The sequence below is a fragment of the Gemmatimonadaceae bacterium genome, assembly GCA_035606695.1.
GTDB lineage: Bacteria > Gemmatimonadota > Gemmatimonadetes > Gemmatimonadales > Gemmatimonadaceae > JAQBQB01.
This window is the reverse complement of sequence record DATNEW010000031.1, coordinates 1-57671: the sequence shown is the minus strand read 5'-3', so window position 1 is coordinate 57671 and position 57671 is coordinate 1. Positions and strand designations below refer to the sequence as shown.

Annotated in this window: 56 protein-coding genes (1 of these 56 running past the window's edge); 23 read left to right on the top strand and 33 right to left on the bottom strand. The window is 65.6% G+C overall.

What is annotated here, in order from left to right; genetic code table 11:
* Positions 1-1822: the 3' portion of an ABC transporter permease gene (locus VN706_16395; protein ID HXT17219.1), read on the top strand. Its footprint begins 620 nt before the window's first position; 1822 of the gene's 2442 nt are visible here — the last part of the coding sequence; the start codon falls outside the window, past its left edge; the stop codon is at positions 1820-1822.
* A gap of 176 nt (positions 1823-1998) precedes the next feature.
* Here VN706_16395 and VN706_16390 read toward each other — a convergent pair whose 3' ends face one another.
* From VN706_16390 to VN706_16340, 11 genes are all read right to left on the bottom strand, one after another.
* Positions 1999-2364, bottom strand: a complete 366-nt coding sequence (locus VN706_16390; protein HXT17218.1) for a VOC family protein — start codon at positions 2362-2364, stop codon at positions 1999-2001.
* A gap of 2 nt (positions 2365-2366) precedes the next feature.
* Positions 2367-2912 carry a DUF4199 domain-containing protein gene (locus VN706_16385; protein ID HXT17217.1) on the bottom strand — a complete coding sequence of 182 codons (546 nt, stop codon included), beginning with the start codon at positions 2910-2912 and terminating at the stop codon, positions 2367-2369.
* A gap of 99 nt (positions 2913-3011) precedes the next feature.
* Positions 3012-3452, bottom strand: a complete 441-nt coding sequence (locus tag VN706_16380) for a response regulator transcription factor (GenBank protein HXT17216.1) — start codon at positions 3450-3452, stop codon at positions 3012-3014.
* Between the two features lie 85 nt (positions 3453-3537).
* Complete coding sequence (locus VN706_16375) at positions 3538-3786, bottom strand: GlsB/YeaQ/YmgE family stress response membrane protein (GenBank protein ID HXT17215.1); 249 nt, start codon at positions 3784-3786, stop codon at positions 3538-3540.
* The gene (locus VN706_16370) at positions 3783-4043 is read right to left on the bottom strand and encodes an alpha/beta hydrolase (protein HXT17214.1); all 261 of its coding nucleotides are present in this window, start codon (positions 4041-4043) and stop codon (positions 3783-3785) included. Before VN706_16370 ends, VN706_16375 begins: the two co-directional genes overlap by 4 nt.
* Before the next feature lie 62 nt (positions 4044-4105).
* Positions 4106-4357, bottom strand: coding sequence for a hypothetical protein (locus VN706_16365; protein HXT17213.1), 252 nt, complete (start codon positions 4355-4357; stop codon positions 4106-4108).
* 106 nt (positions 4358-4463) lie between these two features.
* Positions 4464-4877, bottom strand: coding sequence for a hypothetical protein (locus tag VN706_16360; GenBank protein HXT17212.1), 414 nt, complete (start codon positions 4875-4877; stop codon positions 4464-4466).
* A gap of 36 nt (positions 4878-4913) precedes the next feature.
* A complete protein-coding gene (locus tag VN706_16355) occupies positions 4914-5897 on the bottom strand; it encodes a hypothetical protein (protein HXT17211.1) in 984 nt (327 codons plus the stop codon).
* A 120-nt stretch (positions 5898-6017) separates the two neighbouring features.
* The gene (locus VN706_16350; GenBank protein HXT17210.1) at positions 6018-7931 is read right to left on the bottom strand and encodes a CHASE3 domain-containing protein; all 1914 of its coding nucleotides are present in this window, start codon (positions 7929-7931) and stop codon (positions 6018-6020) included.
* Positions 7932-7968: 37 nt separating this feature from the next.
* The gene (locus VN706_16345) at positions 7969-9531 is read right to left on the bottom strand and encodes a cyanophycinase (GenBank protein ID HXT17209.1); all 1563 of its coding nucleotides are present in this window, start codon (positions 9529-9531) and stop codon (positions 7969-7971) included.
* A 77-nt stretch (positions 9532-9608) separates the two neighbouring features.
* Entirely contained in the window at positions 9609-11033 is a 1425-nt protein-coding gene (locus VN706_16340) for an ATP-binding protein (GenBank protein HXT17208.1), read from the bottom strand.
* Positions 11034-11315: 282 nt separating this feature from the next.
* On the opposite strand from VN706_16340, the gene VN706_16335 reads away from it, so the two are divergent.
* The 3 genes from VN706_16335 (at position 11316) to VN706_16325 (ending at position 13753) form a co-directional block, all read left to right on the top strand.
* Complete coding sequence (locus VN706_16335; GenBank protein ID HXT17207.1) at positions 11316-11993, top strand: hypothetical protein; 678 nt, start codon at positions 11316-11318, stop codon at positions 11991-11993.
* A gap of 69 nt (positions 11994-12062) precedes the next feature.
* On the top strand, positions 12063-13130 hold the full coding sequence (locus tag VN706_16330; GenBank protein ID HXT17206.1) for a DUF1611 domain-containing protein: 1068 nt from the start codon (positions 12063-12065) through the stop codon (positions 13128-13130).
* Complete coding sequence (locus tag VN706_16325) at positions 13127-13753, top strand: SCO family protein (protein HXT17205.1); 627 nt, start codon at positions 13127-13129, stop codon at positions 13751-13753. Before VN706_16330 ends, VN706_16325 begins: the two co-directional genes overlap by 4 nt.
* On the opposite strand, the gene VN706_16320 is transcribed toward VN706_16325, so the two are convergent.
* From VN706_16320 to VN706_16295, 6 genes are all read right to left on the bottom strand, one after another.
* Complete coding sequence (locus VN706_16320; GenBank protein ID HXT17204.1) at positions 13740-14762, bottom strand: DUF2891 domain-containing protein; 1023 nt, start codon at positions 14760-14762, stop codon at positions 13740-13742. The two genes, VN706_16325 and VN706_16320, sit on opposite strands and share 14 nt — an antisense overlap.
* A complete protein-coding gene (locus tag VN706_16315; GenBank protein HXT17203.1) occupies positions 14744-15700 on the bottom strand; it encodes a DUF979 domain-containing protein in 957 nt (318 codons plus the stop codon). Before VN706_16315 ends, VN706_16320 begins: the two co-directional genes overlap by 19 nt.
* The gene (locus tag VN706_16310) at positions 15697-16368 is read right to left on the bottom strand and encodes a DUF969 domain-containing protein (GenBank protein ID HXT17202.1); all 672 of its coding nucleotides are present in this window, start codon (positions 16366-16368) and stop codon (positions 15697-15699) included. Before VN706_16310 ends, VN706_16315 begins: the two co-directional genes overlap by 4 nt.
* Positions 16369-16430: 62 nt before the next feature.
* Positions 16431-17312, bottom strand: coding sequence for a TraB/GumN family protein (locus VN706_16305; GenBank protein HXT17201.1), 882 nt, complete (start codon positions 17310-17312; stop codon positions 16431-16433).
* Positions 17309-18997, bottom strand: a complete 1689-nt coding sequence (locus tag VN706_16300) for a glutamine--tRNA ligase/YqeY domain fusion protein (protein ID HXT17200.1) — start codon at positions 18995-18997, stop codon at positions 17309-17311. Before VN706_16300 ends, VN706_16305 begins: the two co-directional genes overlap by 4 nt.
* Positions 18998-19153: 156 nt before the next feature.
* Positions 19154-22825, bottom strand: coding sequence for a carboxypeptidase-like regulatory domain-containing protein (locus VN706_16295; GenBank protein HXT17199.1), 3672 nt, complete (start codon positions 22823-22825; stop codon positions 19154-19156).
* 240 nt (positions 22826-23065) lie between these two features.
* Here VN706_16295 and VN706_16290 point away from each other — a divergent pair, with 240 nt between their 5' ends.
* Both VN706_16290 and VN706_16285 read left to right on the top strand, forming a co-directional pair.
* On the top strand, positions 23066-23572 hold the full coding sequence (locus VN706_16290; GenBank protein ID HXT17198.1) for a DinB family protein: 507 nt from the start codon (positions 23066-23068) through the stop codon (positions 23570-23572).
* Positions 23573-23605: 33 nt separating this feature from the next.
* A complete protein-coding gene (locus VN706_16285) occupies positions 23606-25549 on the top strand; it encodes a DUF2339 domain-containing protein (protein HXT17197.1) in 1944 nt (647 codons plus the stop codon).
* On the opposite strand, the gene VN706_16280 is transcribed toward VN706_16285, so the two are convergent.
* Complete coding sequence (locus VN706_16280) at positions 25542-27821, bottom strand: Tex family protein (protein HXT17196.1); 2280 nt, start codon at positions 27819-27821, stop codon at positions 25542-25544. The genes VN706_16285 and VN706_16280 overlap by 8 nt on opposite strands.
* 61 nt (positions 27822-27882) lie before the next feature.
* Between VN706_16280 and VN706_16275 the strand changes: the two genes are divergently transcribed.
* Positions 27883-28593 carry an Ig-like domain-containing protein gene (locus tag VN706_16275; GenBank protein HXT17195.1) on the top strand — a complete coding sequence of 237 codons (711 nt, stop codon included), beginning with the start codon at positions 27883-27885 and terminating at the stop codon, positions 28591-28593.
* A gap of 108 nt (positions 28594-28701) precedes the next feature.
* Here the strand turns inward: VN706_16275 and VN706_16270 are convergent, their stop codons facing one another.
* The 4 genes from VN706_16270 to VN706_16255 form a co-directional block, all read right to left on the bottom strand.
* On the bottom strand, positions 28702-29523 hold the full coding sequence (locus VN706_16270) for a glycosyltransferase family 2 protein (protein ID HXT17194.1): 822 nt from the start codon (positions 29521-29523) through the stop codon (positions 28702-28704).
* Positions 29524-29598: 75 nt separating this feature from the next.
* Positions 29599-30525 carry a tetratricopeptide repeat protein gene (locus VN706_16265; GenBank protein ID HXT17193.1) on the bottom strand — a complete coding sequence of 309 codons (927 nt, stop codon included), beginning with the start codon at positions 30523-30525 and terminating at the stop codon, positions 29599-29601.
* Positions 30522-31940, bottom strand: coding sequence for a sigma-54 dependent transcriptional regulator (locus VN706_16260; GenBank protein ID HXT17192.1), 1419 nt, complete (start codon positions 31938-31940; stop codon positions 30522-30524). The genes VN706_16265 and VN706_16260 overlap by 4 nt, the downstream gene beginning before the upstream one ends.
* Before the next feature lie 8 nt (positions 31941-31948).
* On the bottom strand, positions 31949-32632 hold the full coding sequence (locus tag VN706_16255; GenBank protein ID HXT17191.1) for a hypothetical protein: 684 nt from the start codon (positions 32630-32632) through the stop codon (positions 31949-31951).
* Positions 32633-32852: 220 nt separating this feature from the next.
* Here VN706_16255 and VN706_16250 point away from each other — a divergent pair, with 220 nt between their 5' ends.
* Positions 32853-34172, top strand: a complete 1320-nt coding sequence (locus VN706_16250; protein HXT17190.1) for a dipeptidase — start codon at positions 32853-32855, stop codon at positions 34170-34172.
* A gap of 23 nt (positions 34173-34195) precedes the next feature.
* On the opposite strand, the gene wrbA is transcribed toward VN706_16250, so the two are convergent.
* Positions 34196-34798, bottom strand: a complete 603-nt coding sequence (gene wrbA, locus VN706_16245) for an NAD(P)H:quinone oxidoreductase (protein HXT17189.1) — start codon at positions 34796-34798, stop codon at positions 34196-34198.
* 60 nt (positions 34799-34858) lie between these two features.
* Here wrbA and VN706_16240 point away from each other — a divergent pair, with 60 nt between their 5' ends.
* On the top strand, positions 34859-36328 hold the full coding sequence (locus VN706_16240) for an MATE family efflux transporter (GenBank protein HXT17188.1): 1470 nt from the start codon (positions 34859-34861) through the stop codon (positions 36326-36328).
* A 19-nt stretch (positions 36329-36347) separates the two neighbouring features.
* On the opposite strand, the gene VN706_16235 is transcribed toward VN706_16240, so the two are convergent.
* The 3 genes from VN706_16235 to VN706_16225 all read right to left on the bottom strand — a co-directional run bounded on the left by VN706_16235 (position 36348) and on the right by VN706_16225 (position 39033).
* On the bottom strand, positions 36348-37136 hold the full coding sequence (locus VN706_16235; protein HXT17187.1) for a hypothetical protein: 789 nt from the start codon (positions 37134-37136) through the stop codon (positions 36348-36350).
* Between the two features lie 74 nt (positions 37137-37210).
* The gene (locus VN706_16230) at positions 37211-38017 is read right to left on the bottom strand and encodes a hypothetical protein (GenBank protein ID HXT17186.1); all 807 of its coding nucleotides are present in this window, start codon (positions 38015-38017) and stop codon (positions 37211-37213) included.
* Positions 38018-38028: 11 nt separating this feature from the next.
* Positions 38029-39033 carry an LLM class flavin-dependent oxidoreductase gene (locus VN706_16225; protein ID HXT17185.1) on the bottom strand — a complete coding sequence of 335 codons (1005 nt, stop codon included), beginning with the start codon at positions 39031-39033 and terminating at the stop codon, positions 38029-38031.
* On the opposite strand from VN706_16225, the gene VN706_16220 reads away from it, so the two are divergent.
* The 3 genes from VN706_16220 to VN706_16210 all read left to right on the top strand — a co-directional run bounded on the left by VN706_16220 (position 39032) and on the right by VN706_16210 (position 41771).
* Positions 39032-39610, top strand: a complete 579-nt coding sequence (locus VN706_16220) for a DUF3618 domain-containing protein (GenBank protein HXT17184.1) — start codon at positions 39032-39034, stop codon at positions 39608-39610. The two genes, VN706_16225 and VN706_16220, sit on opposite strands and share 2 nt — an antisense overlap.
* A gap of 116 nt (positions 39611-39726) precedes the next feature.
* Positions 39727-40695 carry a M15 family metallopeptidase gene (locus tag VN706_16215; protein HXT17183.1) on the top strand — a complete coding sequence of 323 codons (969 nt, stop codon included), beginning with the start codon at positions 39727-39729 and terminating at the stop codon, positions 40693-40695.
* Between the two features lie 119 nt (positions 40696-40814).
* Positions 40815-41771: a lytic transglycosylase domain-containing protein gene (locus VN706_16210; GenBank protein ID HXT17182.1), complete on the top strand. Its 957-nt coding sequence runs from the start codon at positions 40815-40817 to the stop codon at positions 41769-41771.
* A 22-nt stretch (positions 41772-41793) separates the two neighbouring features.
* On the opposite strand, the gene VN706_16205 is transcribed toward VN706_16210, so the two are convergent.
* On the bottom strand, positions 41794-42213 hold the full coding sequence (locus VN706_16205; GenBank protein ID HXT17181.1) for a hypothetical protein: 420 nt from the start codon (positions 42211-42213) through the stop codon (positions 41794-41796).
* 190 nt (positions 42214-42403) lie between these two features.
* Between VN706_16205 and VN706_16200 the strand changes: the two genes are divergently transcribed.
* The 7 genes from VN706_16200 to VN706_16170 all read left to right on the top strand — a co-directional run bounded on the left by VN706_16200 (position 42404) and on the right by VN706_16170 (position 49067).
* The gene (locus VN706_16200) at positions 42404-42835 is read left to right on the top strand and encodes a YciI family protein (GenBank protein HXT17180.1); all 432 of its coding nucleotides are present in this window, start codon (positions 42404-42406) and stop codon (positions 42833-42835) included.
* A 63-nt stretch (positions 42836-42898) separates the two neighbouring features.
* Positions 42899-45349, top strand: coding sequence for an ABC transporter permease (locus VN706_16195; protein HXT17179.1), 2451 nt, complete (start codon positions 42899-42901; stop codon positions 45347-45349).
* Positions 45350-45524: 175 nt separating this feature from the next.
* Positions 45525-45962, top strand: coding sequence for a DoxX family protein (locus VN706_16190; protein HXT17178.1), 438 nt, complete (start codon positions 45525-45527; stop codon positions 45960-45962).
* Positions 45963-45989: 27 nt separating this feature from the next.
* Positions 45990-46544 (top strand): SRPBCC family protein, encoded by a 555-nt coding sequence (locus VN706_16185; protein HXT17177.1) that lies wholly within the window; start codon positions 45990-45992, stop codon positions 46542-46544.
* A gap of 79 nt (positions 46545-46623) precedes the next feature.
* Positions 46624-47889, top strand: a complete 1266-nt coding sequence (locus tag VN706_16180; GenBank protein HXT17176.1) for an RNA polymerase sigma factor — start codon at positions 46624-46626, stop codon at positions 47887-47889.
* A gap of 144 nt (positions 47890-48033) precedes the next feature.
* Positions 48034-48462 (top strand): Rieske (2Fe-2S) protein, encoded by a 429-nt coding sequence (locus VN706_16175; GenBank protein HXT17175.1) that lies wholly within the window; start codon positions 48034-48036, stop codon positions 48460-48462.
* Between the two features lie 29 nt (positions 48463-48491).
* The gene (locus VN706_16170) at positions 48492-49067 is read left to right on the top strand and encodes a hypothetical protein (protein HXT17174.1); all 576 of its coding nucleotides are present in this window, start codon (positions 48492-48494) and stop codon (positions 49065-49067) included.
* An 18-nt stretch (positions 49068-49085) separates the two neighbouring features.
* On the opposite strand, the gene VN706_16165 is transcribed toward VN706_16170, so the two are convergent.
* Genes VN706_16165 through VN706_16155 form a run of 3 tightly spaced genes read right to left on the bottom strand, consistent with a single transcriptional unit; the run spans position 49086 to position 52693 of the window.
* Positions 49086-51215: a xanthine dehydrogenase family protein molybdopterin-binding subunit gene (locus VN706_16165; GenBank protein HXT17173.1), complete on the bottom strand. Its 2130-nt coding sequence runs from the start codon at positions 51213-51215 to the stop codon at positions 49086-49088.
* A complete protein-coding gene (locus VN706_16160) occupies positions 51212-52198 on the bottom strand; it encodes a xanthine dehydrogenase family protein subunit M (protein ID HXT17172.1) in 987 nt (328 codons plus the stop codon). Before VN706_16160 ends, VN706_16165 begins: the two co-directional genes overlap by 4 nt.
* A 3-nt stretch (positions 52199-52201) precedes the next feature.
* On the bottom strand, positions 52202-52693 hold the full coding sequence (locus VN706_16155; protein ID HXT17171.1) for a (2Fe-2S)-binding protein: 492 nt from the start codon (positions 52691-52693) through the stop codon (positions 52202-52204).
* Between the two features lie 118 nt (positions 52694-52811).
* On the opposite strand from VN706_16155, the gene VN706_16150 reads away from it, so the two are divergent.
* A complete protein-coding gene (locus tag VN706_16150; protein ID HXT17170.1) occupies positions 52812-53039 on the top strand; it encodes a hypothetical protein in 228 nt (75 codons plus the stop codon).
* 139 nt (positions 53040-53178) lie between these two features.
* Positions 53179-53565 (top strand): group II truncated hemoglobin, encoded by a 387-nt coding sequence (locus VN706_16145; GenBank protein HXT17169.1) that lies wholly within the window; start codon positions 53179-53181, stop codon positions 53563-53565.
* Positions 53566-53589: 24 nt separating this feature from the next.
* On the opposite strand, the gene VN706_16140 is transcribed toward VN706_16145, so the two are convergent.
* Positions 53590-53832, bottom strand: coding sequence for a hypothetical protein (locus VN706_16140; protein HXT17168.1), 243 nt, complete (start codon positions 53830-53832; stop codon positions 53590-53592).
* 114 nt (positions 53833-53946) lie between these two features.
* Between VN706_16140 and VN706_16135 the strand changes: the two genes are divergently transcribed.
* Together VN706_16135 and VN706_16130 are read left to right on the top strand one after the other, a co-directional pair.
* Positions 53947-54399, top strand: a complete 453-nt coding sequence (locus tag VN706_16135; GenBank protein HXT17167.1) for a hypothetical protein — start codon at positions 53947-53949, stop codon at positions 54397-54399.
* A gap of 8 nt (positions 54400-54407) precedes the next feature.
* On the top strand, positions 54408-55103 hold the full coding sequence (locus VN706_16130; protein ID HXT17166.1) for a hypothetical protein: 696 nt from the start codon (positions 54408-54410) through the stop codon (positions 55101-55103).
* On the opposite strand, the gene VN706_16125 is transcribed toward VN706_16130, so the two are convergent.
* Together VN706_16125 and VN706_16120 are read right to left on the bottom strand one after the other, a co-directional pair.
* A complete protein-coding gene (locus VN706_16125; GenBank protein ID HXT17165.1) occupies positions 55076-57238 on the bottom strand; it encodes an ammonia-forming cytochrome c nitrite reductase subunit c552 in 2163 nt (720 codons plus the stop codon). The genes VN706_16130 and VN706_16125 overlap by 28 nt on opposite strands.
* Positions 57239-57257: 19 nt before the next feature.
* A partial coding sequence (locus VN706_16120; protein ID HXT17164.1) for a sulfatase/phosphatase domain-containing protein occupies positions 57258-57671 on the bottom strand: 414 nt, incomplete at its 5' end.

Sequence of the window (57671 nt, the reverse complement as noted above, 5' to 3'; positions counted from 1 at the left end):
GAGCATGCGCGGCATGCACTCATTCTTCGCGCTCGCACGGGTGAAGCCGGGTGTCTCGATCGCGCGCGCGCGCGACGAGGTAAAAACGATCGCCAAGCGATTGGGAGAGCAATTCCCGCAACTGGACTCGGAGTTCGGCGCCGACGTGATGCCCATTCAGGAGCAGCTCGTCGGCAACCTGCGGCCCACGCTGTTCTCGCTGCTTGGCGCGGTTGCGTTCGTATTGCTGATCGCCTGCGCGAACGTCGCCAACTTGCTGCTGGTGCGCGCGTCCTCGCGCTCGAGTGAGATGGCGGTGCGGACCGCGCTCGGCGCCGGCACGTCGCGTATCGTGCGGCAGCTCGTGACCGAAAGTCTCCTGCTCTCACTCGCCGGCGCGGCGATTGGTGTCGCGCTCGCGACGTGGGCGGTGACCATACTCGTGAGCTTTGGTCCGCGCCTCCTGCCTCGCCTGCAGGATGTATCGGTGAATGGACGCGCGCTCGGCGTGACGGCGCTCGTCGCCGTCGTCACGGGCATCGTGTTCGGGCTCGTACCGGCGCTCTATACCGCGCGGCCCGACATCGCGTCGATGCTGCGCGAGAGCGTTCGCGGCTCGAGCAAGGGCGGCGTGCATCGCATGCGAAGCGCCCTCGTCGTCGCCGAATTGGCGCTGGCCGTCGTGCTGCTCGTTGGCGCGGGCTTGCTCATCAAGAGTTTTGTAACACTGCTGCACGTCGACCTGGGTTTCCGCACCGAGAACGTGGTGACGTTCGATCTGCCGCTGCCGCCGGCGAAGTACGCCACGGATGCCTCGCGCATCGCGATCGCGAACGACGTGATGGCGCGCATCCGCGCGCTTCCGGGAACGCAGGCGATCGGCGTCACGGCGGGGCGCCCGCTCGCCCGCTCGCTGACGATGACGAACTTCGACGTCGTCGGCGAGCCGGTGAAGGACCCTATGCACCGTACCATCACGGAAGTGCACGCGACGTCGCCGGCGTTCTTCGACGCGATGGGCATGACGCTGAAGCAGGGACGCTTCTTCACCGAGGCGGAAAATCGTCGCGATGCGCCCGGCGCGCTCGTGGTGAACGCGGAGTTCGCGCGCGCCTACTTCGGAAGGGTGAGCCCGGTCGGAAAGCACATCATCCTCGGCATCGGCTACAACGAGCCGCTGACACCGGGCGACACCAATGGCGTGACCGGCGAGATCGTCGGCATCGTCGGCGACGTGAAGCAGCGCGGGTTGTCGACCGACGCGTTTCCGGAAGTCTACGTTCCATTCAACGCGCTTCCGGGCGGGCTCGTGTCGGTCGTCGTGCGTACGCAGGCGCAAGCGAACACGCTGGAGGCGGCCGTGCGCAGACAGGTCGCGCAGATCGATCCGCGCCTGCCGGTCGTGGGCATGAACACGATGTCGCACGTCGTGGCCGATTCCGTCGCGCAGCCGCGCTTCTACATGCTGCTGCTCTCCGCGTTCGCGATCATCGCGCTCGCGCTGGCGGCGATCGGGATTTACGGTGTGATCTCGTACACCGTCGCGCAGCGCGCGCGCGAGATCGGCATTCGCATCGCGCTCGGCGCGAGTCGGGAGCGCGTGCTCCGGCTCGTGCTCGGCGAAGGGCTTACGCTCACCGTGCTCGGCGTGGGGCTTGGGCTCGCCGCGGCGTTCGCGTTGACGCGTCTCATTCGCAGCATGTTGTTCGGCGTGCAGGCCGTTGACGTGCTGACGTTCGTGGCGGTGGCGTTGTCGCTGGTGGTGGTGGCGTTGCTGGCGAGCTGGCTGCCGGCGCGACGGGCGGCGGCGGTGGATCCGCTGGTGGCGATGCGGGTGGAGTGAGACCACCAGTCATCCTCGCGACCTGAGCGAAGCGAGGGGAGTCGAGGATCTGCTCGTGGGAACGGCGTTCACAAGAGCAGATCCTCGACTCGCTGCGCTCGCGAGGATGACAGTCGGATTGCGCGCTCGCAAGGATGACAGTTGGATTGTGCGCTCGCGAGGATGACAGTGCGCCCCTACGCGTCCGGCTCCCACAACTCGATCGGATTCCCCTCCGGATCGTGCGTCCGGGCGAAACTGCCAAGATTCGGATACGACTCCGGCTCCGACACCTCGATGTTCGCGGCGCGCAGCTGCGCGACCATCGCCGCGAGGTCGCGCACGCGGAAGTTGAGCATCCACTGCTGTTCATCGCGGCCGAAATACTTCGAGGTTTGCGCGAACGGCGAGAAGGCCGTTACTCCCGCTTCCGTCTGCCACGGCTCTCCGCCGGTGCTGTCGGGCACCTTCGGAATGCCGAGATGCTGCTCGTACCACGCCGCCAAGGCCTTCGGATCGCGCGCGCGGAAGAACACGCCGCCGACACCAAGTACGCGTTCCATGGTCAAGCCACCGCCAGTTCGGCACCGTGCTCGCGGCGCTTGCGGCGCAGCACGCCCGCCGACACGAGCGCGAAGATGAAGCCCACCGGAAACGGCTCGGCGAACGTGGCGGCGGTCACGAAGAGCGGATTCTCGACGCGCTGGACCATCGTGTCCATGTTGGCGCGGATCTTTGCGACTTCGGCGTCACTCTTTCCGTCCTTGCGCGCCTGCTCGACCATCGACTGCCCATACTTCGCATAGAAGTTCGGCATGAACTTGTAATAGATCACTTCCCAGGTCGCGACGTAGCACAGACTGGCGATCACGGCGATGAGCAGACCGGTGCCGAACGCGCGTCCGAAGCCGATCGTTCCGCCAAGTACGTTGTCGCGATACGAACGTACGCCGAAGTAGATCAGCAGGAAGGCCGCGACCATGCCGGCATAACCGACGAGCCAACCCAGACTTCCGTGTCCGAGGTCGTCGATGAAGGGCATCGTTGCCATCATGAACACCGCCATGACCGCGCCGGAGATCAGGCCGAACGTCCAAACGATTTTTTTCATTGGATGAGGGGTTAGGGACGACGGCATCCTGCAATCACGAGCGAATTTCCGCGTCACCCATTCGGGTGATTTTGGCGAAAACGCCGAAAAATCACCCGTTCAGGCGATGAGACCGTGCTCTTTCGCGATCTGAACGGCCTGGGTACGCCGGCGGGCGTTGAGCTTGTCGAACAGACGGCTGGAATGCGTCTTCACGGTATTCTCGCTCACGAACAGCTTTTCGGCGATCTCGCGGTTGCTCAAACCCGCCGCGATGTGCGTGAGAATCTCGTGTTCGCGCGGCGTGATGCCCAACTGCTCGAGTCGCGCCTGGTTCATGACGAACGGCGTCGTCTCGCGCACGACGACGATTTCCTTTTCCGTTTTGCGCCCGGTCATCTTGAGCCCCAACCAGATGCCGAGCGCCGCGAAGACGGCGGCAACAATGCCGCCGTAGATCTCGAGCGAGTGCTCGACGACCAGAAAGCGATACTCGGTGAGGTCGAGCGCTACGATGAGCACGCCGCCGAGGAAGCCATAGAGCAGGATGGTTCGCCACATGACGCCCCGAATATGCCTCCAAATGCAACGATCCCCCAGAGTGGCATGCCACGCTGGGGGATTTCGTCCAATCGAAACCGGCCGATCAGATGGTTCCGCGATTGGCCCGGAATTGCCGAACGATCCAGATCAGCAGCACCGCGCCGAACGTCGCGACCAGAATGGAGCCAATGAGTCCGCGCGCGCCGATGCCGACGAGACCCAGCACGAATCCGCCAACGATACCGCCGGCGACGCCGAGCAGGAGGTCCATCAGGATGCCGTAGCCGGACCCGTTCATCACCTTGCCGGCGAGAAATCCGGCGATGATTCCCACGATGATCATCCAGATCATTTCGTCCCCCCTCCACGAGTGTCAGACAAGAATTTCTCGACCGCGGGCCACACGACGTCCGGCCGCTCGGCGTAGGTGAAGTGGGCCGCCCGCGGAACCTCGAGGAGCGACGCGCGACCGTGCGGCATCGACGTCACCCACTCTTGGACGAGGTCCATCGGGATCGACTCCTGTTCACCGTGCACCACCAGCAGCGGAACGTCGAGCGTCGCGAGCCGAGGCCTGAGGTCCCGATCACCATACGAGGCCATGATCACGCGGTTTCCAATCCGGTTTCCGTACTGGATTCCGGACACGTCGGAGCCGCAGAGGTCCGACTTTACAAGTGGAAGCGAGCGTTCGGGCTCGGCCAGGCGCGGCAGCATGCCGATGGACCAGTATTCTCGGCAGGCCTGGCGCACCGAATGCGAGCGACGTTGTGCGGGTGCGCCAACGCGTAGCTCGCGGCGAGCAGCGGGCCGTACGAGTGCGCAAGGAGCGTCATGCGCTGCAGGTGAAAATGCTCGCGCAGCTCGTCCGGGTCCTGAATCTGTCGCGCGGCGGCGAGAACGATTGGGCGTGGCGTGCGCATGGCCGATCATACCTGGGGACCGCCGGTCTCCGTTGGAGAACCGGCGGTCGAATGTTTTCGCGATCGTCATCGATCCGTGATCGATCGTATTTCTAGAATACTAATACTACTTCTTTAATCCCCTCGCGATGCCGCCGTGACCCGAGCACGCGCCGCGACCGCCCTTGCTCGACGTGCCGTCGGTGCATTTCACCAGCTTCGCCTCGGCCTTGTCGGCCTTCGATTCAGCCTTCGCGATCTTCGCGTCGCCTTTGCCGGGTTTCGCGGCGCCCTTGGCCATCTTCGCGTCGGCCTTGTCGATCTTGTTGTCGATGTGCTTCGCGTCGTTCGCGGCTTTGTTCTCGGCCTTGAGCTTCTGGCCGTCTACGCCGCCATGGCCCGAGCACGCTCCGCGGCCCGTCGCGGTGGACGGCGTGCCGTCCTTGCACGGCTTGCTGGTGACTTGCTGCGCCTGCGCGGCCGCGCTGACCGCGAGCACGAGAGCCGCGCCCGATACCCACGAGAGCAAACGAGAATGCATGACTCCTCCACAGTGAGCGGATGGTGGAAGATAACGCTACCGGCCCTTCAACTTCTCGAAGGCCTCGTTCACGTCCGCGGGCACCAGCAGCGAGTCCGCGATGCCGGCGATCTCCTCGGCCTCGCGCCACGCCGTCTCGAGCTCGTTGAGCTCGCCCTGCATCGCGCGACGTTCCGCCTCTTCGTGCAGCGCCATCTCGAGCGCGAGCGAGTATTCGCGCGGCAGCGCGAACAGGCCGCTCTTCATCGCCTGGCGGCCGTCGCGCGAGGCGTTCCAGCGCTTGCCACTCGGCACCGACGGCCGCGTGAGCGTGCGCCCAATGCGCGTGAGCGAGTCGAGATAGCCCTCGGACCCGCCGCGCTGCTCGATCTCCGCGACCGCCTGCGTGATCGTCTCCTTCTTCCCGCCGAAGCGATTCACCTTGGGAATCACGATCGCGGCAACCTTCTCCGCTTCGCGGCCGACGAAATCGGCGCTGCCGTTCTTGAAGCGAAGATGCAGCGCCATCTCGCCGGCGGGGGTGCGATCGATCGTCGTCTCGCCCAAGTGGCGGCGGCGAACGTGAACAACGCCGTGTGCATCGGTCGGGATTTTCGCGACGACTTGCTCGGCGCCGCCCTGGACCAGAAATCGTGTCAGGTTGGTCGCGACGCCGCCGAATCCGGCGATACTCACACCGGCGACCGCGCCGCCGATCATGAGTCCCCCAACCGCCGCGACGGCACCGCCGGCGATGAGAAGTTGATTACGGCGGCGGCGGCCGAATTGGTCGCCATAGCGCCACGCCGCGAACTCCGGACGCAGCGGCTCGCCGATGCGAACGAGCGTCGTACCACCGCGCAGCCTGGCGAGCCCGATGTTGTCGGTGGCAACGCGCGTTCGCGTGTCGCGATACAGCCGCTCGGCTTCCTCGATGGTGTCCCAGCGCTCCTCGAGCGGCGAAAGGTTCCATCGCTCACAGCTTGGGCACACGACCCACAGGCGCCCCTTCGCCGCGTCAAAAGCCAGGCGCTTTCCCACCGGGAAAGTTTCGAACGTCTCGTTCGCGCCGAGGGAGCGGTTGCAGAAAAGGCAGGTGGAGAACATCTCTGCGTAGTCTACGCGCGGTGACGGGAAAATGTGTCAGTCCGCCTTCGCGGATCAGTGCGCGGCGGCCATCGGCAGCACCACCGAGAACGTCGAGCCTTTGCCGAGCTCGCTCTCGACGACGAGATCGCCGCCCATCGAGCGCGCGAGGTCGCGGCTGATCGCCAGACCGAGCCCCGTGCCGCTCGCGGTGCGCGTGAGGCCGTCGTCCACCTGCACGAACGGCTCGAAGATCGACTGCAGCCGATCGGCGGGTATGCCGACGCCGGTATCGCGCACCTGGATCAACGCCTTGTCACCGTACTCGCGCGCGGCGACGCGAATGACACCCGCCTCGGGCGTGAACTTGATCGCGTTGCCGACGAGGTTCACGAGAATTTGCTGCAACCGCTGCCGATCGGCGGTGACACAGAACGTTTCCGGCGGTGAGATCAGCGCGAGCTCGATTTTCTTTGCCGTCGCCTGCGGTTCGACGAGCGGCGCCAGATCGCCGATGACGTCCATGACGCGCACCGGCTCGACTCTGAAGCGTACGCGTCCCGCCTCGAGCCGCGCAAAATCGAGAATGTCGTCGATCAGGCGCGCCAGGTGGGTTTGACTACGTTCGACGCGACTGAGCGCTTCGGCCTGCTGCTCGTTCACTTCGCCGTAGACGCCGGAGCGCACGAGCGATGCAAAGCCGAGCGCCGCGTTGAGCGGCGTGCGCAGCTCGTGGCTCATCGACGCGAGGAACGCCGCCTTCGCGCGATTCGCCGACTCCGCGGCGGCGCGCGCGCCGCGCTCGGCCTCGAAGAGCCGCGCGCGCTCGAACGTTTCCGTCGCGATGCGTGACATCGCGCTCATGAACGCGCGGTCGCCCGCCGACAGGGCGTGCCCGGTGGCGAAGCGCATGAGCAACACACCAACGACTTTTTGCTCGGCGATGAACGGATACGCCGCGATCGACTTGACGCCTTCGGTCTCGTGGGTCGCGCGAATCCGCGGAAACCGCTGTCGCATCTCTTCCTCGCTCTCGACGAGCACCGGCTCGGCGAGGCGCGCCGCGGCGGTCATGGGCATGTCGGCGTCGAGCGGGACCGTCGCGCCGACCTGGCTCACCTTGATGTCGCGCAGCGCGACGAAGCGCAGCTGAGCGCCGTCGACGACGGCGAGCGCGCCCGAATGCGCGCCGAGCGCGGTGACGGTTTGATCGACGATGAGCTGAATGACTTCGGACATGGAGAGCGCGCCGGTGAACGCCTCGGTCGCGGCCTGCAATCGTTCGGCGCGGCGCTCCGATTCTTCCGCGAGGCGCAGCGCGGTTTGTGAATCCGTCAGCGCGCGACGGCGATCGGCGAGCGCGCGATCCAGATTTCGGTTGACGAAGAACGCGAGCAGGCCGGCGGCCAGCGTTCCGAGAAGAATTACCGCGCCCTGAATCTCTGTGGAGCGCGTATCGTCGGCCTTCCGAATGGTGAACAGCCGCTCTTCTTCGGCGGCGACGCTATCGATGAGCCGGTGAATGTCGGTCATCAGACTGCGCCCCGGACCATGCGAGATGATGCCGGCCGTGAGATTGGTCTGTCCCGCGCGTTCGGATGCAACCGTGGAATCGAGCACGTCGAGACGGCGCGTGATGCGGGCGTGCAGCGTGTCGAGCCGCGCCTGCTGCCTTGGATTGTCGCGGGTCAGCATCTCGAGCCGCTGCAGCGCGCGTTCGGCCCGCTGCGGGGCGCCGCGATAGGGTGTGAGAAATGACGTGTCGTGCGTCAGCAGATACCCGCGCTGTCCCGTCTCCGCGGACAGCAGCGATGTCTCGAGATCGGACGACGCGTCCATGACGTCGCGCGTGTGCAGGACGAGATCGCGCAGAATGATTTCGCGCCGGAGCGCCGTGTAGGCGAGGCCGCCCGTGAAGACGACGATCGCGGCCGGCCCGAAGACGGCGAGTCTTCGGGTCAGCCGATTGCGGCGACGACGATCGGGCATGTGCGGACTTCGGCGTCCTGGCGTACGACCGAAACAGCTATCTCGTCGCGCGGCCTACCAGGCGATCGGTAATCCCGTCGGCAATCGCCTTCGCGTCGGCGTGTTCGTCGTTCGTCAACACGATGATCGTCGCATGCTTGGACGGAATGCGAACGTAGGCGTTGCGCTTGCCGTCCGGCGTTCCGTACGCCGTGAAGCGCGCCACGCCCTTGTAGGTGTCGCTGGTCCAGCCCTGGCCTTCATTGAAATGGACGGTGGTATCGCGCGCGTAGGTCCGCGGATTCTCGAGGCCGAGCGAGAGGCGATAGAGCTCGTCCACGTCGGACATGATCCGGCCGTCGGCCGTGGCGTTGGTCTTGTGCATGCCGATCGGCGTCGAGACGCCGCGCGCGACGCACGACTGCAGCGCGGTCATCGGCGGCCCGCCGCGTCCGCCGCGTCCCCGGCCGGCCTGCGTGGCCCCCGGCGTGGCCGCCGGCGCGGCGCTGTCCGTCGTCGCGGCGGCCGTGGTGCGCTGCGTCGCCAGCTGATCGCAGATCCCGTTGATGATGCTGCCGAGTCCCTCGAGCGAGAACTCGGGCACGGTGGTCGTGGGCATGTACTTCGCTTGCGGGGGAATGCCGTACGACTTGTCGGCGAACACCTCGCCGTTCTGCGCGACGAGCACCGTCGCGCCCGAGGCGGTGTCCGAGTATTTCTTAAAGAGCGAATCGATATAAGCAATCTTGAATGGCGCGTCACTCGACGCGCGGTGCATCACTCGCCGCGTCGCCAGATTGAAGCGGTCGCCCGGATACAGCGTGATGAACGGCTTCCCGGCGTCGTTCTTGTCCTTGGCGTTGTAGACGAACGCCTTGTTGCGCCCGATGATCCGCGCGGTGTCGCCCTTGACGAGCCACGCCGTCCCCTCGTCCTCGGAGATCGCGAGCAGGTTCGGGTACTTCGGCACGATCGAGTCGGCGAGATCGGCCAATCGCTCGCGCGCCACGACGTGCTGGTCGATTCCCACGCCGCGCAGATACGCAAAGCCCTTCTCGTGGCTGGGGTCGTCCATGATCATGTTGTTGTTCGACGGCGCGCCGCGTACGAGGAAGTCGCCGAGAATCGATGCGCCGGCCGACGAACCGGCGATCACGCCGCCGCGCGCCAGCACGTCGTTGAACGCTTTCTCCGTCTTGGTACCGGCGTACGAATCCACGAGATGGAACTGCCGGCCGCCGTCGAACCACACGCCGCCCGCCTTGTCGAGCACCTTCACGAAGCTGTCGGCATCCGCGAGCGTGCGGTTCGTGGTGTGCAGCACGTAGAGATTCCTGGCTCCGGCGGCGCGCCAACCGCGCGTGCCCGAATAGTTCTGCGCGTATGCCGTGTCGCCGCCCGCGGTGGGCACGAGCACGATGAGCGCATTCGGACCGCCCGCGGCCTGAATGAATGCGTTGTAGACCTCCGGCCCCATCGAGCCGCCGCCGACGACGATCACCGTCCCGTGAGGCGGTCCAACTTTGGTGGCGGGAGCAGCGGCGCGATGCGAGGTCTGCGCGAAAAGACAGGCGGGTGCGGCGACCGCAATCAGGGCGACCGCACGTTTGATGAGCGACATGGAATCCTCGAGCGTGGATGTGACCGGCTCAAAGATATGTCTGCGCCACGCGCGATGGCGAGATGAGCGCGGCGACTTTAGCGAGCCGTCGCGGCGCGCGGCAGGGTCAGCGAGAACCTCGAGCCCGCACCCAGCCCGCTCGAGAGCGTGATGTCGCCACCCATACCGCGCGCCAGATCTCGGCTAATGGATAGGCCGAGCCCGACCCCGTCGCGCGAGCGCGTGTAGTTGGTGTCGACCTGCACGAACGGCTCGAACACGGCCTCGTGCTTTTCCGGCGGAATGCCGATGCCGGTATCGCGAATCTCGGCGACCACGTTCTGCGCCGTGACGGTGTACTCGAGGCCGATTCGCCCTCCCTCATCGGTGAAGCGCACCGCGTTCGCGAGCAGGTTGAGCAGAATCTGCTGCACCTTTTCGACGTCCGCCCGCGCGACCGGTTCGGGGCGGCAGGTCTTGAACTCGAACTGCAGCCGCTTGGCGCTGAGTTGCGGCAGAATCAGCGACTCGACGGTCCGCGCGACCTCGCACAGCGGAACGTCGCACACGTTATAGCGCACATTCCCCGACTCGAGGCGCGCGTAGTTCAGCACCTGATTGATGAGCCCGAGCAGATGCCGCTGGCTGCGCTGAATGCGCTCGAGCGCGTCGCGCTGCGCCTCGCTCACGGCGCCGTGAATGCCCATGTCGAGCAGCTCCGTGTAGCCGCCGATGGCGTTCAGCGGCGTACGCAGCTCATGGCTCATCACCGCGAGGAACTGGCTCTTCGCCCGATTCGCCTGCTCGGCGACGATGCGCGCCTGCTCGGCTTCGGCGCGCGCCGCGCGTTCGCGGGCCAGCAGTTCTTCGCGTTCCTGTTCGAGTTGCACGCGACGGACCAGCTCCGCCTCGAGCGCGCGGGCGCGCTGCTGCAGCTGCGATATTTCCGCGAGGCGTTCACGCTCGTCGCGCGCGCCGTACATCTCGGTCGGGTGCACGTGCGTATGCGCGTCGCAGACACGCTTGAACGCGGCCGCGTCCTCGGCATCGCCGAAGCCGCCCATGCCGTAGCCGCAGAGAAGCTCGAACCGCTCGCGCTGCGCGAATGCATTCCAGAGATCCTCGAGCGCCAGAGCCGCGTCGCGTTTGTCCTCGTCCCACAGCACACTGACCATTTCGCCGTAAGCGCACGGCTCCCGGCGGGTTTGCGCCGCGACGTCGCGAACGAGCCGGCCCACGGTATTCTCGAAACGCGCCCGGTCCGGCATGCCGTTTACCAGGAGCGAATTCAGCATTTCCTGCGCGTCGAGAAAACGCGACATGCCGCGCCGGCCCAGGTCGCCGACGTCGTAGCCGCGCGCGCTCAGCGCGACGGCAAGTGATTGTCGATGCTCGTCAGTGGCGATAACGACCGCGGGGCGGCCGGCGCGAAAGCCGTCGGCGAGAAAGTTCGCCACGGTCTCGACCAGGAATTCATCGCTCTCGTAGAACTGGACCGCGTGGGAGTGCGCGGCAGATGCCATTGCGACCTACCTCGCTCGAAACGCGCACGCGCGGAGCGCAAAGCGATGCCCCGAGTGCATTATTGAATATCCGCGTTTCTTTGCCCGGGAGCAATTGTCTCCCATAGAAAGGAGGCCACTCCCGTCTTCATGACGGCCTCGGCCATTGGCCCGAATCTCGCGAACGTGTGCGAGCGATTGCACCCTGGAGGATGAGTGGCGGTGGATGTGACGCAGTTTGGTTTGCGCGAAATGCTGAAGTGCAGTCTGGATGTTCGCGAGTGTGGCCGAAGTGAGCCGAGCATGGAATCCGCCGGCCGGAAAATCTGCCGGTACTTTTATAATGAGCTGGTGAGCTCCGACGGCGGTCGCGCATGCGCGCTCGTTCGGATGTACAAAGTGCATCCGTTCGGCGGTTTGCCGCCCGAGCTGCAGCGGTTCGCGCGCCGCGCGTTGCGATCGGCGGACGGCCCATCGATCGCCGAAACCGATACGATGCGGTGCCTCGCACTACTCGCCACCGTCGGCGACGAAGAGGCATGGAATCATCGCCACCTTTCGCACGCACATCAGGCCATTCCGCTCCCAAGCGCGCAGATCGTCTCGCGCGCGCCGATGATTGCACAGCTCATTCGGCAATTTGGACTCGACCTGGACGACGTCATCCGGCCGTCGCCGGACCTGTTGCGCAACACGGAAGGCAAGACGTACGGCGTCTTTCACGTCGAGGAAGCCGCGGACAGTCCCTACATCCCGGCGCAGGCCCAATTCGTCGAACGCTACGGCATTCGCTCGGTGTTGGGATTCGGCGGATCGTTGCCGGGCGCGGATCTCTTCGCGGTGATCCTCTTCGCTCGCGCGCACATCCCGCCGGATGCGGCCGATCGATTTCGGACGATCGCGCTCGACGCGAAGGGCGTGTTGCTTCCCCACGCGTCGAACGGCACGGTGTTCGACACGCCAAAGGCGCCCGTCCGATGACGCGCGAATGACTGAGGGTCGCTGAGCCGACGTTTTGCACGCGAGGGCGGTGCGGCTTTGATTTATGGCATGCCCCGCTATCTCATCTTCTCCGAAGGCCAGTTCGGCACGCCCGCGTCCAAGACCGGCAACTCCGTGATTCGATATTCCGCCGGCCATGTCGCGGCGGTGCTCGACAGCACGCGCGCCGGCCAGCGCGTTCAGGACGTCCTCGGCTATGGCGGCGACATCCCCGTTGTCGCGAGCATCGATGAAGGCGTCGCGCGCGGCGCCGATGCACTGATGGTCGGAATCGCGGTGAACGGCGGCGGACTGCCGGCCGAAGCGCGCTCGGCAATCGCGCGCTCGATCGAACGTGGTCTCGCGATCTGGAACGGGCTGCACACGTTCGTCGCCGACGATCCGGAGCTCGGGCCCCTGGCCCGCCAATTCAAGGTCGAGGTTCGCGACGTTCGCCGGCCGCCTGCCGACTTGCCGGTCGGCGGCGGCCGTGTGCGGGAGATCGAGCAGACGGTCGTTCTCGCCGTCGGCACTGACGCGAACATCGGCAAGATGACGGTCATGCTCCAGCTTCGCGATGCGATGCGATCGCGCGGCACGCGTGCCACGTTCGCGCCGACGGGACAAACGGGGATTTTCATCGACGGCTGGGGGATATGTGTCGATGCCGTCGTCGCCGATTTCATCGCGGGCGCCGCGGAATCGCTCACTCTCGAAGCCGCGAGGACATCGGACATCGTGCTCGTGGAAGGCCAAGGATCCATTCTGCATCCCGGATACTCCGGCGTGTCGCTCGGGCTGCTGCACGGCAGCTTGCCGCACGCGTTGATCGCGTGCGATCAGCCGACACGAAAAACGTTTCGCCACAACGCGTGGCTTCCAATTCCACCGCTCGGCGAGGTGATCGCGTTGCACGAGGCGATGGCGCATCCGCTGCGTCCCGCGAAGACGATCGGTATCTCGCTGAACACGGTGGACATGAGCGAGCGCGACGCGCGCGCGGAGATCGATCGCGTGACCGAGGAGACAGGATTGCCGACGACTGATCCGGTTCGATTCGACGCAGCGCCGTTGGTGGATGCCGTCCTGGCGTTCGACGCCGAGCGGCGCGCGGTTGGCGCTGGAGCGGTGCGATGAGAATTCTTAGAACATCGGTGCTGGTGCTTTCCGTCGCGGCATTGAGCGCAGCCACGGCCTGCGAGACGCGCGAGTCCGAGATCGGCGCCCTGCGCGGGGTCCGGTACGTTCCGGCGCGCGGCAAGGTCGATTTCACACTCTACGACACGCAGGGCCGTCCGTTCGACTTCGTACAGCAAACGCGCGGCACGGCGACGCTCCTGTACTTCGGCTACACGAACTGTCCCGACGTGTGCCCCATGCACATGAACAACATCGCGGCGGCGATGAAGAAGCTGTCGCCTGAGGATCAGGGACGGGTACGCGTGGTATTCGTGACGACGGATCCGAATCGCGATACGCCGGAACGCCTGCGTAGTTGGCTCGACAACTTCGACAAGCGGTTCATCGGTCTGCGCGGGCCACTCGATTCGGTGAACGCCATCGCGCACAACCTCGGGCTGCCCGCGGCGTCGATGGAGATCATGAAACCCGGCGAAGCTGGCCCGATGAACTATGGAATGGGCCACGCCGCGCAGGTGCTCGCCTACTCGTCGGACGATAGCTTGCGCACGGAGTATCCGGGCGGATTCACGGTCGACGATTGGACGAACGATCTGCCGCGGCTGATCAAGATTCGTTGATGCGTAGCGCCAGCAGCGCGAACGTCGCGAGCCAGTGTTCGCCGGCGTAGTCGCCCGCGACGTGCGGCAGGCTCGCGTTCAAGTGTCGCTCCGCCGTCTCGAGCGCGATCGCGCGACGCGCGTCGTCCAGGCGAGGCGCAATGCTTCGCCAGCACCACGCGCGGCTCAGATTCAATCCGTCGAGATGCGCGATCTTGCCGTCGGTGCGATCGGAAACGGTCACGGGCTCGAAGAGCGTCGCCGGCTGCCGCTGCGCAACGCGCGGCAAGAATCGGTCGAACCAGCGTGACCACGTTGCGGCGTCGACGAGCCGGCGCATGCACTCGGCCTCGATGAGCGCGGAGGAGAGGAAATCGTCGCCGCCAGGTTCCCACGCTTGGGCATCGACATCGTTGCCGTACCACGCCGTCGCCTTGTCGCGCAGCAGACCGACGAATGATTCGTCGGCGGTGACGGTTGCGTACTCGTGCGCCAATGCCAGCGCGAACGCGGTGTTGAAGTGCGTGCCGACGCGAATCGGATAGAGCGCCTTCGGCAGAAACGCGCGAAAGCGATCGGCGAACGCGTCGGCCAGCGGCTGCATCGTCTCCGACCAGCGCGACGCCTCCGGCGAGGAATGGCGTAGCAGCTCGGCGCTGAGCATGAGGAGCCACGCCCAACCATAGGGCCGCTCGAACGTTCCGCGATTCGGCCGCTGCAAATACGCCACTTCCGCCGCGACGGCCTCCGTCGTGAATTGCGCGTCGAAGAGCTCGCGAATGCGCGCGCACTCCGGGAGATCGGGAACCTCGCGATACACCGTGGCAAGCAGCCAATAGCCGTGCACGTTCGAGTGCCAATCGAAGCTGCCATAAAAGATCGGATGCAGCACGCTCGGCGCACGGAGATCTTCGGGGCCGTTGAGCACGTGATCGAGCTTGTTCGGATACTCGCGCTGCACGTGGGCGAGCGCGAGCGACGCGAAGCGCGAGGCGATGGTCTTGTCGAGGGTCATCGGTGATAGACGCATACGTACATGATCGCGATGTTGGCCGCCAGCAGCACGATCGCGGTTGGAATTTGCACTTTGATGACGGCGTTTTGATCGGGCAGCTCGAGCAGCGCCGCGGGCACGATGTTGAAGTTGGCGGCCATCGGCGTCGAGAGTGTGCCGCAGTATCCGGAGAGCATCCCGACGGCGCACATGATGATGACGTCGCCGCCGAACTTGTGCGCGATGAGCGGCAGCCCGATGCCCGCCGTCATGACGGGAAATGCCGCGAACGCGTTGCCCATGATGGTCGTGAAGACCGCCATGCCGATCGCGTATGCCGCCACGGCGGCGAACGCGGTGTTGAGTGGAATCCAGCGATCGATGATCTGCGCGACGATCGGTCCGACACCGGCCAGCGCGAACATTGCACCGAGTGCGGCGAGCACTTGCGGAAGCACGGCCGCCCAACCGACGGCGTCCATCAAACGCCGCCCTTCGTTCATCGGCGTGGAGAGCGGCGGCCGAAGCATGATGATCCCGACGATCAGCGCCACCACCGTCGCCACGCCGAGCGAGATCAGCGTGACCTGCTTCGGGTCGACGAGGGGCGTGCCGTGGATGACGACGTGCTTGAACCCGAACGTGCCGGCGAGGGTCACGGCCGGAATCGTCAACGCGGGCACGAACAGCCAATTGCCGAAGCGCTTCGCGCTCGCCGTGCGCTCCTCTTTTGTCGCCGACTCGGGCGGCGCGCCGCTCAACTTGCCGATCGCCATCACGAGCGTCATCGCGATGACCACGAGCCCATTCACGAAATTGGGAACGTACGACCCGAAGAAGAACGTGAACGCCCACAGTCCCCAGAACGCCGCGTTGTTGTAGCGTTTGGCGTTCCTACGATCGCGCAGGTTCGCGACGGCGACGCCGGCGAGCATCATCCCCATCAGCACGTTGATGAACTCGAGCGTGATCATTTACCGCCCGCCTGCGCACGCAGCCGGCGATCCAGGAGCATGAGCCGCACGCCGTGAATGATCAGCGCGGCGATGGCCGTGGGAATCGACCACACGGCGAGATCCTGCGGCTCGACGTGAATACCGTTCTGATCGAGAAACCCGCGAATCAGGAGGATCGATCCGATCGCGATGAAGATGTCTTCCCCGAAGAACACGCCGATATTGTCGACGGCCGCGGCGTGCGCGCGAATGTGATTCCGCGTCTCGTCGCTCAACTCGCCAAACTGATTCTCGGCGGCCGCTTCGGCCATCGGCGCGATGAGCGGCCGCACCATTTGCGGATGGCCGCCGAGCGAAGTGAGCCCGAGCGCGGCCGTGATCTGCCGGATGACGAGGTAGGCGAGCAACAACCGGCCGGTCGTCGCCGCGTGAATGCGCGAGATGACGATGCGCGCGCGTTCCTTGAGTCCGGCGTGCTCGAGTAAGCCGATCACCGGCAGCGCGAGCCAGACCACGGGCACCGAGCGGCTGTCGACGAACGCTTTGCCGAACGCGGTGATCACGTCGACGAGTCCGTGATGCGCCGCGAGGCCCGTCGCGACGGCCGCCGTGACGACGACGAGCAGCGGATTCACGCGAAACGCGAATCCGACGACGACGATGAGAATGCCGATGAGAGGGAGCATGGCGCGGGGAAGCTGGCGGTTCGGTCGAGCGCCGTCCAGTGCGTTCCGCGCCTGATCTGCGGCTAGATCTGCTCGACCGTGTAGCCTTTGTCGCGAAGCATTTGTACGATGCCAGTCTTGCCGACGAGATGCGCCGCGCCCACGACCACGAGCGCGTCGGTCTTTCCCTTGATCAACGATTCGATCTCGGGAATCCAGCTGCGATTGCGTCGCACGACCATGACGTCCAGCATCTCGGGCGACATCTCCGCCGACGCATTGAGCATGCTGTCGAGCCGCGCGGCATCGCCGGCGAGCCACGCATCCTTGAGCGACGTCATTTCGGCCACGGCGGCGTCGGGTCCCTTCGACGCGACGAGCATGCGCTCCTGTTGCGCGGCGGACAGGTTGTCGAACAAGTGCAGCTGCAGATCGACGCCCTCGAGGCCGATGACCGGCTTGCCGGCCTGCTTCGCGCGCTTGTCGAGCTGCATGTCGACGCCATAGTCGGCCTGGAAGCCGGCCTTCTGCATCGTCAGCGACGTCATGAGCAATGACACGAACCAGGGCTTGAACATCGCGACCTGATCGAGCGACATGCCGTAGAGATGGAGCAGCGAATCGGTTTTCGTCGCGGCCGCGGGCGACAACATCGTGCGGAGCGACGAACCGGGCGCGACGCGTGCGAGCGCGACCATCTCGGGCGCGCGCGCGACGACGGAGTCGAGGCTCGTCTCGAAGGCGATAGTCTGCGCGTGCGCGAACGCGGTGTCGACGATCGGCGGCAGCTTTCCCGCCTCGGGCGTCAGCAGGTGAACGGAGCCGAGCAGGTAGACCGTCGCGCCGTTCGGGCCATGCACGCGATACATGATGTGCTTGCCGGCAGGCGTCTGGGCGTGCAGCGGCAGCGCGACGACGATGGCGAGCGCGAAACGACCGAGTCGGGCAAGCAGGCGGTGCATCATTTGTCCTTGATCTTGGCCCACGTGTCGCGGAGGGTGACCGTTCGATTGAAGACGAGCGCGTCGGGCTTGGAGTCGACGGTGTCGGAGACGAAGTAGCCCGTGCGCTCGAACTGATAGCGCGTTCCCGCGGCATCGTTCCCGACGCTCGGCTCGATTTTCGCGCCGCGCACGACGGTCAGCGATTCCGGATTCAACGCGGCCATGAAGTCTTCGACGTCGTCGGGATCGGGAATCGCGAACAAGCGATCGTACAAACGCAGCTCGCAGTCGAGCGCGCGCGCCGCGGACACCCAGTGAATGGTGCCCTGCACCTTTCGGCCGTCGGGGGAGTCGCCGCCGCGCGTCGCCGGGTCGTACGTGCAGCGCAATTCGATGACCTCGCCGTTCGCGTCCTTCACGACGTCCGTGCACGTGATGAAGTAGCCGTAGCGCAGCCGAACTTCGCGGCCCGGCGCCAGCCGATAGAACTTCTTCGGCGGATTCTCCATGAAGTCGTCGCGCTCGATGTACAGTTCGCGAGAGAACGGCACCGGGCGCGAGCCGGTGAGCGGCACGTCATGAGGATAGTATGAAGCCTCGAGCTCCTCGACCTGCCCCTCCGGATAGTTCGTGAGCACGACCTTCAGCGGATTGACGACGCACATCACGCGCGGCACGCGCATGTTGAGATCGTTGCGCACGGCGTGCTCGAACGTGGCGAGCTCGGTGCGCTGCGGCTTCCGCGAGACGCCCGCCGCTTCGGCGAACGTACGCAGCCCTTCGGGCGTGACGCCGCGCCGGCGCAGGCCCGAGATCGTGGGCATGCGCGGATCGTCCCAACCGGAGACCAGCCCCTCGTTCACGATGCGCAGCAGTTTGCGCTTGCTCATGACGGTGTACTCGAGCGACAGCCGCGAGAACTCCGTCTGCTCGGGCGGATGCTCGAACTCCGTCTCGTGCACGAGCCAGCGGTAGACGTCGTTGTTGTCCTTGAACTCGAGCGAGCAGAGCGAGTGCGTGATGCCTTCGATGGCATCGCTGAGCGGATGCGCGAAGTCGTAGAGCGGATAGATGCACCACGCGTCGCCGCGGCGGTAATGAGGCGCATGGCGAATGCGAATCAGGATGGGGTCGCGCATCAACATGTTGTTGTGCGACATATCGATCTTGCCGCGGAGCACGTGCGCGCCATCGGGAAACTCGCCGGCGCGCATGCGCTCGAGCAGGTCGAGATTCTCGGCCACGCTGCGATCGCGATACGGGCTATTGGTGCCCGGCGACGTCACCGTGCCGCGATTCTCGCGGATCTCGACGTCGCTCTGCGAGTCGACGTACGCGCTGCCCTTTTCGATCAGCATCACCGCGAAGTCGTACAGCTGCTCGAAGTAATCGCTCGCGTACAGCTCCTCGTCCCACTCGAAGCCGAGCCAGCGAATGTCGTTCTTGATGGCCTCGACGTACTTGATGTCCTCCGTCTCGGGATTGGTGTCGTCGAACCGCAGGTTGCAGCGCCCGTCGAACTCCTGCTTGATGCCGAAGTTCAGGCAGATGGCTTTGACGTGACCGATGTGCGGAAAACCATTCGGCTCGGGCGGAAAGCGCGTGGCAATCCGCCGCCCGAACCGGTTGGTTGCTACATCTTCGGCGACCATCTCGCGGATGAAGTCGCGGTGCTTGGTTTCGGGGGCGGGAGCGGGGGAGGACATACCATCAAAGGTAACGCGCGCGTCATCCCGAGCGACCCTGAGCGCAGCGAAGGGGAGTCGAGGGACCCCCGTCCCGGCGGAGGAGCTATGTGCAGCGCTCCGCTGAGAAGGGGATCCTTCGACGCCGGCGCTGCGCGCCTTCGCTCAGGATGACACTTAGTCTGCCGGCGGCCGTTGCTGCTGCTGCGATGGCGGCGGCGCGGACAGCGGCAATCGGATGCGCTCCGGCACCTTCGCCCACTGCTCGGGCGTCAATGTATTCTGCGCATCCTTCACCGACTGCTGCAGCGCCTTGAGAATGAAGATGTTCGCCGGCTGAATCTTCGGCGCGAGCGCGCCCAGGTCGGGATGGTCGCCCGCATCGACCAGCAGCTGCGCGATCACGGTGATGATCGAGTCGGCCTGCTGCGAGAACTTCGTCGAGATCGCGTTGAGCTTCACCCGTTGATCGCGCGTGAGGTTGAGCTTGAGCGAGTCCGCCTGCTCGACCAGTGACTTGACCGGTGTCGGCAGCCCCTTCGAGATGCGCTCCTTCACTTCGGCGAGCGTCGCCTTGCCGCCATTGGCGCCGCCGGTCACGGCTTTGAGCTGCACCTTCACCGGGTCGCTGCCCACCTTCACCTGGCCGCGCAGGCCAAGCTGGAACGGCACGAGGAACGCGCTGCCCGCGCCCGTCGGCGAGCCGAAGTGACCGTTCACCTTGTAAAGGTACTGGCGCGACTGCTGGTCGAAGCCGGCAATCGACAGCAGCGTGCGATCCGGGAACACCGGCTGTCCCCAACCGTGCAGGTTGTCGCCGTGCAGCACGCGGTCGACGCCGGCCAGCGTGTTCGTGGCGACGAGCGACACCGTCAGCCGATCGTCGAACACACGCGCGCGCGGCTGCCAGTTCACCTGGAAGTCGAGCTGCGGCGTCCACGGCGTCGTGCACGAGTTGCGCGACGCGATTCGCCCTTCCTGCGATCGAATGCAATCCGCCGCGCGATCGTCCGTCGTCGCGATCAGCTTGTCAATGTCGGAGGAGAGCGACGATCCCGCGCCCGGCACGAACGCGCGATCGTTGCGCTGTCCGTCGCCATTCACGTCGCCGTTGACCGACGGCGTGTAGCGCGCGCCGCTCAACAAGCGGCCGATCACCGTGAAGTCGATCCCATGCGAGAACGGAATGAGCGAGGTCGCGATCACCTGATGCCGCCGTTCGAGATCGCTCGTGCCCCACTCGATCGTGTTCGGGTTGCCGGCGGTATTCGGCACATAGGAGCCGAGCGCGAAGCCGTCCGACTGATCGAGGACACGATTCCATGTATACGCAAACGTGATCAGGCCCGAGTGCACGCCGGGAATCGTCACGCTCGTCGTTACCTGGCCGGTTCGCGACTTGAGGCCCGAGCCAAGCGAGATGACGGGACCGAACGCGCTGTGCGGACGCACGAGCGGACTGGCCGTGCCGGTGCCGGGCACGATCGCGTTCGCCTGGGCAAACACCGGACGACCGCCTTCGCCCGCCAACACGAAACTCGGCGCGGGCAGGTTGATGTCTTCGCCGAACGGCGAGTTGATGCCGTACGCGAACAGACCGTCCATGCCGATGCTCGAGAACGTGCCGATGCGCTTCGTGAATCCGAGCGACGCACGCCAGACGTCCGGCGCGCCGAAACTCTTGTCGAGCAGAATCACGTTCGGCTGAACCGATCCGAACGTCGACGAACCGGAGCCGGCGCACGTGTCGGGAATCGTTCCCGCATCGGCCAGATAGGCCGACCAGTTCGGCACCGGCACCGCCGAGCCGACACAGAGCAGCTGCGTCTGCGAGCCGACGACGCCCGTCCCGTTGCGCGCCGCCGCCACGAGCGGCGAGGGAATCGTCCCGCGGAATTCGCCGATGCCGCCGCGAATCGAACCAGCCGGCAAGCCGGCGTCATTCCAGATCAGATAGGTAAAGCCGAAGCGCGGTGTGATCGCGAAGTCGGTCGGCCAATCGCTCGTCGAGCGGCCGAACGCCTGCGACACCGCCGGATTGTCCGCCGGCGCATTCGGCAACCGCGTCGCCTCGGCGCGCACGCCATACACAAACTGTAAAGTCGCCGAGTGGCGGTACGCGTCGCCGAGGTAGAGAGCGCCGTTGTTGCTGCCCGCCGATTGATCGGCGCCGGACAACGTGCGCGCGAACAGCGCGGGATGCCCCGCGTCGAAATCGGCGAGCGAATTGTAGATGAACGTGCCGAAGCGATTGTTGATCGCGCCGATGGTCGACCGCGACACGTTCAGCAATCCACCGAGTTTCAGGCGGTGGTCGCCGACCAGCCACGAGAGCTCGTCGGACGCTTCGACGAGGCGGTTGGTCGTCGAGCGCGGCAACGCCGGGCTGCCGCCGAACTGCAGCGTCGTGACGCCCGCCGTCGTGTTCGAGGTCTCCGCGCCCGACGCCACCGTCACCACACCCGCCGGCCCGGCGAGAAACGCCGCCGCCGATTGATGATCCTGTGATGCGTAAATTCGCCCTTCATTGATGAAATTGCCGAGGCTCGAGGTCAGCGTCGCCATGGCGCCGCCACCGTCGGACGACGTGCTGCCGCCGGTCTGCGGCAACGCCAGCGGCGAGATGCGCGTCGCATCCTGACCGAGATGGCGATAGTCGCCGCGGAGCATCAGCGAGTGCGACTCGTTGATGTCCCAGTCGACGCGCGCGAGGCTGCTCAGCGTCGTGGAGAGACGCGTCGTCGGAGCACTGCCAAGATTGCCGAGGCCATTGCGCGCGACGATCTGACGGAACCGCGACACCGAGTCGACATTCGCGCCGAGGTTGGCGAGCGCGCCCGAGCTGGCGTCGAGCAGCGACGCGACCGCATCGGATTTGCGATCGTACTGGAGCGAACCGAAGTAGAAGACGTCGTGATCGCCGACCGGACCGCCGACGCCGAAGCTGCCGGTGGTTTGCGTGTATTTCTGGCCGAACGTCGGCGACGTCGATGTCGGGAATTGCAGCGACGGCTGCTGCAGGTTCACCGTCGTCGTGCCCTGGAACAACGACGTGCCGCTCTTCGTGGTGGTGGTGATCTGGCCGCCGGTGAACTGGCCGCGGCTCACGTCGTAGACGTTCGTGATGACGCGCACCGCGCGCACCGCATCCTGCGGGAGCGAGCCAAAGAGGAACGAGCTGCCGTCCACCGTCACGTTGTTCTGCGCCGGCGGCTGGCCGGCGACAGAGAATGACGCCGGGGTGGAATCGGTCGCCGAGGTGGGGACGACGCCTGGCGCGAGCGCGGCGATGGCGGCAAGGTCGCCGGCGAGCACCGGCATTCGCTGAATCAATTCCGGCGGAAGACCGAATCCGGTGGCGCCTGCGCCCGACGCCGGCGGAGCGCCTGGTCGATTCGCGTTTGCACGCACCTGCACCGCGGCGAGCTGCTGCACGGTCTTCGCCAACTTCACCTCGGCGACCAGCCGGTCTTCGTCAGCCTGCCGGGTGAGCGTTACGGTGGCCGGCGCGAGTCCGATGTACGTGATGCGCACCGTGTACGACGCGCCTCCGTCGCGGAACAGCATGGAGAACCGGCCGTCGGAATGCGTGGTGGTGTGCTTGATGACCCCCGTCTCGATCGACGTGATGTCGATGCGCGCCCCGTTGATCGGCTGGCTGTCCGGCCCGACCACGTGACCGGTGATGATCTGTGTGGTGGTGCCGATCTGTGCGGCGGCCGGCGAGACGGCGGCGGCGGCGAGGAGCAGGAGGGCCGCGGCGGACAGATGCGACAACCGGCGCGAGAACGGGCGCGACAACAGGCGCGACACTCCGGTGAGCTCGCGAAGCAGGATACGTTTCATCATATGATGTAGGTACACCATGTAGCGCACAGTGGGCTCGGGTCGGTAGACGGGGCGGTTGAACGAGTCGTACGGCGGGAGTTGGGATCGCTCGTCTGCGGAGCCTACGCGCAATCACAGCGAGAAGTGTCAACAATCCCCACAAGACGACTCAGACGGGAATAGCTTCACATCGCTGCACGAAGATCTGGATTTCGTTTGGTACGGTCGTTCTATTGAATCTCACCTAAACCCAGACCCACCATGGCCTTCGCCGATACCATCGTCCCCGAGTTCGACCAGGAGATGCGCACCACCCGGTCCCTGTTGGAACGCGTTCCGCTCGACAAGAGCGATTGGAAGCCTCACACGAAGTCGACGGCGATGGGGGCGCTGGCGTTCCATCTCGCCAATCTGGCCGGATTCGGCGAGATGATCGTGAAACAGGAAGGCCGCGACTTCGGCGCCGCCGCACAGACCAGCACGCGCGCCAATGCCGCCACCGAACGTACGCGCGAAGAGCTGCTGGCGTTGTTCGATGAGAACGTCGCGAAGTCGCGCGCCGCATTACAGTCACTTCAGGACAAGGATCTGGGCACGACCTGGACGCTCAGCAACGGCGGTAACGTCATCTTCGCGATGCCGCGCGCGGCGGTGATACGGACGCTGCTGATGAATCACATCATTCATCATCGCGGACAGTTGAGCGTGTATCTCCGGCTCAACGACGTGCCGCTGCCGTCGATCTACGGCCCCACGGCCGATACCTGATCCGTCCAACCGCGCGTTGACACGCATTCCATCGTGACGTTTCCGCCCGGTCCGCCACCCTCCGACGGCGATCACCCCTCGCTGGAGGAGCGCGTCGCACGACTCGAGGAAACGCTCGCGATGGTCGCGGCGGAACTGGCGGCGCTGCGCGGGACGGGCGCGCCCTCACGAAGTACGGCTGCCCGGCCGCTTATTCCGCCACCTCCGCCGTTCACCGCCGCGCCCGCGACGCGCCGCTTTCGATCCGATGATGTCGAGAGTCTGCTCGGCCGGTACGGCATGCTCGTCATCGCGGTGCTCGCGGCCGTGGCGGCGGTCGGAACGTTCCTCAGCTGGGCGATAGCGCACAGGTATCTGCAGCTCGGTCCAACCGCGCGCTTGGTGCTCGGTCTCGTCGTTGCCGCGGCGATTGGCGGCTGGGGTTTTCGATTGCGCCGCCGCGAGCGGTCGTTCGGCTCGACGCTGCTCGGACTGTCGCTCGCGATCGTGCACGTGTGCGCGTATGGCGCCGGGCCGGGGCTGCACATCGTTCCGTCGGCTGCGGCGTTCGTTGGCGCGGCCGTGGTGTCGTGGATGCTCGCGTATTTCGCGCATACCGAAAACGATGAGCCGCTCTGGTGCGCGGCATTCGCCGGCGCCGCGATCGCGCCGTTCGTAACGTCCGACGGCGTGGCGAACGAATACGCGCTCTTGGGCTACGGCATTCTCGTGCTCATTCCCGGCTGCTTCGCGATCGGGAAGCGCGACTGGGCGATCGGCTGGCGCGCCGTGTATGCCGTGAGCGCGCTGTACGCGATCGCCGCGGCGACCGTCGCCGAACGTTCGGGAATGCCGGAGTTCGTGACGGCATTCTCGTTCCCGTTCGTGGTCGCGACCTTCGGTGTCGCGATCGTTGCACCGGCGACGCGCGTGCGAGGCGTGCTGCGCTGGATGGCGCTGCTCGCGCTCATCGCGAGTCTTGGCAACGGACCGGCCACCGCATCGGAGACGCTCGCCGGGGTCATCATCGGTGGACTCGCGATGTGGCTGTTGCTGCTCGACTATCACGCCGACGCTCCGCAGTCGACAGTGATTCGCCGCACGCGAAACGATCCGGTCGTTCTCGATTGGTTCGACGCCGCGGTGTTGCCGTTCGCGTTCGCGATTCGCGCCGCGGACGCGGTCATGTTCGAGCATGGGTTGTGGCCCGCGTTCGCCGCGGCGACCGTGCTCGCGCTGATCTTCACGTGGCGCCGGCGCGTCGGCTCGTTGCGCGATGCGTCGGCGTTCGCGACGAGCGCAACGGCAATCATGGCCGTCCTCGTCGCGCCCATCGAAAAACCACTCGGCCGAATCGCCGCATGCGTCGCGCTGTCGTTGTTGCTTCTCGCATTGCACAAGCCGCGGCCGAGTCGCACGTGGGTGGTCGTCGGCGGCGTATTCCTCATCGGAACGGCGCTTCGCACCGTCGTGCTGCTCATGTTTCGGCGGCCGTACCAGTTCACGCCGTTCACCACCGAGCCGTCGACCTGCGCGCTCGCCGTGTTGATCGGATTCATCGCGATCTCACGCTTCTGGCCATTGCTGCGAACGGCGACGCGCGAGTCGCTCGCCGGCCGCGCTGAGTGGACCTACGCCGCCGAGCTGCGGCTGCTGCTGCGAGCGGTCACGACCGCGCCGTGGTTGTGGGCATTCGTCTGGGCGCTGATCGAGCTCGCGATGGCGTACAGTCCAAGCACCGCCGCGCTGCTGCTGGTCGTCTACTTCGCCGCGACCGCGGTGGCGAGCGTCGCGATCGGCCGAGCGCGGCATCGCGCGCGATTGCGCCAGACCGGACTCGGTCTGGCGCTCGCCGCGGCGGCGACGGCGTGCTACGGCGCGAGCACGTACTTCGATTTCGGCGCGCGCATCGCCGCGTACCTCGTCACCAGCGTGTTCCTGCTCGGCATCGCGTACTGGTATCGACGCCCCGGGGGAACGACGGCCGCCGCTACTTGAAGCGCATCCCGTTCGGCGCGACAGTGCCCGAGCGAGGAATTGGTGCGACAGGCGGCCTGTGCGGTTTCTCGGGCTTTTGCGCTCTCGCGGCCGGCCGTTGCTCCGACGCGGCAGCGCCTCGCTTCATCGTGAGCGCAATGCGACTCCGCTCGAGATCCACCGACATCACGCGCACCTTCACCTTCTGTCCGACGCTCACCACGGCGTTCGGATCGCTCACGTAACGATCCGCGAGCTGCGACACGTGCACGAGACCGTCCTGATGCACGCCGACGTCGACGAACGCGCCGAACGCCACGATGTTCGTGACGACGCCCTCGAGCTCCATTCCCTCGACGAGATGCTTCGGCTCCGTCACGTCGGCGCGGAACGCCGGCGGCTCGAACGCCTCGCGCGGATCGCGTCCCGGCTTGCGCAGCTCCGTGAGAATATCCTGAAGCGTGGGAAGTCCGACTTCGCTCGAGACGTAACGCTCGAGCTTCACGCGTCCAAGCTGCGGCTCGTTGCCGATCAACTCCGCCAGCGGCGTACCGACGTCCGCGGCGATCGCCTCGACGAGCGGGTACCGCTCGGGATGCACCGCCGACGCGTCGAGCGGATGCGCGCCGCCACGCACGCGGAGAAATCCGGCGGCCTGCTCGAACGCCTTCGCGCCCAACCGAGGCACTTTCGCGAGATCGCGACGCGAGGTGAATCCGCCGCGCTCGTCGCGCGCCTTCACGATGTTCGCGGCGAGTGACGGACCGACGCCCGCCACGTACGACAACAGCGCGACCGACGCGGTGTTCACTTCGACCCCGACGCGATTTACACAACTCTCAACGACTTCGTCCAACCGCGCCTTGAGCCGCGGCTGCGACACGTCGTGCTGATACTGCCCGACGCCGATCGACTTGGGATCGATCTTCACCAATTCCGCGAGCGGATCCTGCAGCCGCCGCGCGATCGACACCGCGCCGCGCAGCGACACGTCGAGATCGGGCAGCTCGTCGCGCGCCAGCTCGGACGCCGAGTAGACGGAGGCGCCCGATTCGTTGACGACGACCACCTGCGGGCGCGACAACCGCCGCTCGGCGAGAATGTCGCGCACGAGTGTCTCCGTCTCCCGCGACGCCGTGCCGTTGCCGATCGAAATCAGATCGGGGTCGAACCGCGCGACGTAGGCCAACAGCGATTGGGTGAATCGATCGGGCTGATGGAGAAAGAATGTATCCGTCGCCGCGACCGCGCCGGTCTTCGACGCCACCGCGACCTTGACGCCCGTGCGGAATCCCGGATCGAGGCCGATCACGACGCGCTCGCCCGCCGGCGGTGCGAGCAGCAACTGCTCGAGATTCCGTCCGAAGATCGCGATCGCCTCTTCGTCGGCGCGCGTTTTGAGCTCGAGCCGCAAATCGACTTCGACCGCGGGCGCGATCAGCCGCTTGTACGCATCCTGCGCGACGAGCCGCATTTGATCCGCCGCGGCATGCCGCGCGCAACGCTGCTGCTCGATGTCCGCGACAATGCGCTCGGCAGGCGCATCAACGGACCAGAGGAGAAAGCCCTCCGCCTCGCCGCGCCGAATGGCGAGCACGCGATGCGACGGCAGGTCCTCGAGCGGTTGAGAGAACTCGTAATAATCCTGGAATTTGGAAACTTCGTTCGCTTTGGCCGTGGTCACGCGCGCGCGAACGACGCCTTCGGCACGCGTCACGTCGCGCACACGGCCGCGGAGGCTCGCATCGTCCGCGATGCGCTCGGCGAGAATGTCGCGTGCACCGGCGAGCGCGTGTTCGACGTCAGGGACTTCGCTTGCCGCGTCGACGAATTCGCGAGCGCGCTCGGTCAACGCGTCGACTGTGAGCTCGCCCGTCCACACGAGCTCCGCGAGCGGTTCGAGTCCGCGTTCGCGCGCGATCGTCGCACGCGTGCGCCGCTTGGGCTTGTATGGAAGATATAAATCCTCGAGCGCTTGCTTCGTGGCGGCCGCTTCGATGCGCGCCTTCAGCGCGTCGTCGAGCTTGCCCTGGTCCGCGATGCTGTCGAGAATGGCGGTCCGGCGTTCGCCGAGCTCGCGAAGGTACTGCGCGCGATCTCGGACGTCGCGCAATTGGATTTCGTCGAGTCCGCCTGTGGCTTCCTTCCGATAGCGGGCGATGAAGGGGAGCGTGTTGCCTTCGTCGAACAACGCGAGCGCGCCGGCGACCTGGGGCTGGGCGAGCGACAGCTCGCGGGCGATCGTGGAAACGACTTCGTGCAGCGACATCGACTGGAGTGGGGAGACGGTCAATTCCTCTTAGCGAGTCACGAAGATAGTTGATTGTGGGGGCGTTCGCCTTAATGTGTGTCTCATGCATATGCGCACACCCACCCTGCTCTTCTCGCTGGCCGCCGTTGCTCTGACGGCAGCGTGCCACAAGGACAGCACCGGCGAGCTCCCCACCACGCCGTCAACGCCGTCGACCCCCGGCAGCTCGACGTCCTCGAGCGGATTGACGATCACGGCCGACACCGGCTTGATCGGCGACACCGTTCTCGTGACGTCGGTGCTGCAGGTGAAGGTGCACGTGACTCAGAACAACACACCCGTTTCCGGCACCGCGGTGACGTGGACGGTCTCGTCCGGCGGCGGGTCGGTGTCGGCGCCGTCGAGCACCACGGACGCTTCGGGAGCCGCGGTGGTGACGTGGACCATTGGCGACACCGCGCGCACGAACGCGTTGTCCGCTGGTATCACGGGTGCGACGGTCGCCGTCACCGTCACGGCGATCGGCGGCAAGCCGACGCAGCTCCTCAAAGTCACCGCGGATTCCAGCGCTGTCGTTTCCGGCGCCGCGCTGCTGCTCGTCGCGCGCGCGACCGACAAGTTCGGCAATGCCGCACCCGGCGTGGCGGTGACGTGGAGCGCGAGCGGCGGAACGCTGAGCACCCCGACCTCGACGACCGGATTGAGCGGCAACGCGTCGGTCAACTTCGTCACGCCGGCGAAAGCCGGTACGTCGACGGTGACCGCGAGTGTCGCCGGTCTCGGGAGCGTCACGTTCAAGGTGGTGGGACTCTAGGCGATGCTGTCATCCTGAGCATAGCGAAGGACCCCTTTCACCGAGGAGAGCTCTCCTCGAAAGAAAGGGGTCCTTCGTCGCTACGCTTTTCAGGATGACAATCGTTTCTCATACTGCCTCGCTCGAGAACCACAGCGACGCGTATTTGAGAAACACCGAAAACGCGCTCGCGACCGAAACGACGAACCCCGCCACACCGTCGCGCCACCCGCTGAACAGCACATAATCGCGCACGAAGCGCCAGATCGGCCGCGCGATGATATCGCGGACATGCGCGTGCCGTCCATGCGCGCGCATGTCCTCGGCGCTCCATTTGGCGTATTGCGCGATCTTCACGATCTGGTGCGCGAGATCATCGTACGGCCAGTGCAGCAGCGCGCCATCGAGCGCCGCGACGGGCGCGGAGGACTGAATCCGCTCGTGGACGCGCGCCGCGTTGAAGCGCGCGTCGCGCGAGAAGACGCGCACCTTCCAGTCGCGGCCCCACGGCCCGTGCCGCAGCTCGCGCCCCAGATGCCAGTTGCGCGAGCGCACCTTGTACGCGCGGCCGATCGGCGACTGATCCGCGCACACGCGTGCCAGCGATGCACGCAGCTCCTCGGTCACCACTTCGTCGGAATCGAGCGCGAGAATCCACGCGTTGCGCGCCGCCGCAATCCCTGCGTTCCGCTGCATGCCGATCGTCGTTCGGCCGATCGACATCACCTGTGCGCCATGCGCGCGGGCGACGCCCAGGGTGTCGTCGCTCGATCCGGCGTCGACGACGATGATCTCGTCGGCGAATGAGACGGATTGGAGTGCCGCCGCCAGACGCGGCGCCGCGTTGAGGGTCGGAACGACGACCGTCAACGCGACGCGAGGTGTCGCGAGCGGCGCGCTCGACAAGTCGGGCGCGTCGAAATCCGAGAGATGGAATGCCGGGTTTGCCATGGTGCCCCTGCTTTGGTACGAAGCAGACACCAAATGCGCTGCAAGCCCCGATGATCTATCGGAACCCGCCCCGGCTCAGCACTGCCCGTTCACCTGTTGTTCGACCGCGGCGAGCCAGCGCGCCAGTTTATCACTATCCTCACGGGCAGCCAGCCGATCGAAGATGCGAATCGCCTCGGACGCGTCCGCGCGGGCGGCGGCGCGGTCATGCAGCCAGCAGTTGAGCTCGGCCCTTGCCCGTAGCAGCTCCGCCTCGGCCAGCGCCGCGGAATGCTCGCGCGCGAGCGTCAGACCGTCGTCGAGTGCGCGGCGCGCGCCATCGAGATCGCCGAGCGCCGTGCGCGCGGCTCCGACCACCCGCAGCGCGTTCGCCTGCTGGTGCGGGTCGGATCGCGACGCGAACTCGCGCGCGACCAGCAGCGCCGTCGCCTCGGCCAGGCGTGCGTCGCCGCGCAGAAGACTCAACTCCGCGCGGCCGATGCGCGCCAGCGAGAGAATGTGCGGATTCTCCGCCTCCATCGCGAACTCGATCGCGCGCCGCTCGTACTCGTCGGCACGCTCGAGCAGCCCGATGTGGCGAAACGTGATCGCCATGTTGTGATAGGCCGACGCGAGTCCGCGCGGTTGGCCCAGGCGCTGATACGCCGCGATGGCAAGCGAGTACATGGCGATGGCCTGCTCGCGTTCTCCGCGCACATTGGCGATGGCGCCAAGGTTGTTGGTAGCGCGCGCGACGAGGAGGTCGTCGTTGTCGCTGCGCCCGAGCTCCAGCGCGCGATTGAACGCGACTTCCGCATCGCCAAGCTCGCCCGTTTCAAAACTGGCTGCACCGAGCAAATTGACCGCTTGCCGGAGCGCGGCACGATCGCCGCGCCGCTCGATGGACGGAAGGCTGCCGCTCAACAGCTCACGGGCTTCGCGCGAACGCCCCGAGCGAATCAGTTCGTCCGCGCGGCCGTTCGTGTACGCCGGCGCACTCTCCATCGACGGCACGACCGTCACCGCGCGCCTCGCGCGCCGATGGCGGGATGCGCCGCGACGAGCTTGAGTCCCGCGCTTTCCTCAGCGGATTCCGCCTCGTCGTCCGGCGGAATGTCGGTGTCGCCGTGATCGAGCAATCGTTGAAAGCGCGTGCGCGAAATGGCGAGCCGCCGCGCGGCTTCGCTCTTGTTGCCGCCGCAGAGCTCGAGCATCTCGCGCACCACGGCGACGATGACAGTGTTGAGCGGCGCGGGAAATGGAATGCCGTTCTCTTCGCGCACCTCGGTGACGGCATCCGCCTCGACGTCCGCGGGACTGAGCTGGCGGCCGTCGCACAGCAGCACCGCGCGCTCGATGCAATTCCGCAGCTCGCGCACGTTGCCCGGCCAGCGGCGCTGCCGCAGCACCCGCTCGGCGGCCGACGACAGCTGCGGCGCCGGCACGTTGTACTCTGCCGCGAACGTCTTCAGAAAGTGCCGCGCCAGCGGCACGATGTCCTCGACGCGCGCACGCAGAGGGGGCAGTTCGAGCGGCACCACGTTCAATCGATAGAAGAGATCTTCGCGAAACTCTCCGCGCTTCACCGCGGCCGACAGGTTGACGTGCGTCGCCGCAATTACTTTGACGTCAATATGAATTGATTTCGTCGCGCCGACACGGCGAATCTGCCGCTCCTGCAACACGCGCAGCAATTTGCCCTGGAGCGTCGCGGGCAGATGGCCAATCTCGTCGAGAAACAGCGTACCGCCGTTCGCGAGCTCGAACAGGCCGGGCTTGGTGGCCGACGCGTCGGTGAACGCGCCTTTCTCGTGGCCGAACAACTCGCTTTCGAGCAGATGCTCGGGGATCGCCGCGCAGTTGATGTCGACGAACGGTGCTTCGCGCCGAGGCCCGTTGTAGTGCAGCGCGCGCGCGAGCAGTTCCTTTCCTGTGCCCGTCTCACCCGTGATGAGCACCGTGACGTTCGGGTGCGGAATGATGCGCGCCGCACGATCGAGCGCCGACACCAGCGACTGGCTCTCACCCAGAATTCCGTCGAAGCGGTACTTGCTCCGCTGATTCTCGGCGAACTCGGTGCGGCGGTGCCGCGTGTGCAACCGCTCGCACTGGTCGTGCAGCCACGAGCGCAGCAGGTCGAGATCGTCCGCGAGCGAGAAGAAGTCTGACGCGCCGCCGCGAATCGCCGCGACGGCGATCCGTCGATCGCGTTCCGCCCCGACCGCCGCGATCGCCATGTCGCACGGCGCGAGATCGCGAAAGATCTGTTCGAAGCGATGTTCCTCGCCGCCGCCGGCCACGACGCCGACCGCGTCGCGCGCCGTGTCGAAGCGCTCGACCGACGCGGTGACCTCGAGCTCGAGCTCGCACTCGCGCGCGAGGGTTGGCCACAGCGCGGAGAACGAATCGCTCAGCTTGAGGACCAGCAGAGTCGGCACGCGAAACCTCAGAACTCGATGGAGTAGCCCGAGAAGCCGTAGATGATGCCTTCGACTTCGCCGGTTTCCGGGAAGAGCGTGCTCGGAATACGGAACCACTGTGAATCGGGCGATTCGCGGCAGATCATGTGCAAGTTGGCCGCGAGCGCGAGATCGACGGCATTGACGGTGCCGTCCTGATTCAGGTCGGGATCATCATCGGCGAAGCTGATGCGCAGCGTCGCTGGATTCTTGGTGGAGAACCGCAGGCCCGACGGCTGAAAGTCGATGATGCCGTGCACCGAATCGACCAGCGTCATCGTGATCGTGACGGACTGTCCGTCGAGGATCGGCGTGCCGTCGGGCCGATACGCGAGCGCCTTCGCCGGCACCTTGAACGCGGCGAACACTGTCGAGTCGTGTCCGTGGCCGGACGCCCGCGCGCGGAAGTACATCTTCACCACGGTGTCCCGCCCCTTGGTCGCCGTGAACGTGATCACGGGATTGGCGATGGACGGCGCGGTGGAGGCGATGTTCAGAAAGTTGGGATCGTCCTCACCCGCGATGTCGCGGTGCGCGGCACTCGGGACACCGAACCCCGAACGCGGTTGTGAAGCGCTGGGAGCGGTGGCGTCGTTGGCACAGGCGGCAAGACCCGTCAGCACCGACGCGGCCGCGGCTAGAGCAAGCAGTAGCCGACGCGAGGAATTCATCGAAGTGGCTCCAAAGCAATACATTGAGAGAGGCGGGGACCATCGTGCGCGTTCGCCCATGAACTCGGGCTGCACGGGGCCGGTTCCCGGTGCAGCGAATCGAGCCGCATCATTATGAGACTGTACGCGAATCCCCGACCGGGAACTTTGGCCGGGAACTTTTTCCGACAACCGCGTCGCGTTCGTACCTTGTAACTCCCTCTCATCCGTGCCCCAGACCATGCCGCCGCTTCGCGCCATTCTCTTTCTCGCTTTCGCCGTGTCTTTCTCGACCGCTCCCGCCGACGCCGCCGCTCAATCGACCGATCCCAACATGGCCCGCGCGCTCAGCGTGCTTCGCCGCGCGCCCGTCATGGACGGCCACAACGACCTCCCCTGGCGCATTCGCGAGGACAGCGTGCATCCCGGAGACGTCGAGGCATATGACATCTCGAAACACACACCTGGCATGACCGACATTCCGCGCCTCAGGCAAGGACATGTCGGCGCGCAATTCTGGTCGATCTACATTCCCGGCGAGCCGACCGATCGCGCGTACCGGCGCAACGGCGACGTCGCGAGCACGCCCGGCTACGCGCGCGTGCAGCTCGAGCAGATCGACATCGCCCGCGCCGTGATCGCGAACCATCCCGAGCTGCAGTGGGCGCTCACCGCCGACGCCGTGCGCGCCAACTTCAAGCGAGGCACGATCGGCTCGCTGCTCGGACTCGAGGGCGGACACGCGATCGAGAATTCCCTCGCCCTCCTGCGCCAGTACTACGCGCTCGGCGCCCGCTACATGACGCTCACGCACAACGTCACGCTCGACTGGGCGGACGCGGCGCTCGACGCACCGAAGCACGGCGGGCTCACACCCTTCGGACGCGAAGTCGTGCGCGAGATGAACCGGCTCGGCATGCTGGTCGATCTGTCGCACGTGTCGCCAGGGACGATGAGTGCCGCGCTCGACGTGTCCGAGGCGCCGGTGATCTTCTCACACTCCGGCGCCCGCGCGCTGGTCGATCATCCGCGCAACGTCCCCGACTCGATTCTCGCGCGCCTCCCGAAGAACGGCGGCGTCGTGATGGTACCGTTCGTCACCGAGTTCGTGTCCGCGGCGGTGAAGGCCGACGCCGATGCACTGGCGGCCGTGTCCGCGGCGGCGGGCAAGCGTTATCCGAATGACGCCGCGGCGGCGAAGCGCGAGGTGGATGCATGGCGCGCGTCGCATCCGCGCCCGCAAGCGACCGTTGCGCAGGTCGCCGACATGATCGACCACGTGCGCAAGGTCGCCGGCGTCGATCACGTCGGCATCGGCAGCGACTTCGACGGCATCACCGACAACGTCGTCGGGCTCGAGGATGTCTCGAAGTATCCGACGCTGTTCGCGGAGCTTGCGCGCCGCGGCTGGAGCGACGCGGATCTCGCCAAGCTCTCGAGCGGGAACATCCTGCGCGTGCTCCAGCAGGCGGAACAAGTGTCGGCGCGGTTGAAGAAGACGAGGAAGCCGTCGATCGCGACGATCGAGGAGTTGGATCGAGGGGTGAAGCCGAAGGCGTGATCCCGTCCTCCTCGCGAGGCTGACTACGACGCGATCTTCCCCGCAAACTCCACCAACCGGCGCGCCTGCGCGCGAATCGCCTCCTTCTGATCGTCCGTGATCGAGCCCGCGTTCACACTCACACCGTACGGATTGCCGCCCGACTTGTAGTAGATCGGATCCGTATATCCCGGCGCCACGATGATCGCACCCCAGTGCATCATCGTCGTGTACAATCCAAGAATCGTCGATTCCTGGCCGCCGTGCGTATTCTGCGCGCTCGTCATCGCCGACACCGCCTTGTTGGCCAGCTTGCCCTGCGCCCAGATCGGGCCGAGCGTGTCGATGAACGCGCGCAGCTGACTCGCTGAGACACCATATCGCGTCGGAGCGCTGAACAGATACGCGTTCGCCCACTCCATGTCGGCGTAGGTCGGCTCGGGAAGATGCGCGCTCTTTTCCGCCTGGGCCCGCCATGCATCCTGACCCTTCACCACTTCGTCGGGCGCCGTCTCCTTCACTTTGAGCAAACGCACTTCCGCACCCGCCGCCCGTGCCGCTTCGGCCGCGATCTCCGCCATCTGATGATTGGTGCCGTAAGTGCTGTAAAAGATCACCGCGAGTCGTACGGTTGCCACCGTTGCCATGCTCCTCTCGTGTTGATGTAAGCCGTAGGCGAGCCGGCGCGTTGCAAGAAACATCCCGGCGTGGCGGCGACCTTTGCGGCACGCAGCGAGCATTTACTGTTCGGCATGGCGCACCCAAGCCGGCTGCTCGAAGGGCCAATTCTCAAATCGCTGCTCACGCTCGCCGTGCCGATCGCGCTCGCGAACGTGCTGCAGGCAGCGTATCAACTCATCGATGCGTTTTGGGTCGGACGGCTCGGCGGCACCGCGGTCGCCGCTGTTTCCGTCTCAACGCCGGTGATGTTTCTGACCGTCGGACTCGGCGCCGGCTTCGCGATCGCCGGCTCGACGCTCACCGCACAGTACTTCGGCGCGCGCAATCAGGAGATGGTCGATCACGTCGCCGCGCAGACGCTCGTCACCGTCGTCGTGATCTCCGTGGTCCTCGGCGCCGCCGGCTACATCGCCGCGCCGGGACTGCTGCATCTCATGGGCGTTGCGCCCGACGTGTTCCCCGGCGCGCGCGGATTCATGCGCGTGTCGTTCGTCGGCCTCGTGTTCAACTTCTTCTTCTTCATGTTCCAGTCGATCATGCGCGGCGTCGGCGAAGCCAAGCTGCCCGTGTACATCGTCCTGGGCACGGTCATTCTCAACTTCATTCTCGATCCGCCGTTCATCTTCGGCTGGGGACCGATTCCGGCTTACGGCGTCATGGGCGCCGCGATCGCAACGTTCTGCACGCAGAGTCTGGCGGCGCTCGTTGGACTCGGCGTGTTGCTCGGCGGGCGATACGGCGTGCATCTCGTCTGGCGCGACTTCATCCCCGACATGTCCTACGTCCGCCGCGCATTCACACTCGGCTTTCCCGCCTCGATCGAGCAATCGGCGCGCGCCTTGGGCCTGACCGTCCTGACGTTTCTGATCACCAGCTTCGGCACGCTCACCGTCGCGTCGTACGGCGTCGGCTCGACGATTCTCCAAGTCGTGATGATTCCCGCGATGGGACTCTCGATGGCCGTGTCCGCGCTCGTCGGGCAGAACATCGGCGCCGGCAACATCGATCGCGCGGCGCGCATCGGCCGACTGGGCGCCACGCTTGGCTTCGGCGTGCTCGAGGTCATGGGCGTCATCGCGTTCTTCTTCGCCCCGCGGCTCGTGGCGTTCTTCGTGCCGGGCGATCCAAACGTCATTCGCGAAGGCACCGTCTTTCTTCGCACGATGGCGCTGTCGTGGGGATTCCTCGGCGCGCAGTTTTCGCTCACCGGCGTGTTGCGCGCCTCGGGCAACATGGTCGTGACGATGATCCTCACGCTCGTGTCGCAGTGGGTGCTCCAGTTCCCGCTCGCTTACGTCTTCGCCGAACACACCACCATGGGCGCGCACGGCATCTGGTGGGCGTTTCCGATCTCGAACGTGGTCATCGCCCTGATCACGATGGCGGTTTACGCGCGCGGCGACTGGAAGCGGAAGCGCCTGACCGACCCCGGCGACGATCTCGTTCGCGCCGTGTCGAACGAGATCCTCACCGAGGAAGGAATGCGGAGCGCGTAGTGCGCTCTGCGTTCCTCAGCTACACACACGACGCAGCCGTATTGCCCGACAGATCGATCCGGCACGTCTGCGTTGTACCCGCGATCGTCGACATGAACGTCACGATGCTCGTGCCATTGAACGTGATCACCGAATGCATGGATGTCGGCACGGCGGGCAGCGATCCGATCTTCGTGGCGTCGGCAAGGTCGCTCGTGATCGAACCCGATTGAGGCCAGTTGCTCGTCGTCGCCGACGGCAGCACGACGTTCGACGTGGTGCTCGTGAGATCGATCGTCGTCGACGTCGAGACCGAACCAGACGTCGCGAGCAAATCATGCTCGGTCGACGTGCCATTCAACACGCGCGGACCTGAAATCAGTCCGCTCATTGTGAGATCGCTGTGCTTGTTCACCGTGACGTTGACGCTTCCCGTGGAGGTCACGTCGACCAACCCGGTCACGTCGGTGATCACGCGGACGGCCGCGGCCAGCGTCGCATTCGTCGTGGTGAGCGAGCCGCCGGCTGCGTCGAGCACATAGTACGACGTCGTGAAGGTCAATGAGCCAATCTTGACCGGCGCGCAGTCGAACCGCTGATTGGCCGGCGAGTACGTGCAGGAGGTCGGAAGCGTCGCCGTTGTCGCCACCGTGGGGAGCGCAAACGCGGTCCGCACGCCCGCGAACGTCGATGGATCGCCCGCCGACACCTGCGTCAGCACGGTATTGATGTCCAGCGTCTTGTCGTTCGGCGAGGTGTCGTTCGTCGCGCTGCACGCGGCGGCGAGAACTGCCGAGGCCGCGATCGGAAGAAAGCGAAGCTGTTTCATGGCTTCGTTTCTATTCAAAGGACGTGCGCGCGCGCCGTCGTACCGCCGTCGTACCGCCGAACTCGGCGACGGTCTCAGCTGCAGGTCGTCGTGAAGTTCACCAGGTCGATGTGGCACGTCACCGGCGTCGACTCATCATCGATCGTCGTCACCAGCGTCACCGTGCTCGTGCCGTTGAACGTGAGCGCCGAGTGAATGGTGAAGGACGTCGGCGTCGATCCGAAGTTCGCCGTGGTCGTCGCGTCCGTTGCGATCGTGCCGGACGTCGGATAGCGGCTGCCGGTGGTGAGCACGAGGTTCGTCGTGCGGCCGTTGGTGTCGATCTTGTCCGTCGTGCGCGTTCCATTGATGTCGAACACGATGAAGTCGTGATCGGTCGACGTGCCATTCTCCGTGCGGTTGCCCGTGAGCAGACCGGAGAGCGTCAGGTCGTCGTGGTGATTGACCGACATCGAGTCCTTCACCCCGGCGACGGCCGACGCCGAAATGATGGTGCCCGTGACGTCGAACACCGTGCGGAGCGCCGCGACCTTGCTCGCGTCTGGCGTCGACAGCGAAGTACCGTCGGCCGCGAGCAGATAATACGAGCTCTTGTACGTGAGCCCGAGGATCGTTCGCGGCGCGCAGTCGAAACGCTGATTGGCCGCCGAGTACGTGCAGCCTCCCAGCACCGCGGTCGACGGGACGGGCAGCGCGATCGCCGGCGCGCCCGTCGGATAGGCCGACGGCTCACCGCTCGCCGCCGCGGCGAGCAGCGCCGCCACATCGAGCTGATTCGACGGCTCGGTCACCGAGCGGTCGCCATTCGAGCACGCCATCGCGCCCAGCAATGTCGTGACGGTTGCGGCGACGGCGAATCGAATCACACGAGGCATGGTCACGCTCTCTCCAGTCACACCGTTCGAGACGGGGCGTCGTCACCCTGGAGCTCGGAGACGATTTCATACGACCGTAATCGCGCAGCATGGTCGTAGATCTGCGACGAGATGATGAGCTCGTTCGCACCGGTCTCGTCGATGAATTTGTCGACTCGCGCACGAATTGTCAGGGGTGACCCGACGATTGCGTTCCCAAGGATTGGCTCGAACTGCGCGCGCTCCAACGGCGACAATTGAATCTTCAGCTCGTCGACCGGCGGCGGAAACTGGATTGGCCGGCCGCGCCGCATACTGATGAACGACTGCTGAAACGACGTGAACAACCGCCGCGCCTCGGCATCTGAATCGGCCGCGATGACCGACGCGCCGAGCATCAGGTAGGGCCGCTCGAGAAACTCCGACGGCTGAAAGCGGCTGCGATACGTCTCGATCGCCGGCATGAGGTACGCCGGCGCGAAGTGCGACGCAAACGCGAACGGCAATCCCATGTACGCAGCCAGCTGCGCGCCGAACATGCTCGATCCAAGAATCCAGATCGGCACGCGCAATCCCGCGCCCGGCACCGCCACGACTTCCTGCCCCTGCTCGGGTTCGCGAAAGTACGCGATCAACTCGGCGACGTCCTGGGGAAATGCGTCGGCGGCCGCGTTCGTACGGCGCAGCGCGATCGCCGTGAGTTGATCCGAGCCGGGTGCCCGCCCGAGCGCGAGATCGATGCGCCCCGGATAAAGCGACTCGAGCGTGCCGAACTGCTCGGCGATCAACAGCGGCGAATGATTCGGCAGCATGATGCCGCCGGCGCCCACGCGAATCGTCGACGTCCCAGCGGCTACGTGCGCGATCACCACCGACGTCGCCGCACTCGCGACGCCCGGCATGCTGTGATGCTCCGCCAGCCAGAACCGGCGATAGCCCCACTGCTCCGCGTGCCGCGCAAGATCCACCGATCTATGAAACGCTTCCGCCGCCGTTCCACCTTGAACGATCGGCGCGAGATCCAGCACCGAGAAGACTGCCATGGCGAAATGTAGAGGCGGTGTGGAGCGCCATCGGCGCGACTTCTGCAACCGAGCGGAAGCAGTGAAGCAACGAAGCAACCCCGAGGAACCCATGTCGCCGGACATCGAGCAGGCTCGCAACGAGATCATGGATACACGCGCCCGTCTCGCGGAGACGGCCGATGAATTGAAGGACACGGTGTCGCAACGTGTCGAGCGCGCGAAGGAAGCCGTCAATCCGCTGCACTACGCGCGCGAGTATCCGTGGATCGCGATCGGTCTCGCCGTCGGCGCCGGCCTGGCGATCGGACTCACGGGCGCGGACAAGAAAGCCGCGAGCGCGGCACTCGAAGGCGCGAAAAGCGCCGGCCCGGCGATCGCCGGCGGCGCCGTTGCCGCCAAGGACGCCATCGTGGATAGATTCTCCGGCAGTGACGACGCGCAAACGCCCGAGCCGGAAACCGAGGAGTCCAGCGGCGGACTTCGCGCCGACGCGGCGTCGGCGGTTCACGATCTTCTGAACCAGGGACTCGACGAAGTGCTCGGCCTGCTCGGCGTGACACGCGACCAGGCGCGCCGGCATCTGCCACCCGGATGACGATCAATAAGCGTTCTCTAATACTTCTCCTTGCGGTCGCTGCCTGTCGCCGAAGCGCGACCCCGTCGTACCCTATACCGCCCGCCGGGCAGGCCGCCTGGCTCCTGCCCGGCGAAATGCCCGACGCGCCGCCGCGTGCCTGGCTCGGATTGATCGGCGAATACGACGCGCCGACCGGCGAACGCCTGGTGCTCGAGGACTCGGGGCGCTTGTGGATCGCCGACACGACGCGGCACATGACGCCGCTCGCCCCACAATCGAACGACGCATTCACCGCCGACCGCGCGCTGACTCAGTCGCTGCTCGGCGTATCCGCGGATCGCATCACGTTCGTGCGCGATGTATCGGGACGCGCGCGCTGGATGAGCATCGGCAGCACGACCATTCCGCGCCGCGACATCGAGCCGCGGCCGGGAACCAATCAGCTGCGCGTGACGCCCGTGCGTCCCGTCGAAGAACTGCGTGTCGAGGCGCTTGCCGCATCGCCACCGGCGGAGCACGGAAATTTTCGCGCACCGGACCTGGTCGAGCTCACGAGCCTCGATCCGTCGATCAAGCTCGAGATCCGCTACGCGACGACCAACAACTTCCTCGGCACTCGCTTCTATACCGAAGCGCGCGCGTTCATGCAGCGGCCGGCCGCCGAAGCCGTCGCGCGCGCGAATCGACTGCTCGCGCCGCTCGGCTACGGCCTGCTGATTCACGATGCGTATCGTCCGTGGTACGTGACGAAGATGTTCTGGGACGCAACGCCGGCCGACAAGCGGTGGCTCGTCGCGAATCCCGCGCAGGGCTCGCGGCACAATCGCGGTGAGGCGGTGGATCTCACCTTGTACGAGTTGCCGAACGGCCAACCGGTCGAGATGCCGAGCACGTACGACGAAAGCACGGATCGCGCGTACGCGAATTATCCGGGCGGCACCTCGCTCCAACGGTGGCATCGCGCGCTCTTGCGGCGCGTCATGGAGCACGAAGGCTTCACGGTGAATCCCACCGAGTGGTGGCACTTCGACTACAAGGATTGGAGCTCGTACGCGATCGGCAACGTGCCGTTCGACAAGATTGCACCCAGCCGAGCTCGCTGAGTTGCCGCTGAGCTTGCTAGTCTAATTTGGACTAGTTTCCAAAATACAAGTCTGCCGGGCGCACGACTTTCTGCGTAAGTTAAATCATGTCAACAACTTGCGCCTCAGGCCGCCACCGCTTGGTTGCGACCGCCAAGGACGCTGTTGCCCGCTTTGGTATCAAAGCCGGCATCATCGTGCTCGGGGGTGCGATCGCGGCGGGCACCATTCATCGCACGGCGTTTCTGCCGCACACCACCGTGGGCGCGGCACTCGCTGCGTCCAACCCCGCCGACTCGGCGTCGCTGCTCGCCAAGCTCAGCAGGGCGACGGAGATCACGAAGCCGACGGTCGTCGCGTCGGCCGGCGGGCTCGACCTGAACATCGATCACAGCCGCGTGGACTTCTGGGTGAACAGGCTCTCGACGTCGATGAGCGCCGACTTTTCCAAAGCGCTTGGACGCATGGGCAAGTACTCGACGATGATCACCGACAAGCTCGCCGCGAAGAAGATGCCGAAGGATCTCATCTATCTCGCGATGATCGAATCGGAGTTCAACCCGAACGCGAAGTCGCCGGTGCACGCGGTGGGATTGTGGCAGTTCATGAGCGCGACCGCGCGCCGGTTCGGTTTGACCGTGCGCGGCGGCGTGGACGAACGCCGCGATCCGGCGCGCGCGACGGACGCCGCGGTGGAGTATCTGTCGGCGCTGCACGATCGGTTCGGCTCGTGGTATCTCGCCGCGGCGGCGTACAACTCGGGCGAAGGTACGGTGCTGCGCGCGCTGCGTCGCGTCACCGGCAGGGACACGGGGACCGATGAGGATTTCTTCAAGATTCTGCCGGTGCTGCCGAAGGAGACGCAGGACTACGTGCCGAAGTTGATCGCGGCGGCGAAGGTTGGAAATGATCCCGAGCAGTACGGCATCTCGGTGACGGCTCCGTCGGCGACGGAAGCGGTCGCCGAGAAGGTGCCGGTGCGCGCGGAGCCGAGGCGGGTGGCGTCGAGAAAGAGGCGTGTCGTGAAGGAGAAGCCGGTGGTGCACCGGCAGGCGAAGAAGACGACGAAGCGGGTAGTACACAAGACGAAACGCTGACTGTGAAGGACTGTGCAGCGCGTCAGCTCTTCCGGTGCAAATGCATCGGGCTCGTCACGCCGTCGATGGTCTTCGTGCCTTCGAGATCGTCGTTCGACGTGAACGCGCCGTCGAAGTGCTCCGCCGAGCTGCCGAGGTTCGTCCCCGTCGCGTTGCGCACGAGGGCGAGATCGATCGACACGTGATTGCCCGTCGCGCTGCCGCTGGCGTTCACCACACCGCCGGGCATCGCTTCGCCCTGCCAAGTGCCGCTGCCCGCGACCGTCGCTCCGTCGAGCTCGAGCGTGACGTCGAGCGAAAAGCCAGGCGGCTCGTTTGAGGCGCGCACGTATGTCCACTCGCCGTTGAGATTGCCGTTCGCGCTCGAGTCGGTCTTGGTCGCTTGCGAGCAGGCGACCGCGCCGCCGACCGCGAGGAGCAACAAAGCGATGTGTGTTTTCATGCGCGCCTAACTGGCGAACGGCGTGCCCTGTCACGCAGGATTGGTCCGGTCGGGGCGCCGCGCCAAAGAAACGAATGTTTCTTTTCGGCCCCCGCGAACGCATGTCGAATTTCCCCACCCTCGTTCGTCGCGTCGGTAGAGCCTACTTTGGTACCCCGTCCCCGACCCCCGCGCTTCCGAGGACCCGACGATGAAATTCATGGTGATTGTCAAAGCGAACGCCGACAGCGAAGCCGGCAAGATGCCGAGCACTGCGCTCGTCGCGGCTATGGGCAAATACAATGAGGACCTCGTCAAAGAAGGCGTGCTCCTCGACGCGGCGGGCCTGTTCCCCAGCTCCAACGGCGCGCGGGTTCGATTCAACGGCGCCAAGCGCACCGTCATCGACGGCCCGTTCGTCGAGACGACGGAGCTCATCGCCGGTTACTGGATCTTCCAGTGCAAGTCCAGAGAGGAAGCGATCGAGCGGGTGAAGCGCGCGCCGAATCCGAGCGAAGGCGAATCAGTGATCGAGATTCGCCAGATCTTCGACGCTGACGATTTCGGCGAGATCCTCACGCCGGAGCTGCGCGAGCAGGAACGCAAGATCGGCGAGCAGATGGCCGCGAACGCCAAGCGCTGAAATCATCCACCGCATTCGACCACTGTCTCCCGTGTCTTCCATGTCTCCATCGGAGTCCGCCGCATGACTTTCGTGTCCGATCTCCGCCGCGTGCCGCGCAACCTGCTCAAGGCGCGCGGCTTCGCCGTCGCCGTGATTCTCACGCTCGCGTTGGGCATTGGCGCGAACACCGCGATGTTCACGCTGCTCCGCGGCACGCTGCTCCGCGCGCTGCCGAATCGCGAAGGCAATCGCCTGGTGTATCTGCGACAGTCGGCGCCTGGCGCCAACGTGAGCAACGCGCTGTTCTCCGTGCCCGAGATCATCGACTACCGCACGGCGTCGAAAACGCTGAACGCCGTCGCCGAGTTCTCGCAGATGACGTTCACGCTGACGAACGGCGACGACGAGCCGGTGCACGTGCAGGCGGGCGTCGTCAGCGGCAACTACTTCGACGTCATGGGGCTGTCGCCGATCTTCGGCCGTGCGACGAACTCGCGCGACGACGGACCCGGCGTGCCGTCGGTCGCCGTGTTATCGCATGCGTTCTGGGTGTCGCACTTTGGCGCCGATCCGAAGATCGTCGGGCGCACGGTGCGCATCAACGACATGAGCTCGACGATCGTCGGTGTCATGCAGCCCGCGCCGCAGTACCCGGCGAAGACCGACATCTTCGTGAACATGGTGACGAGCCCGCACCATCTCAGCGCGACGATGAAGACGGGACGCACGCATCGCATGACGGAAGTGTTCGCCCGCCTGGCGCCGAACGCGACGGTCGAGCAGGCGCGTGCCGAGATCTCGCGCATCTCGACGAACGTGTTCAGCGACCATCCGGAGGCATACGAAAAGGCCTCGCACTACACGATCAGCGTCTCGCCGCTGCGGCAGGCGGTGAACGAGCGTGCGTCGCTCACGCTGTGGCTGCTCATGGGCGCCGCGGCATTCGTGCTGCTGATCGCCTGCGCCAACGTGGCGAACCTCACGCTCATGCGCGGTGTCGGCCGCGAGCGCGAGATGCTCGTGCGCGCCGCGCTCGGCGCCGGTACGTGGCGGCTGCGGCAGTTGCTGCTCGCGGAGAATCTCGCACTGGCGCTGATCGGCGGTGCGCTCGGCATCGCGGTGGCGTTTGCCGGACTCAAGATGCTCGTCGCGTTCGCGGCGCAGCTCACGCCGCGCGCCAACGAGATTCGCGTGGACGGCGTCGTGCTCGCGGTGAGCCTGGGCATCAGCGTGCTGGCGGCGATCGTGTTGTCGTTCGTGCCGCACATTGGTGACGAAGCCAATCTCGCGGCGCCGCTCGCCGCGGCCGGACGTCGCAGCACCGGCGGTCGTGGACGCGCGCGCCTGCAGCAGGTGCTCGTCGTCACGCAGCTCGCGGTGTGCATGATTCTGCTCACCGCGGCCGGGCTGCTCGTGCGCACGCTCACGAAGTTGCAGTCGGTCGAAACCGGCGTGCGCGCCGAGAATGTGTTGACGATGGAAGTGCCGATCGAGACCGATGCGATCGCGGTTCCGGAGAAGCTCGCGATGTACGAGCGGATGCGTCAGCGGCTCGCGGCGCTGCCGGGAGTCGACGTGGCGTCGCTCGGGTCGGCGGTGCCGCTCAAGCCGATTTTCATTCAGCTCGACGTGAAGGCGGAAGGCCGCCCCACGCCGCCGAACGAAGCAACGCCGCACGCGACCTGGAAGACCGCCGATCCCGACTACTTCAAGGCGGCCGGAATTCCGCTGCTCGAGGGACGCAACTTCCAGCTCACCGATCGCGCCGATGGACCGCGCGTCGTCATCCTCAACAAATCGTTCGCCGAGAAGCTATTTGGAAAGGACGATCCGATCGGCAAGCGCGTGGCGTGGACGGGTGAAGTGCTGAAGTTCATTCCGGTCTCGCCGGATTGGCGCACGGTGGTAGGGGTCGTCGGCGACACGCGCGACGGTGGCCTCGACAACGATGCGACGCCGACGATGTTCCAGCCGTTCGTGCAGGAAATGCCGTTCGCCGCGGCGCTCATCGTTCGGACGAAGGTGAATCCGTCGCTGCTGCATGCACCGGCCATTCGCGCCATTCGCGAGATGTACCCGAAGCAGATCGTCGAGAACGTCGCGACGCTCGAGGAAGTGCGTGACGGCAGCGTGGCGCCGCGGAAGTTGAACGCGCTGTTCATCGCCTCATTCGGCACGCTCGCGATGCTGATCGCGATGGTTGGGATCGCCGGAGTGCTGGCGTTCTCGGTGAGCTCGCGCACCGCGGAGATCGGTATTCGCATGAGTCTTGGCGCGGATGCGGCGCGCGTGCATCGCATGATCCTCGGTGAGGGTGGCGGCATGCTCGTCATCGGGTTGGCGATCGGGTTCGTCGGCGCGCTCGCGACATCGAGCTTGCTGCGCGGCTTGTTGTTCGGTGTTGCGCCGCACGATCCAACGACGCTCGCCGCGGTCGCCGTGCTGATTTCCGCGGTTGGGCTCGCGGCCTGCTGGCTGCCGGCGCGCCGCGCCGCCACCGTCGATCCGGCGGTGGCGCTGCGGTCGGATTGAACCTTTGTCATCCCGAGCGAAGCGAGGGATCTAGCATCCCGGTAGAGAGGCCAATCCTTCTACCGAGACGTTAGATCCCTCGCGACGCTCGGGATGACAGAATGCGTTCGGGATGCAGATGTCGAAATCCGGCTGCCTCGTTCGTCGCCTGATTGAACCTCTCTCAGGAGACACAATGTCAAACGCACCAATCGCCCGCCGCCGCAACGTCAGCCTTTGGATCGCTCAGTCGTTGCTCGCCGCGCTGTTCCTCTTCGCCGGCGGATTCAAGCTCGTGGCGCCGGCCGCGCAGCTCGCGCAGCAGTCGCCCATCTTTGCGCCGGCCTTCCTCAAGTTCATCGGCGCGTGCGAAGTGTTCGGCGCGTTCGGGCTGGTGCTTCCGGGCATCTTTCGCGTGAAGCGTCATCTCACACCGCTCGCGGCATCGGGACTGGTGATCATCATGATCGGCGCGGTCGTTTCGACCATCGCGGTGATGCCTGCCGCCATGGCGATCATGCCGGCGGTCGTCGGGGTCGTGGCGTTCGTCGTCGCTCGCGGACGTTGGAGTGATCTTCATCGCGCGACGCCGGGCGTAAGCGCGCCGAGGCGCCCTGCCCTGGCGTCACGCTGAACGCACACGCTTAACACGGAGTCGAAGATGCTCATCAAGATTCTTCTCGTCGCCGTTGCCGTTCTCGTGGTGCTCTGCATCGCGATCGCCAGACGCCCGTCTGCATTTCGCATCCAGCGCAGCGTAATCATCGCCGCGCCGGCGTCATCCATCTTCGCGCATCTCGACGACTTTCACGCGTGGTCGGCATGGTCGCCCTACGAGAAGCTCGACCCGAACGCCGTGAAGACGTACTCCGGTGCGCCCGCCGGCACGGGATCAGTGTTTCATTATGTTGGCAAGAAGCTCGGCGAGGGGCGCATGACGATCGTCGATCGCCGGCGGAACGAGCTGGTCGCGATCAAGGCGGAATTCGTCAAGCCGATGGCTGCCACCAATCGTATCGAGTTCACGCTGCAGCCCTCGAACGAGGGCGTCGTCGTCACCTGGTCGATGGTTGGCCGGAACAGCTTCGCGTTCAAGGCCTTCGGCATGATGGTGAACATGGACCAATTGGTCGGCAAGGAATTCGAGAGTGGTCTTGCCGATCTCAAGCGGCTGAGCGAACAGGAAGCGTCGCGCACGGTTGCCAGGGCATACTGAGGAAACTCTAACATGCGACTCGTGTGCACCGACTGGTTCGGCACGCCGTGCATCATCGACGGCAACCTGCACGACTGACGTGAACGGACCCAACTCCGCGGACGCCCACCGCGCCATCGATGCGGTCTGGCGCATCGAGTCGCCGAAGCTGATCGCCCGCTTGACGCGCATGACGGGCGACATCGGCACGGCGGAAGACCTGGCGCAGGACGCGTTGGTGGCGGCGTTGGAGAACTGGCCGGCGTCCGGCGTACCGGACAATCCGGGCGCGTGGCTCATGGCGACGGCGAAGCGGCGGGCGATCGATCTGCTGCGCCGCGACTCCATGCTCGAGCGCAAGCATGCGCAGGTGAGCGCGGAGCTCGAGGACCAGCGCGAGGAAGCGACTTTGCAACTCGACGAAGCAATAGACGATCACGTCGGCGACGATCTGCTGCGGCTCATCTTCACGACGTGCCATCCGGTGTTGTCGAGCGAAGCGCGCGTGGCGTTGACGCTGCGGCTGCTCGGCGGCCTGACGACGGACGAGATCGCGCGCGCGTTTCTGGTCACCGAATCGACAGTCGCGCAACGCATCGTGCGGGCGAAGAAGACGCTCAACGAAGCGCGCGTGCCGTTCGAGGTGCCGCGCGACGACGAGCTCGAAACGCGCTTGTCATCGGTGCTCGGCGTCATCTATCTGATCTTCAACGAAGGCTATTCGGCAACGGCGGGCGAAGATTGGGTGCGTCCCGGCCTGTGCGAAGATGCGCTTCGACTCGGCCGCGTCCTGGCGGAGCTGGCGACCGACGAGCCCGAGGTGCACGGTCTCGTGGCCTTAATGGAAATTCAGGCGTCGCGATTGCGCGCGCGAGTCGGACCGCGCGGCGAGCCGATTCTTCTGCTCGACCAGGACCGCTCGAAGTGGGATTGGCTGCTCGTGCGCCGCGGACTGGCCGCGTTGCAACGCGCCGAGTCGCTGGGCCAGGAGCGCGGGCCGTACACGCTGCAGGCGGCGATTGCCGCGTGTCACGCGCGCGCACGCGTGGCGGAGGCAACGGACTGGCAGCGCATCGCCGCGCTGTATGGCGAGCTCGCGGAGCTCATGCCGTCTCCGGTCGTGGAGCTCAATCGCGCCGTCGCGGTGGCGATGGCTGACGGTCCGGCGGCGGGATTGGCGATCGTCGATCGAGTTCGGAACGAACCGGCGTTGAAGGACTATCACCTGGTACCCAGCGTTCGCGGCGATTTGCTCGCGAAGCTCGGGCGAAAGGAAGAAGCGCGCGCGGAATTCGAGCGCGCCGCGTCGATGACGCGCAACGCACGCGAACGCGAGTTCCTGCTCAATCGAAGTAAATCGATGTAGGGGAACGCTCATTGCTCGCGTGTCTCAGGATCAGACCGCAATGAACACGGAGCAAATGAGATGAGTGGCAGTCGGAGTGGTAGGGAAAACGCCGGACACGATTGCGGCGATTGCACGTCGAAACGTCCCGCCGAGTTGCTGAGCATGTACGCCACGGCAGAGGACGGTATCGCACGACGAACGTTTCTCGTGCAGTCGGGCATTCTCGCGGCGATGGCGGCCCTCGCCGCGTGCGGGGGCGCGGATTCCACGGCGCCCGGCGTGCCCGCGAACAGCCAAGTCAACGTGAACGACTTTCCGGCGCTCGCGAACGTCGGCGGAGTCGCCATGGTTTCGCTCGGTGGCGCGCCCGTTGCCATTGTGCGCACGTCGTCGACGTCGTTCCTCGCGCTGTCACGGGTCTGTCCGCATCAGGGTGGCATCGTACAGCAGTTCGGGACGCGCTTCGTCTGTCCGGTGCACGGAGCGACGTTTGATTTGAACGGCAGCTGGATTGGCGGGCAGCGAACGTCGAGTCTGCATCAATACACCACGACGTTCGACTCGACCGCCAACACGCTGACGATCAGCTGATCGAAACACGCGCACTCTCGAGGAAACCAATGCTCGTCGAAGCGTTGCTGGTGCTTCGTGCTGTCGGCGCACCGCTGGATACGACGGCGATTCATCCATCCATCATCGACACGGCACTGAGCGCGGCTGTGGTGGATACGCCGTCGGTGCGTCGCCGCCACGCGATTTCGTACAGCGATCAGTACTACACGCGGCTGACGATCCACCGCTACGGCAGCTATGCGATGCTCCCGCTGTTCGCCGCGGAGTATTCGCTCGGGCAGAATCTGATCAACGATGCGAATCCATCGTCGTGGATCAAGCCGACGCATACCGCGGTGGCGTTGGGCATCGGCGCGCTGTTCGGCGTCAACACGATTACTGGCGCGTGGAACTTGTGGGAGTCCCGCGACGATCCATCGAATCGCGGGCTGCGGATTACGCACACGGTGCTCATGCTTGCGTCCGACGCCGGCTTCGCGATCACCGGCGCGCTCACGCCGAAGACGCACTCGTTCGATTTCAGCGAGGTTCAAAGCTCACGCAACCGGCACCGAAACTGGGCGATTGGATCGATGGCGCTGTCGACCGCCGGCACGGCGTTGATGTGGTTCTGGAAGCACTGACCGGCCGGCGGTGACTGCTCAGCGGGACTGCGCGATCTGCAGCACCTTGTCCAACGTGATCGGCAACTCCCGCACACGTACGCCCGTGGCGTGGTACACGGCGTTCGCGATCGCCGCCGCCACGCCCGTGATTCCGATCTCGCCCAGTCCTTTCACGCCGATCGGGTTCACGTGCTCGTCCTTTTCGTCGACGAACGTCACGTCGATGTGTGGCACATCGGCATTCACCGGCAGGTGATACTCGTCCAGTTCGGCGTTCACGTACCGGCCGTTGCGCGGATCGATGAGTGTGTCCTCGAGCAGCGCCATGCCGATCCCATAGACGATGCCGCCGATGATCTGGCTGCGCGCCGTTTTCGGGTTGAGTACACGTCCGCCGCCGTACGCACCGACGACGCGTGACAATCGAACGGTCCCGAGATCGGGATCGACGCGGACTTCCACGCAAACGGCGCCGAAGGCGTGCATCGAGTATTTCTTCTTGGCATCCTCGCCGGGCTTCGCATCGGCCCTTGCTTCGACAATCGCGTTCGGCCGGTGTGATGCCAGATCTTGAATACCAAGATCATTGAGCATTCCCCGTAGCGCGACGGCGGCGTTGTGAACCGCCGAGCCCGTGCTCGCGGCCGTCATCGAGCCCGCCGAGATCGGATTTTCCGGCAGCGTCGTGTCGCCCAGGACGAGTCGTATGCGATCGACCGGAATACCGAGCGCATCGGAGGCAATCTGTGGCATGATCGTGCGCGTTCCCGTCCCGATCTCGTGCGTCGCCGCGCGAATTTCCACGATCCCGTCCGGCGTCAGTCGCGCGATCGCCGACGCGGGCATCTGCTTGACGGGATACGTCGACGACGCCATGCCCATGCCGATCAGGACGCCGTTCTCGCGCATCGAGCGCGGCTTGGGGTCGCGGTGCTTCCACCCGAACCCGTCGGCGACGATCGCATAGCATTCGCGCAGCGATTTGCTGGACCACGGCTTCTCTTCCTCCGGGTCCTCCTCGGCGTAGTTCTTCAGACGGAACTCGATCGGATCCATGCCGAGTCGTTCGGCCATCTCGTCCATGGCGGATTCGAGCGCGAACATGCCGCTCGCCTCGCCCGGGGCGCGATTGAACGTCGGCGTGCCGGTGTTGAGCTTCACGAGATGCTGGCTCGTGTTCTGGTTCGGCACCTTGTATAGAACGCGCGTGGCGAGCGTCGACGGTTCGAGCCATTCCTCGAGCTTGGAGGTACTCGAGGTCGCGGTGTGGCGCATGGCGCACAGCGTTCCGTCCTTCATCGCCCCGATCTCGAAATGCTGAGTCGTGAATGGGCGCGCGCCGACGATGCCGAACATCTGCCGGCGAGTGAGCACGATCTTTACGGGGCGCTTCGCGTGCCGCGCCGCCATCGCGGCGAGTACGACGTGCGACCATGCGGCGCCTTTCGATCCAAACGCGCCGCCGGCGAATTGCGAGATGACGTGCACCTTCTCTTCCGGCATGCCCAGCGTCCTGGCGACGACGCGCCGAACGCCGTAGACGAATTGCGTCGAGTCGTGCAGCGTGAGCTCGTCGCCCTTCCACTCCGCGATCGTCGCATGTGGCTCGATCGGATTGTGCGTCTCGACCGGCGTGCGATACACGACGTCGAGGCACACCTCCGAGTCGCGGAGCCCGCGGCTGATCTCGCCGCGCGTCGTGTGCGGCGGATCGCGGCCGAGAATCTTATCGGCGTACGGATATGATCTGGCGAGCGCCGATTCGAAGTCGGCCTCGACTTCACCGTTCTCATACTCGAATCTCACGAGCGACGCGGCGTGACGCGCCTGCTCGAACGTCTCGGCAATCGCGACGCCAATCGGCTCGCCGTTGTAGTGAACGTTGTGATCCTGCAGCAGCGACAGAATGCGGCCGGCGGGAGGATTGAAGGCGCCCTTCCCTTTTTTCGGCAGCTTCTCGGCGTTGTCCGCCGTGAGGATGGCGATCGCACCGTCGGCCCGCTCCGCCTCACTCGTGTCGATGCGCGTGATGCGCCCCGCGCCGATCGTGCTCTGAATGAGCATGCCGTACGCGAGATTCTCGATCGGGAACTCGGCGGCGTACACCGCTTCGCCGCAGACCTTGAGCACGCCGTCGGCGCGATTGATCGGCTGACCGATGCTCATGACAGTTCCCCCGCGCGAGCCAGTGCGCGCGCCAGCGTTCGGCGAGCGAGCTCGATCTTGAATGCATTGTGCTCGTGCGGCGCGGCACCCTCGAGCGCGGCGACCGCCGCACGCATGTACGTCTCGCCACCAGCCTTCTGGCCCCGCAACGCCTGCTCGGCTTCGCGCGACCGCCACGGCACCGTGCCGACTCCGCCGAGTGCGATGCGTGCGTCGCGAATCGTCTTGCCGTCGAGCTCGAGCGCGACCGCGGCGGAGGCGAGCGCGAACGCGTACGACGCACGGTCGCGAACCTTGATGTACACCGAACGCGTGGCGAACGGCGTGGCCGGAATGTCCACGGCCGTGATCAGCTCTCCGCGCGCGAGTGTCGTCTCGCGTTCGGGCCGGTCGCCGGGCAGGACATAGAACTCCGCGATTGGAATCGCACGCTCTCCTTTTGGACCGCGCACGCGCACGACGGCGTCGAGCGCGGCGAGTGGAACCGCCATGTCGGACGGATGCGTCGCGATGCAATGCTCGCTGCCGCCGAGGATCGCGTGAATACGATTGAATCCGTGGAGTGCCGCGCATCCCGCACCCGGCTCGCGTTTGTTGCATGGGCTCGCGGCATCGCGGAAGTAATAGCAGCGCGTCCGCTGAAGCAGGTTGCCGCCGGTCGTCGCCATGTTGCGCAGCTGGCCCGACGCGCCGGCGAGGAGTGCCTGCGACAGCATCGGGAGTCGCTCGCGGACGAGCGGATGGTGCGCGAGATCGCTGTTGCGGACGAGCGCGCCGATGCGCAGCGACCCATCGGACTGTTCGGTGACGTCGGCGAGCGCGAGGGCGTTGATGTCGACGACATGTCCTGGACGCTCGACATCGTGCTTCATCAGATCGACGAGCGTCGTTCCGCCGGCAAGGAGCCGAGCATTCTCGTGCGAAGCGAGCAGTGCGACGGCCTCGTCTTCAGTGGCAGCCGCGTGGAATTCGAAGGGATGCATGCGTCAGCCGGCTCGGTTCGAATTTGCGTCGACGGCGGCGCCGCGGACTTGCTGAATGGCGTCGACGATGTTCGGGTAGGCGCCGCAGCGGCAGACGTTGCCGCTCATCAGCTCGCGCACGTCGTCGTCGCTCGGGCCGCACGGTTCGTCGAGCAGTGCGACGGCCGACATGATCTGGCCTGGCGTGCAGTAGCCGCATTGAAAGCCGTCGCACTCGATGAAGGCCTGTTGCATCGGGTGCAGCGTGCCGTTCTTCCCGAGCCCTTCGATCGTGCGAACTTCCTGCTCGCGCACCGAAGCCAACAGCGTCAGACAGGACAGCACGCGGCGTCCGTTCACGTGCACCGTGCATGCGCCGCACTGGCCGACGTCGCATCCTTTCTTCGTTCCCGTCAGGCGGAGTCGTTCTCGAAGCGCGTCGAGCAGCGTCGTGCGCGGATCGGCGGCAATAGTGTGGGCGGCGCCGTTGATGGTCAGTTGGATTTCGATCGTCATGGGCGGGCGCAGCCGCACAGAGTGGACCAGCAATGCGGCCTCAGTCGCTGAAATCCGTCGTTGACGCGCAAACGTTTAGCGGTACCATCATCGGGCTTTCAACCGGACACTGCACTCCATGCACGAGACTGCGTTGGCCGACCGTTGGCGAGACATCCGCGGCGGCGACGGAAATATCTGGAAGGTCTTCGAGCGCGGCCCCGGCTCGCTTCATCCCGATCTCGGATCGAGCCTCATCTTCGACTCCGGCTCAGTCGTCCGCCGGATCTACGCGTATCCGAACAACTGGTTCGACCTCAGCGATGCGGACCTGCTCGCGCTCTGTGCGGTGGTGAAGCTCAAATAGTCATCCCGAGCGGAGGCGCCCGGCGCTGGAGTCGAGGGACCTCCGTCCCCACGGACGAAATCTCCTCGGCGCACGGGGGTCCCTCGACCCGCTACGCTCGCTCGGGATGACACGCTACGCCCGCGCGTAAATTTCGCGTATGTCCGCACCAACCCCATACGACCTGCTCGGCGGCGACGCCGGTATTCGCAGCATCGTCGATCGTTTCTACGATCTCATGGACACCGCTCCAGAGGCGGCAACCATTCGCCGCCTGCACGCAGTCAGCCTCAAGGCATCCCGCGAGAAACTGTATCTCTATCTCATGGGCTGGACGGGCGGCCCGCCGATCTACGTGCAGCAGCGAGGCCATCCGCGGCTCCGCATGCGCCACATTCCATTCACCATCGGCGCCCGCGAGCGCGATGAATGGATCTGGTGCATGGACCGGTCGCTTGACGAGCACGACATGCCCGAGGCGCTGCGCGCCGACCTGAAGGAGAAGCTGCACTCGCTGGCCGATCACATGCGCAATCAGCCCGAATGACGAGCGCGCGAGCGCCTGCGTCGATCACGATTTTCTGACGAGCGCGAGGAGATCGGCATCGCTCAGCGTTCGCCACGTCTTGGGATAATCGACGGTCTCGAAGACTTCATCGCGTCCGACGGCGTGAAACACGAGCACCGGCGGACGCCGCGGGATCCTCGGAGAAACGAACTCGAACACGTGCCAGGACGAATCGTCGACGCTGATTTTTCGTACCTCTCCCTGGATGCCGAGATTGTCGTCGGGAAAGTGAGGGTCGTTCGACATAAGTCACGTTAGAAGCGCCATCGGCCGAGCGGTAGCGACCATGAGAGCGACTATGCTCTTGCGCCCGGCTCCGCTCGCACCGAAGATGAACCACCTTCCTCTCGAGCCACGGCCATGCGCTTCGCCCTTGCCCCCGCGCTCATCGCGCTCAACGCGCTCGCGTTGTCGACGTCGCCTCTCGCCGCGCAAGCGCCCGTACAATCCGGCACTTCTCACCAGACGAAAAGCATTGCGTGGTCCGATCTCACGGGCGTATGGTCGGGACGCTCGCTGCGCGCGACATCGGATTCCGTCATTACATTGATCGCCGTGCATTTCAGCAGCCCCAACAAGATCTCGGTCACCTATCCGAATCGCGCGCCGATCATGGGCCGCTTGATCTCGACGGGCGGCGACAGCGTCGTGTTCGACTACGGTCCGTATGAGAGCCTCACGCGGGCGAAGCACACAGTCGCGTCCGTACACAACGTGCTCCACCTGAAGGGCAAGCGCATGACGGGCGGATTCATCGCGAAGTTCGACGATGGGCAGTCGCTCACGGGACGCCTCGAGCTCGCGCGAAAGTAAGCACCCAAGTGCCAGCGCGCGCACCACGATTGCATCGCGTCGTCGATCGCCTGACGGCGGAGTACGGACGACCGGAACCACCGCCTGCGGATTCGGCGTTCGCGCTGGTGCTCTGGGAGAAGGTCGCCTATCTCGCGCCGGACGAGCGGCGCCTTGCCGCGTTCGAGCTCTTGCGCGAACGCGTCGGTCTCACGCCGCAAGCGATCCTCGCGGCGACGCCGTCGGTGTTGCGCGAGATCGCGGCCGCCGGCGGCAAGGTCGGCATCGAGGAGCGTGCGCGGCGCATGCAGGATGCCGCCGCACTCGTGATCGATGAATTCGGCGGCTCACTCGACACTGTGTTGACGCTTCCGCTGCGCGAGGCAAAGCGCGCGCTGCAGCGCATCTACGGCATCGGTGAGCCGGGGGCCGAGAAGATTCTGCTGCTCATGCGGGCGCAGCGGCTGCTGCCGCTCGACTCGAACGGCGCGCGGACATTGGTGCGCATCGGCTACGGCGCCGACCACAAGAACTACACGACGATGTACCGCAGCGTCACCGAGGCCGCGACGCGCGAAGTGCGCGACGACATCGAGTGGCTGATGGACGCGCACCTCCTGCTGCGCCGACATGGCCAGGACATTTGCAAGACCTCGGCGCCGCGTTGCGGCGCGTGCGCGGTGCGCGCCGAGTGCAACTATTTCAAATCGCGCAAGAGGGCCTGAATGCGTGCGTCGTTCGGGAAGCGCGAGGCGAGCTGGCGCGTCACGCGACGCGCGTCGGCGTCGCGACGCGCGTCGCGAAGCGCGACGGCATAGGTAAATCCGATCGTCGCATCGTTTGGCGCGAGCGATGCCGCGACGGCCAGGGACTGCACGGCATCAGCTACGCGACCGGCGCGGGCGAGCGCGAGACCGAGTGCATAGTGCAAGCGCGGATCGTTCGGCGCGGCGACGAGTCCGCGCCGCAACGTCGCCTCGGCATCGGTATCGTGATGCTGCGCGCGCTGGACGTCGGCGAGATTGGCGTACGCCTCGCCGAGGCCCGGCGACAGCGAGATCGCCGCGCGCAACTCGGTGCTCGCTTCGTCGAAGCGTCCGAGCTCGGCGAAGTAGGTACCAAGCGTCAATCGATTTTCCGCGCGGTCGGCGTTGTATCGCTGGCTGGAGATAAAGTCTTGTCCCGCCGCCGCGAAGCGCGCGGAGTCGGCGCCGGTCAGCGTCGACGCGGCGGGGGCAAGTACCCATGCCGCCTCGATGCGCACGGCCCGCACGGAATCCGCCAACAGCGGGATCGCAAGGGCCATGCGTTGCGCCGGCGGAACCGATTCGAGAACGCTCAATGCCGCGCGCCGTACCAACGCATTGGTGTCACGAGCCGATAGTTGCGCGGCACCGAACGCGGCAGCGCTAGGTCGATCGCGAAGTCGTGCGAGCGCCGACGCGCGAACGATGGCCGGCTCGGTTGCGTCGCGAGCGACCGCGGCGAGCGAATCGCCCGCGAACGCCGCACCGCGCTCGTCTGCCGCGAAGCTCGCCGCGAAGCGCTGAAAGCCCGAGGCATCGTGACCGTACCAGTACCGTACCTGGTTCGCGGCCCATCGCGCGTCACGGTCGCGGTGGCAACTGCTGCACGCGTTCGGCACGCCGAGCGTGACGGAGAGATCCGGCCTCGGCACGCGAATGCTGTGATCGGCACGTGGGTCGATCTGCATGTACGTCGTTGCTGGCATATGGCACGATACGCACGCCGCGCCCGCGCCGCCGCGAGCGTGAAACGTGTGAGCGGTCGTATCGTACTTCGCCGCCACGTGACAGCGCGTACAGAGACGGTTGCCCGGCGCGCGCGGCCGCGCGCTGTGTGGATCGTGGCAATCAGAGCACGTCACGCCCGCGTGATACATGCGGCTCTCGAGAAACGAGCCATAGTTGTACACCTCGTCGTGCTGTTGCCCGTCGGCATAGTAAAGTCCCGACACCAGCAGCGACGGCACGTAGTGGTCGAGATAGCGATCGCCTGCGGCGTAACCGTCCGCGATCTGGACGCGACGAGAATGACACTGCGCGCATGTCTGGATTTCGCGATCGCTGGTGCGCGGGACGCTACGAATCGGCCTGCCATCGTTCGTAATGCCCCAATCGACTCCACGCCGCTCCGTCAGCTGCGCCGGCAAACCATCGTTCTTCCATAACAGCGACCGCGTCCACGACGGATATCGCGCCCACCGCGCATGTGCCGAGCCTGGACCGTGACACGCTTCGCACGAGACGTTGAGCTCCGCCCACGTCGTACGAAATTGGTCGGATGACGCGTCGTACCGCTTTCGAACGCCGGTCGAATGACAATCCGCGCACATGTAATTCCAGTTGCGCTGCCGCGAGGTCCAATGGAATTCGTCGGTGTGCGCGACCCACGGGCCGGGATCGAGCGAGAACCAGCGCTGTCCACCGTGTGACGCCGGGCGCGTGTCCCACGCTGTCGGCAACGGCTGCAGACGTCCATGCGAGAGCTCGACGAGATACTGCTGCAGCGGCGCGACGCCGAACGTGTACTTGATCGTATAGTCGTGCGGCTTGCCGTCCTCGCCTTCGGTGTTGACGACGTAGTCGGTGCCGCGCCGAAGGAACGTCGTCATGATGCCACCGAACGTCGCGGCCGTCGAATCGAAGCGGCCGAGGACCGTGGCCGGCGTTGCGGGCTGCATCGCGGCAAAGTGCTGCGACAATTTCCAGCCGACCGTTTCCGCGACGTGACATCGCGCGCATGCCGCGGCGCCGATGTACCGGGGCAGTTCGCGATCGCGAGTTCGCGCCAGGGCGACGCCGACTATCCCCGCGACGAGCGCCCCGGCGACGACCACGCCGAGCGCGATCGGTCGATCAGTGCGCCCGCGCCGCCAACTCCGCGTAGCGTTCCCGGAGCGTCTGGAGGATGGTCTGATAGCGCGGGTCCTGGGCCAGGTTCGTCGTCTCCAGCGGATCCGTCTGAAGATCGTACAGCACTTCGTAATTGGGCGTCGGGTCGACGTATTTCAAGTACTTGTAGCGGCCGCCGACGACGCCGACGGAGCGACGGATGCCGGGGTCGGCATACATCATCTCGAACATGAAGTCGCTGCGCCACCCACTGGGTGTCTTTCCATGCAGAATTGGTACGAGCGTCTGGCCCTGCATGACGGATGGCGTCTCGACGTGCGCGAGATCGAGAATCGTCGGCGCCCAGTCGACATTGAGCACCACCGACGAGTCGACGCGGCCGCCCTGCCCCGTCGGATCGCGCGGGTCGTAGATGAT

Excerpts from the sequence above, each read along its gene's own strand:
- VN706_16190 (HXT17178.1), top strand. The coding sequence starts at position 45,525 with ATGTCAAACGCACCAATCGCCCGCCGCCGCAACGTCAGCCTTTGGATC.
- VN706_16170 (HXT17174.1), top strand. The coding sequence starts at position 48,492 with ATGCTCGTCGAAGCGTTGCTGGTGCTTCGTGCTGTCGGCGCACCGCTG.
- VN706_16235 (HXT17187.1), bottom strand. The coding sequence starts at position 37,136 with ATGAAACAGCTTCGCTTTCTTCCGATCGCGGCCTCGGCAGTTCTCGCC.
- VN706_16175 (HXT17175.1), top strand. The coding sequence starts at position 48,034 with ATGTACGCCACGGCAGAGGACGGTATCGCACGACGAACGTTTCTCGTG.
- VN706_16295 (HXT17199.1), bottom strand. The coding sequence starts at position 22,825 with ATGATGAAACGTATCCTGCTTCGCGAGCTCACCGGAGTGTCGCGCCTG.
- VN706_16290 (HXT17198.1), top strand. The coding sequence starts at position 23,066 with ATGGCCTTCGCCGATACCATCGTCCCCGAGTTCGACCAGGAGATGCGC.
- VN706_16390 (HXT17218.1), bottom strand. The coding sequence starts at position 2,364 with ATGGAACGCGTACTTGGTGTCGGCGGCGTGTTCTTCCGCGCGCGCGAT.
- VN706_16360 (HXT17212.1), bottom strand. The coding sequence starts at position 4,877 with ATGCATTCTCGTTTGCTCTCGTGGGTATCGGGCGCGGCTCTCGTGCTC.
- VN706_16385 (HXT17217.1), bottom strand. The coding sequence starts at position 2,912 with ATGAAAAAAATCGTTTGGACGTTCGGCCTGATCTCCGGCGCGGTCATG.
- VN706_16335 (HXT17207.1), top strand. The coding sequence starts at position 11,316 with ATGGAATCCGCCGGCCGGAAAATCTGCCGGTACTTTTATAATGAGCTG.
- VN706_16140 (HXT17168.1), bottom strand. The coding sequence starts at position 53,832 with ATGTCGAACGACCCTCACTTTCCCGACGACAATCTCGGCATCCAGGGA.
- VN706_16275 (HXT17195.1), top strand. The coding sequence starts at position 27,883 with ATGCATATGCGCACACCCACCCTGCTCTTCTCGCTGGCCGCCGTTGCT.
- VN706_16195 (HXT17179.1), top strand. The coding sequence starts at position 42,899 with ATGACTTTCGTGTCCGATCTCCGCCGCGTGCCGCGCAACCTGCTCAAG.
- wrbA (HXT17189.1), bottom strand. The coding sequence starts at position 34,798 with ATGGCAACGGTGGCAACCGTACGACTCGCGGTGATCTTTTACAGCACT.
- VN706_16200 (HXT17180.1), top strand. The coding sequence starts at position 42,404 with ATGAAATTCATGGTGATTGTCAAAGCGAACGCCGACAGCGAAGCCGGC.
- VN706_16375 (HXT17215.1), bottom strand. The coding sequence starts at position 3,786 with ATGATCTGGATGATCATCGTGGGAATCATCGCCGGATTTCTCGCCGGC.
- VN706_16325 (HXT17205.1), top strand. The coding sequence starts at position 13,127 with ATGAGAATTCTTAGAACATCGGTGCTGGTGCTTTCCGTCGCGGCATTG.
- VN706_16145 (HXT17169.1), top strand. The coding sequence starts at position 53,179 with ATGTCCGCACCAACCCCATACGACCTGCTCGGCGGCGACGCCGGTATT.
- VN706_16310 (HXT17202.1), bottom strand. The coding sequence starts at position 16,368 with ATGCTCCCTCTCATCGGCATTCTCATCGTCGTCGTCGGATTCGCGTTT.
- VN706_16185 (HXT17177.1), top strand. The coding sequence starts at position 45,990 with ATGCTCATCAAGATTCTTCTCGTCGCCGTTGCCGTTCTCGTGGTGCTC.
- VN706_16380 (HXT17216.1), bottom strand. The coding sequence starts at position 3,452 with ATGTGGCGAACCATCCTGCTCTATGGCTTCCTCGGCGGCGTGCTCATC.
- VN706_16320 (HXT17204.1), bottom strand. The coding sequence starts at position 14,762 with ATGCGTCTATCACCGATGACCCTCGACAAGACCATCGCCTCGCGCTTC.
- VN706_16340 (HXT17208.1), bottom strand. The coding sequence starts at position 11,033 with ATGGCATCTGCCGCGCACTCCCACGCGGTCCAGTTCTACGAGAGCGAT.
- VN706_16165 (HXT17173.1), bottom strand. The coding sequence starts at position 51,215 with ATGAGCATCGGTCAGCCGATCAATCGCGCCGACGGCGTGCTCAAGGTC.
- VN706_16350 (HXT17210.1), bottom strand. The coding sequence starts at position 7,931 with ATGCCCGATCGTCGTCGCCGCAATCGGCTGACCCGAAGACTCGCCGTC.
- VN706_16215 (HXT17183.1), top strand. The coding sequence starts at position 39,727 with ATGCCCGACGCGCCGCCGCGTGCCTGGCTCGGATTGATCGGCGAATAC.
- VN706_16255 (HXT17191.1), bottom strand. The coding sequence starts at position 32,632 with ATGAATTCCTCGCGTCGGCTACTGCTTGCTCTAGCCGCGGCCGCGTCG.
- VN706_16250 (HXT17190.1), top strand. The coding sequence starts at position 32,853 with ATGCCGCCGCTTCGCGCCATTCTCTTTCTCGCTTTCGCCGTGTCTTTC.
- VN706_16220 (HXT17184.1), top strand. The coding sequence starts at position 39,032 with ATGGCGAAATGTAGAGGCGGTGTGGAGCGCCATCGGCGCGACTTCTGC.
- VN706_16225 (HXT17185.1), bottom strand. The coding sequence starts at position 39,033 with ATGGCAGTCTTCTCGGTGCTGGATCTCGCGCCGATCGTTCAAGGTGGA.
- VN706_16345 (HXT17209.1), bottom strand. The coding sequence starts at position 9,531 with ATGTCGCTCATCAAACGTGCGGTCGCCCTGATTGCGGTCGCCGCACCC.
- VN706_16305 (HXT17201.1), bottom strand. The coding sequence starts at position 17,312 with ATGATGCACCGCCTGCTTGCCCGACTCGGTCGTTTCGCGCTCGCCATC.
- VN706_16365 (HXT17213.1), bottom strand. The coding sequence starts at position 4,357 with ATGCGCACGCCACGCCCAATCGTTCTCGCCGCCGCGCGACAGATTCAG.
- VN706_16135 (HXT17167.1), top strand. The coding sequence starts at position 53,947 with ATGCGCTTCGCCCTTGCCCCCGCGCTCATCGCGCTCAACGCGCTCGCG.
- VN706_16270 (HXT17194.1), bottom strand. The coding sequence starts at position 29,523 with ATGGCAAACCCGGCATTCCATCTCTCGGATTTCGACGCGCCCGACTTG.
- VN706_16300 (HXT17200.1), bottom strand. The coding sequence starts at position 18,997 with ATGTCCTCCCCCGCTCCCGCCCCCGAAACCAAGCACCGCGACTTCATC.
- VN706_16205 (HXT17181.1), bottom strand. The coding sequence starts at position 42,213 with ATGAAAACACACATCGCTTTGTTGCTCCTCGCGGTCGGCGGCGCGGTC.
- VN706_16160 (HXT17172.1), bottom strand. The coding sequence starts at position 52,198 with ATGCATCCCTTCGAATTCCACGCGGCTGCCACTGAAGACGAGGCCGTC.
- VN706_16155 (HXT17171.1), bottom strand. The coding sequence starts at position 52,693 with ATGACGATCGAAATCCAACTGACCATCAACGGCGCCGCCCACACTATT.
- VN706_16315 (HXT17203.1), bottom strand. The coding sequence starts at position 15,700 with ATGATCACGCTCGAGTTCATCAACGTGCTGATGGGGATGATGCTCGCC.
- VN706_16330 (HXT17206.1), top strand. The coding sequence starts at position 12,063 with ATGCCCCGCTATCTCATCTTCTCCGAAGGCCAGTTCGGCACGCCCGCG.
- VN706_16150 (HXT17170.1), top strand. The coding sequence starts at position 52,812 with ATGCACGAGACTGCGTTGGCCGACCGTTGGCGAGACATCCGCGGCGGC.